This is a genomic window from Bacillus sp. 05T22 (assembly GCF_056396765.1).
In genome coordinates, this window is the sequence record NZ_JBFTMC010000025.1 from 1 (window position 1) to 52,614 (window position 52,614).

The 52,614-nt window shown below is 35.3% G+C and carries 53 protein-coding genes and 4 pseudogenes; 39 read left to right on the forward strand and 18 right to left on the reverse strand.

Annotated features, from left to right (window positions below; all coding sequences use genetic code 11):
- The first annotated feature begins 271 nt into the window (after window positions 1-271).
- From AC1DIT_RS10720 to AC1DIT_RS10745, 6 genes are all read left to right on the forward strand, one after another.
- On the forward strand, window positions 272-1,873 hold the full coding sequence (locus tag AC1DIT_RS10720; protein WP_016131835.1) for an esterase/lipase family protein: 1,602 nt from the start codon (window positions 272-274) through the stop codon (window positions 1,871-1,873).
- Window positions 1,874-2,893: 1,020 nt separating this feature from the next.
- A complete protein-coding gene (locus AC1DIT_RS10725) occupies window positions 2,894-3,937 on the forward strand; it encodes a nuclease-related domain-containing protein (protein WP_016131834.1) in 1,044 nt (347 codons plus the stop codon).
- 30 nt (window positions 3,938-3,967) lie between these two features.
- On the forward strand, window positions 3,968-4,531 hold the full coding sequence (locus tag AC1DIT_RS10730) for a hypothetical protein (RefSeq protein WP_016131833.1): 564 nt from the start codon (window positions 3,968-3,970) through the stop codon (window positions 4,529-4,531).
- Window positions 4,532-5,111: 580 nt separating this feature from the next.
- Window positions 5,112-5,258 (forward strand): BC1881 family protein, encoded by a 147-nt coding sequence (locus AC1DIT_RS10735; protein ID WP_003199195.1) that lies wholly within the window; start codon window positions 5,112-5,114, stop codon window positions 5,256-5,258.
- Between the two features lie 131 nt (window positions 5,259-5,389).
- Complete coding sequence (locus AC1DIT_RS10740; protein WP_476998190.1) at window positions 5,390-6,127, forward strand: sulfite exporter TauE/SafE family protein; 738 nt, start codon at window positions 5,390-5,392, stop codon at window positions 6,125-6,127.
- A gap of 26 nt (window positions 6,128-6,153) precedes the next feature.
- On the forward strand, window positions 6,154-6,744 hold the full coding sequence (locus tag AC1DIT_RS10745; protein WP_016115768.1) for a DUF2238 domain-containing protein: 591 nt from the start codon (window positions 6,154-6,156) through the stop codon (window positions 6,742-6,744).
- A 302-nt stretch (window positions 6,745-7,046) separates the two neighbouring features.
- Here AC1DIT_RS10745 and AC1DIT_RS10750 read toward each other — a convergent pair whose 3' ends face one another.
- A complete protein-coding gene (locus AC1DIT_RS10750; protein WP_016115767.1) occupies window positions 7,047-7,247 on the reverse strand; it encodes a DUF3903 domain-containing protein in 201 nt (66 codons plus the stop codon).
- 142 nt (window positions 7,248-7,389) lie between these two features.
- On the opposite strand from AC1DIT_RS10750, the pseudogene AC1DIT_RS10755 reads away from it, so the two are divergent.
- The 3 genes and pseudogenes from AC1DIT_RS10755 to AC1DIT_RS10765 form a co-directional block, all read left to right on the forward strand.
- Window positions 7,390-7,535: pseudogene (locus AC1DIT_RS10755) on the forward strand (NUDIX hydrolase); the annotation flags it as partial.
- 178 nt (window positions 7,536-7,713) lie between these two features.
- On the forward strand, window positions 7,714-8,460 hold the full coding sequence (locus tag AC1DIT_RS10760; RefSeq protein ID WP_016131831.1) for an IclR family transcriptional regulator: 747 nt from the start codon (window positions 7,714-7,716) through the stop codon (window positions 8,458-8,460).
- A gap of 80 nt (window positions 8,461-8,540) precedes the next feature.
- Window positions 8,541-10,034 (forward strand): annotated as a pseudogene (locus AC1DIT_RS10765) (M20/M25/M40 family metallo-hydrolase); the annotation flags it as partial.
- A gap of 66 nt (window positions 10,035-10,100) precedes the next feature.
- On the opposite strand, the gene AC1DIT_RS10770 reads toward AC1DIT_RS10765, so the two are convergent.
- Together AC1DIT_RS10770 and AC1DIT_RS10775 are read right to left on the reverse strand one after the other, a co-directional pair.
- Window positions 10,101-10,778, reverse strand: coding sequence for an LrgB family protein (locus AC1DIT_RS10770; protein WP_016131828.1), 678 nt, complete (start codon window positions 10,776-10,778; stop codon window positions 10,101-10,103).
- Entirely contained in the window at window positions 10,775-11,140 is a 366-nt protein-coding gene (locus tag AC1DIT_RS10775; protein WP_016131827.1) for a CidA/LrgA family holin-like protein, read from the reverse strand. Before AC1DIT_RS10775 ends, AC1DIT_RS10770 begins: the two co-directional genes overlap by 4 nt.
- Before the next feature lie 144 nt (window positions 11,141-11,284).
- Here AC1DIT_RS10775 and alsR point away from each other — a divergent pair, with 144 nt between their 5' ends.
- Window positions 11,285-12,187, forward strand: coding sequence for an acetoin biosynthesis transcriptional regulator AlsR (gene alsR / locus AC1DIT_RS10780; protein WP_016115762.1), 903 nt, complete (start codon window positions 11,285-11,287; stop codon window positions 12,185-12,187).
- A gap of 45 nt (window positions 12,188-12,232) precedes the next feature.
- Here alsR and AC1DIT_RS10785 read toward each other — a convergent pair whose 3' ends face one another.
- Window positions 12,233-12,829 carry a hypothetical protein gene (locus AC1DIT_RS10785; protein WP_016131826.1) on the reverse strand — a complete coding sequence of 199 codons (597 nt, stop codon included), beginning with the start codon at window positions 12,827-12,829 and terminating at the stop codon, window positions 12,233-12,235.
- A gap of 198 nt (window positions 12,830-13,027) precedes the next feature.
- On the opposite strand from AC1DIT_RS10785, the gene AC1DIT_RS10790 reads away from it, so the two are divergent.
- From AC1DIT_RS10790 to AC1DIT_RS10800, 3 genes are all read left to right on the forward strand, one after another.
- Window positions 13,028-13,603 (forward strand): ABC transporter permease, encoded by a 576-nt coding sequence (locus tag AC1DIT_RS10790; protein ID WP_016115760.1) that lies wholly within the window; start codon window positions 13,028-13,030, stop codon window positions 13,601-13,603.
- A gap of 93 nt (window positions 13,604-13,696) precedes the next feature.
- A complete protein-coding gene (locus tag AC1DIT_RS10795) occupies window positions 13,697-14,608 on the forward strand; it encodes an ABC transporter ATP-binding protein (RefSeq protein WP_016131825.1) in 912 nt (303 codons plus the stop codon).
- The gene (locus tag AC1DIT_RS10800; protein WP_016133201.1) at window positions 14,601-15,545 is read left to right on the forward strand and encodes an ABC transporter permease; all 945 of its coding nucleotides are present in this window, start codon (window positions 14,601-14,603) and stop codon (window positions 15,543-15,545) included. Before AC1DIT_RS10795 ends, AC1DIT_RS10800 begins: the two co-directional genes overlap by 8 nt.
- A gap of 47 nt (window positions 15,546-15,592) precedes the next feature.
- Here AC1DIT_RS10800 and AC1DIT_RS10805 read toward each other — a convergent pair whose 3' ends face one another.
- Complete coding sequence (locus AC1DIT_RS10805) at window positions 15,593-16,738, reverse strand: M20 peptidase aminoacylase family protein (RefSeq protein ID WP_016133200.1); 1,146 nt, start codon at window positions 16,736-16,738, stop codon at window positions 15,593-15,595.
- A 139-nt stretch (window positions 16,739-16,877) separates the two neighbouring features.
- Window positions 16,878-17,786 carry an EamA family transporter gene (locus tag AC1DIT_RS10810; RefSeq protein WP_016115756.1) on the reverse strand — a complete coding sequence of 303 codons (909 nt, stop codon included), beginning with the start codon at window positions 17,784-17,786 and terminating at the stop codon, window positions 16,878-16,880.
- A gap of 660 nt (window positions 17,787-18,446) precedes the next feature.
- Between AC1DIT_RS10810 and AC1DIT_RS10815 the strand changes: the two genes are divergently transcribed.
- Both AC1DIT_RS10815 and AC1DIT_RS10820 read left to right on the forward strand, forming a co-directional pair.
- The gene (locus tag AC1DIT_RS10815) at window positions 18,447-19,154 is read left to right on the forward strand and encodes a cytochrome c biogenesis CcdA family protein (RefSeq protein ID WP_476998186.1); all 708 of its coding nucleotides are present in this window, start codon (window positions 18,447-18,449) and stop codon (window positions 19,152-19,154) included.
- A gap of 89 nt (window positions 19,155-19,243) precedes the next feature.
- Entirely contained in the window at window positions 19,244-19,750 is a 507-nt protein-coding gene (locus AC1DIT_RS10820; protein WP_016115754.1) for a CcdC family protein, read from the forward strand.
- A gap of 82 nt (window positions 19,751-19,832) precedes the next feature.
- Here the strand turns inward: AC1DIT_RS10820 and AC1DIT_RS10825 are convergent, their stop codons facing one another.
- Window positions 19,833-20,264 (reverse strand): DUF2621 domain-containing protein, encoded by a 432-nt coding sequence (locus tag AC1DIT_RS10825; protein ID WP_016131823.1) that lies wholly within the window; start codon window positions 20,262-20,264, stop codon window positions 19,833-19,835.
- 104 nt (window positions 20,265-20,368) lie between these two features.
- Window positions 20,369-20,665: a hypothetical protein gene (locus AC1DIT_RS10830; protein WP_016115752.1), complete on the reverse strand. Its 297-nt coding sequence runs from the start codon at window positions 20,663-20,665 to the stop codon at window positions 20,369-20,371.
- A 260-nt stretch (window positions 20,666-20,925) separates the two neighbouring features.
- Here AC1DIT_RS10830 and AC1DIT_RS10835 point away from each other — a divergent pair.
- Both AC1DIT_RS10835 and AC1DIT_RS10840 read left to right on the forward strand, forming a co-directional pair.
- Window positions 20,926-21,500: pseudogene (locus AC1DIT_RS10835) on the forward strand (AAA family ATPase).
- 92 nt (window positions 21,501-21,592) lie between these two features.
- A complete protein-coding gene (locus AC1DIT_RS10840) occupies window positions 21,593-21,793 on the forward strand; it encodes a hypothetical protein (protein ID WP_016131820.1) in 201 nt (66 codons plus the stop codon).
- Between the two features lie 500 nt (window positions 21,794-22,293).
- Here the strand turns inward: AC1DIT_RS10840 and AC1DIT_RS10845 are convergent, their stop codons facing one another.
- Both AC1DIT_RS10845 and AC1DIT_RS10850 read right to left on the reverse strand, forming a co-directional pair.
- Window positions 22,294-22,854 carry a class I SAM-dependent methyltransferase gene (locus tag AC1DIT_RS10845; protein WP_016131819.1) on the reverse strand — a complete coding sequence of 187 codons (561 nt, stop codon included), beginning with the start codon at window positions 22,852-22,854 and terminating at the stop codon, window positions 22,294-22,296.
- A 126-nt stretch (window positions 22,855-22,980) separates the two neighbouring features.
- Window positions 22,981-23,931, reverse strand: coding sequence for a class I SAM-dependent methyltransferase (locus AC1DIT_RS10850; RefSeq protein ID WP_016131818.1), 951 nt, complete (start codon window positions 23,929-23,931; stop codon window positions 22,981-22,983).
- A gap of 197 nt (window positions 23,932-24,128) precedes the next feature.
- Here AC1DIT_RS10850 and hutP point away from each other — a divergent pair, with 197 nt between their 5' ends.
- The 8 genes from hutP to AC1DIT_RS10890 all read left to right on the forward strand — a co-directional run bounded on the left by hutP (window position 24,129) and on the right by AC1DIT_RS10890 (window position 34,500).
- Window positions 24,129-24,569, forward strand: coding sequence for a hut operon transcriptional regulator HutP (hutP, locus tag AC1DIT_RS10855; protein WP_003199156.1), 441 nt, complete (start codon window positions 24,129-24,131; stop codon window positions 24,567-24,569).
- Window positions 24,570-24,671: 102 nt separating this feature from the next.
- Window positions 24,672-26,189 (forward strand): histidine ammonia-lyase, encoded by a 1,518-nt coding sequence (gene hutH, locus AC1DIT_RS10860; protein WP_476998187.1) that lies wholly within the window; start codon window positions 24,672-24,674, stop codon window positions 26,187-26,189.
- Between the two features lie 23 nt (window positions 26,190-26,212).
- Window positions 26,213-27,871, forward strand: a complete 1,659-nt coding sequence (gene hutU, locus AC1DIT_RS10865; RefSeq protein WP_016131816.1) for a urocanate hydratase — start codon at window positions 26,213-26,215, stop codon at window positions 27,869-27,871.
- Window positions 27,872-27,883: 12 nt separating this feature from the next.
- Entirely contained in the window at window positions 27,884-29,155 is a 1,272-nt protein-coding gene (gene hutI / locus AC1DIT_RS10870) for an imidazolonepropionase (RefSeq protein WP_016115745.1), read from the forward strand.
- Window positions 29,134-30,105, forward strand: coding sequence for a formimidoylglutamase (hutG, locus tag AC1DIT_RS10875; RefSeq protein WP_016133199.1), 972 nt, complete (start codon window positions 29,134-29,136; stop codon window positions 30,103-30,105). The genes hutI and hutG overlap by 22 nt, the downstream gene beginning before the upstream one ends.
- A 523-nt stretch (window positions 30,106-30,628) precedes the next feature.
- The gene (locus AC1DIT_RS10880) at window positions 30,629-31,090 is read left to right on the forward strand and encodes a CarD family transcriptional regulator (RefSeq protein ID WP_170927953.1); all 462 of its coding nucleotides are present in this window, start codon (window positions 30,629-30,631) and stop codon (window positions 31,088-31,090) included.
- A 618-nt stretch (window positions 31,091-31,708) separates the two neighbouring features.
- On the forward strand, window positions 31,709-32,836 hold the full coding sequence (locus tag AC1DIT_RS10885; RefSeq protein WP_016131814.1) for an alkene reductase: 1,128 nt from the start codon (window positions 31,709-31,711) through the stop codon (window positions 32,834-32,836).
- Window positions 32,837-32,925: 89 nt separating this feature from the next.
- Entirely contained in the window at window positions 32,926-34,500 is a 1,575-nt protein-coding gene (locus tag AC1DIT_RS10890) for a glutamate synthase-related protein (RefSeq protein WP_476998188.1), read from the forward strand.
- A gap of 203 nt (window positions 34,501-34,703) precedes the next feature.
- Here the strand turns inward: AC1DIT_RS10890 and AC1DIT_RS10895 are convergent, their stop codons facing one another.
- The gene (locus AC1DIT_RS10895) at window positions 34,704-36,245 is read right to left on the reverse strand and encodes a BA3702 family sensor histidine kinase (RefSeq protein WP_016131812.1); all 1,542 of its coding nucleotides are present in this window, start codon (window positions 36,243-36,245) and stop codon (window positions 34,704-34,706) included.
- A gap of 279 nt (window positions 36,246-36,524) precedes the next feature.
- On the opposite strand from AC1DIT_RS10895, the gene AC1DIT_RS10900 reads away from it, so the two are divergent.
- A complete protein-coding gene (locus AC1DIT_RS10900) occupies window positions 36,525-36,893 on the forward strand; it encodes a VOC family protein (RefSeq protein WP_016131811.1) in 369 nt (122 codons plus the stop codon).
- Window positions 36,894-36,922: 29 nt separating this feature from the next.
- On the opposite strand, the gene AC1DIT_RS10905 is transcribed toward AC1DIT_RS10900, so the two are convergent.
- Window positions 36,923-37,732, reverse strand: a complete 810-nt coding sequence (locus AC1DIT_RS10905; protein WP_016131810.1) for a YitT family protein — start codon at window positions 37,730-37,732, stop codon at window positions 36,923-36,925.
- A gap of 149 nt (window positions 37,733-37,881) precedes the next feature.
- On the opposite strand from AC1DIT_RS10905, the gene AC1DIT_RS10910 reads away from it, so the two are divergent.
- The 3 genes from AC1DIT_RS10910 to AC1DIT_RS10920 are packed head-to-tail and all read left to right on the forward strand — an operon-like array spanning window position 37,882 to window position 39,422.
- The gene (locus tag AC1DIT_RS10910; protein ID WP_016131809.1) at window positions 37,882-38,685 is read left to right on the forward strand and encodes a protein phosphatase 2C domain-containing protein; all 804 of its coding nucleotides are present in this window, start codon (window positions 37,882-37,884) and stop codon (window positions 38,683-38,685) included.
- A gap of 14 nt (window positions 38,686-38,699) precedes the next feature.
- On the forward strand, window positions 38,700-39,158 hold the full coding sequence (locus AC1DIT_RS10915) for a peptidoglycan recognition protein family protein (RefSeq protein WP_016133198.1): 459 nt from the start codon (window positions 38,700-38,702) through the stop codon (window positions 39,156-39,158).
- A gap of 15 nt (window positions 39,159-39,173) precedes the next feature.
- Window positions 39,174-39,422 (forward strand): DUF2164 domain-containing protein, encoded by a 249-nt coding sequence (locus AC1DIT_RS10920; RefSeq protein ID WP_016115736.1) that lies wholly within the window; start codon window positions 39,174-39,176, stop codon window positions 39,420-39,422.
- 82 nt (window positions 39,423-39,504) lie between these two features.
- Here the strand turns inward: AC1DIT_RS10920 and AC1DIT_RS10925 are convergent.
- A pseudogene (locus AC1DIT_RS10925) lies at window positions 39,505-39,825 on the reverse strand (GNAT family N-acetyltransferase); the annotation flags it as partial.
- Between the two features lie 98 nt (window positions 39,826-39,923).
- Between AC1DIT_RS10925 and AC1DIT_RS10930 the strand changes: the two are divergent.
- The 5 genes from AC1DIT_RS10930 to AC1DIT_RS10950 all read left to right on the forward strand — a co-directional run bounded on the left by AC1DIT_RS10930 (window position 39,924) and on the right by AC1DIT_RS10950 (window position 45,735).
- The gene (locus AC1DIT_RS10930; RefSeq protein ID WP_016115734.1) at window positions 39,924-40,127 is read left to right on the forward strand and encodes a hypothetical protein; all 204 of its coding nucleotides are present in this window, start codon (window positions 39,924-39,926) and stop codon (window positions 40,125-40,127) included.
- 361 nt (window positions 40,128-40,488) lie between these two features.
- Window positions 40,489-42,108: a long-chain fatty acid--CoA ligase gene (locus AC1DIT_RS10935; RefSeq protein WP_016131806.1), complete on the forward strand. Its 1,620-nt coding sequence runs from the start codon at window positions 40,489-40,491 to the stop codon at window positions 42,106-42,108.
- A gap of 411 nt (window positions 42,109-42,519) precedes the next feature.
- Entirely contained in the window at window positions 42,520-43,095 is a 576-nt protein-coding gene (locus AC1DIT_RS10940; protein ID WP_016131805.1) for a biotin transporter BioY, read from the forward strand.
- Window positions 43,096-43,178: 83 nt separating this feature from the next.
- Window positions 43,179-44,645: an acyl-CoA synthetase gene (locus AC1DIT_RS10945; RefSeq protein ID WP_033671390.1), complete on the forward strand. Its 1,467-nt coding sequence runs from the start codon at window positions 43,179-43,181 to the stop codon at window positions 44,643-44,645.
- The gene (locus tag AC1DIT_RS10950; RefSeq protein ID WP_016131803.1) at window positions 44,638-45,735 is read left to right on the forward strand and encodes an acetyl-CoA C-acyltransferase; all 1,098 of its coding nucleotides are present in this window, start codon (window positions 44,638-44,640) and stop codon (window positions 45,733-45,735) included. Before AC1DIT_RS10945 ends, AC1DIT_RS10950 begins: the two co-directional genes overlap by 8 nt.
- Window positions 45,736-45,750: 15 nt before the next feature.
- Here the strand turns inward: AC1DIT_RS10950 and AC1DIT_RS10955 are convergent, their stop codons facing one another.
- Complete coding sequence (locus AC1DIT_RS10955) at window positions 45,751-46,323, reverse strand: DUF6434 domain-containing protein (protein ID WP_016115730.1); 573 nt, start codon at window positions 46,321-46,323, stop codon at window positions 45,751-45,753.
- 131 nt (window positions 46,324-46,454) lie between these two features.
- Between AC1DIT_RS10955 and AC1DIT_RS10960 the strand changes: the two genes are divergently transcribed.
- Window positions 46,455-46,898 (forward strand): NUDIX hydrolase, encoded by a 444-nt coding sequence (locus AC1DIT_RS10960; RefSeq protein WP_016131802.1) that lies wholly within the window; start codon window positions 46,455-46,457, stop codon window positions 46,896-46,898.
- A gap of 49 nt (window positions 46,899-46,947) precedes the next feature.
- Here AC1DIT_RS10960 and AC1DIT_RS10965 read toward each other — a convergent pair whose 3' ends face one another.
- Complete coding sequence (locus AC1DIT_RS10965; protein ID WP_077294950.1) at window positions 46,948-48,168, reverse strand: alanyl-tRNA editing protein; 1,221 nt, start codon at window positions 48,166-48,168, stop codon at window positions 46,948-46,950.
- Between the two features lie 119 nt (window positions 48,169-48,287).
- Between AC1DIT_RS10965 and AC1DIT_RS10970 the strand changes: the two genes are divergently transcribed.
- Complete coding sequence (locus AC1DIT_RS10970) at window positions 48,288-48,680, forward strand: hypothetical protein (RefSeq protein ID WP_016115727.1); 393 nt, start codon at window positions 48,288-48,290, stop codon at window positions 48,678-48,680.
- A 270-nt stretch (window positions 48,681-48,950) separates the two neighbouring features.
- On the opposite strand, the gene AC1DIT_RS10975 is transcribed toward AC1DIT_RS10970, so the two are convergent.
- Entirely contained in the window at window positions 48,951-49,331 is a 381-nt protein-coding gene (locus AC1DIT_RS10975; protein ID WP_016115726.1) for an Hsp20 family protein, read from the reverse strand.
- 143 nt (window positions 49,332-49,474) lie between these two features.
- Window positions 49,475-49,618, reverse strand: coding sequence for a small acid-soluble spore protein P (locus tag AC1DIT_RS10980; RefSeq protein ID WP_000414451.1), 144 nt, complete (start codon window positions 49,616-49,618; stop codon window positions 49,475-49,477).
- 120 nt (window positions 49,619-49,738) lie between these two features.
- On the opposite strand from AC1DIT_RS10980, the gene AC1DIT_RS10985 reads away from it, so the two are divergent.
- Both AC1DIT_RS10985 and AC1DIT_RS10990 read left to right on the forward strand, forming a co-directional pair.
- On the forward strand, window positions 49,739-50,002 hold the full coding sequence (locus tag AC1DIT_RS10985) for a hypothetical protein (RefSeq protein WP_016131800.1): 264 nt from the start codon (window positions 49,739-49,741) through the stop codon (window positions 50,000-50,002).
- 44 nt (window positions 50,003-50,046) lie between these two features.
- Entirely contained in the window at window positions 50,047-50,772 is a 726-nt protein-coding gene (locus AC1DIT_RS10990; RefSeq protein ID WP_016115724.1) for a polysaccharide deacetylase family protein, read from the forward strand.
- A 38-nt stretch (window positions 50,773-50,810) separates the two neighbouring features.
- Here the strand turns inward: AC1DIT_RS10990 and sspO are convergent, their stop codons facing one another.
- Window positions 50,811-50,960, reverse strand: a complete 150-nt coding sequence (sspO, locus tag AC1DIT_RS10995; protein WP_003199101.1) for a small acid-soluble spore protein O — start codon at window positions 50,958-50,960, stop codon at window positions 50,811-50,813.
- Window positions 50,961-51,252: 292 nt separating this feature from the next.
- Between sspO and AC1DIT_RS11000 the strand changes: the two genes are divergently transcribed.
- Window positions 51,253-52,614, forward strand: a 1,362-nt coding sequence (locus tag AC1DIT_RS11000; protein ID WP_476998189.1) for an aconitase family protein, incomplete at its 3' end; no start/stop codon positions are given.

Here is a 52,614-nt window from a genome sequence, read left to right on the forward strand (position 1 = left end):
ATTCAGCATTATTACCGATATAGTGTGTGAGATTTTTGTTGAGAAACATTCGTATTTATTATGAGTGAAAGGAATTAAGGAGCATAGGAAGAATATCGTTTATAAAGAATAAGACGATGCTGTCAAACTATCATACTTATGAATTGAATAAATATGACTCTTAGAAACTTTAGAAGAAAATGAGATTTGGAAATAATAGCAGTTATTGTATTGCAACAGCATAGTAATCTATAAACTTTGCATCATCTTTCTAAAAAAAGGAGGGGTTATTATGCGAGCATTTAAAAGATGTATGGTGTTGATTACTGCATTTATTTTACTCGTTACTACTTTTGCTATTACAACTGCTGAGGCGAATGTTGTATCAACTTACAGAGAAGCACTTCCACCAAAAGAAACATTTACTCCGGGAGATTGGTTTTTAGGTGAGAAGCCTTTAAATTATGATGAAAATAGGTCCCCTATTGTTTTTGTACAAGGGAGAAATGGAAGTGCGGATAGTTGGTATGGAAAAACAGTTTATCATGATACAAATGATATGTATGATTATGCTTATCGTGCAGGGTATCAAACTGTGTTTGTTCAACTATACGATGCAGCTGGAAAGGGATCTGCAAGTCAGTGGGATAATGGTAAACTGTTGGCTGCAAAGCTAGAAGAGATTTATAATCATTTTGGTAAAAAAGTGAATATTGTGGCTCATAGTAAAGGTGGAATTGACACTCAAGCAGCACTCATTCAATATGGTGCGAATCGTTTTGTAGGAAAAGTCATTACACTGGCTTCGCCGCATTATGGATCAAATTTAGCAGACTTATCGTATAGTTGGTGGGCTGGTTGGCTGGCTTCATTACTCGGACAAAGAGACGATGGCACTTATTCTTTACAAACAGGTGAAATGGCACAATTTCGTTCCGTAATAGATAGCAATCCAAATGTTAAATTAAATCGTTACTATACAGTTGCAGGTACAAGTTGGGGACCGGCTTTCTCTGCTCTATCTTTAGGTGGGCTATATCTTTCCGCGTATGGCTCCAATGATGGATTAGTGAATGAATGGAGTACAAAATTACCTTATGGAACACACTTATTTACCGATTCTAGATTTGATCATGATGATATACGAAAAGGTTCGGCGGTGTTTTCTCGAATTGAACCGTATTTACGTACTTCTACCGCCACGTTCGTTCCTGATACTTTAAATAATAATGATAGAGAATTTGTTAATGATTTAAATACTACTTCTAATCAAACCGTTTTAGGTGGAGAACTAATACAGAATAAATGGATTGATCAAACGTTTGCTGTAGATACAAAAACAGAGGGCGTTGTCTCGGTGTTAACAGCATCTTCAGAAGTGAAAATACAACTTATTTCTCCGTCGGGAAAAGTATATACAAACGAAGATAGTAAGGTCACGATAGGAGATGAAACTTCCTACTTTAAGGGTGCGTCTATTCGGACATTTAAAATAAATCGAATGGAAATAGGGGAATGGCATGTTAAACTAATGACAGCACATGCAAAAGATGCTTATATGATTGTTAGTGATTATAAGCAAAAAGCACCGTTTACTTTGAAAATGCCAGGGAAAATCAAAGCTGATAAAGTTGAATTTCAATTGAAACAATCTACTAAAGAACTAGGAAAACAAGAGGATCTTTCTTTCACTGTCCGAGTTGTTGATCGAGAAGGGAATTTAGTATCGCAATCGAATCAGCTGCAAAGGTTAGATGAGGCTGCATTCACAGGCCTTTTGAATCATATTAAAAAGTCAGATGTATATAATGTGACGATTGATATTAAAGGTATTAACTCAGAAGGTAAAGCTTATACTCGTACGATTGTACGTTCGGTGTATATTGAAAAATAAAAAGTATGGAGGCATTACAGTTTAAAGCTTATTTTATGATTCAATTATTGAGTATATTCTTTTCAAAAAGATATAGAAATATGGAAAGAAAATGGATTATAGTAAATAATCAGGTCTAAATGTAGTAAGGCAAAGAATTATAAATTAAAATATATATTTACTTCAAAATACAAGAGGTCTTCAGGAAAAACTGCGAGAACAAGGTTTTCCTGAAGGCTTTTTTATACTATCATATCTGATTATCGATATTTTCACTCTACTTTTAAAAATTCAATATGTATTCTATCAACTTCAATTTCAACATATTTGTTAAACCATTTGCTATATTCCGAGAGATACCCATTGCTATCTGTGATAAGTATTTCCACATCGATAAAATCCTGATTCAAAATTCCTTTTATACGATATTTGAAAAAAATGGTTGATTCCTCTTAAGTTCTTAACTCCTCGTCTCCCTTCATGTATTACAATGTCATCAAGAACTGTAATGTCTAGAATGATTGGATAACTTTTTCCTTCTTCAATTTTATATGGACAAATAGTAGAAAAGCCTGTAACTATTATGCCGTTAATATTTAATGTGATTTCTTCTTCAACTAGTCCATCAATTTTTCTGTATATGCTAAATATTTCATATATTTTCCTCCTGTCATGAATCAGATGAAGGATAACTTGTTCACTTTCCTATCGAAGGAATATTTGAGTGTATTGGGATAGATGAGGTTTTTAAATGTAGTTTATCCCGCATTAACGGGCAGTAAGACTCCTACCTCAAAATTCAGCGAAAGCAAAGAAGTTAGGAGAGAGATTAACTGCCCATAAAAGTCCGATTGGTGAGGGGGAATAATCAGTGGGGGCGTATATTTCTAGATTTCAAGTTACCTTCATTTTATATAGTGAATAAAGTGTACAAAGTATATCCAAATTTTACAGAGAGTTATTTTAATACGTAGTATAATAGAATAAAATTGATTTTAAAAGTTTAGGTAATATTTTACTAAGCCATAAAGGAGAAAAAAGATGGAATATGTACTTATATGTGTAATTTTAGCTTTATTAGCTGGAGTATTTGTACTGTTTTATAAGAATAAACAGTTAGAATCAGAAAACCAACAAGTGGAATTTGAAAAGACAAAGTCAATAGAAAACTATCAAAGTGAGATGGCTGCAGCTGTAGCGGATTATGAAGAAAAGCAGGAGACATTAAAAAACATAGAGCGTAAAAAGTACAATAATTTAAAAGAGAGTGCAGCTAGAGAAGTAGAAAACATGAGAGTGATGAAGAATCAATTAGCGATGCAGCATAGTAAAGAGCGTAGTGAAATGCAACAGAAACACAGTAATGAGGTACATATGTTACAAGATCTAATTACAGAATTAAGAGCGTATTCTAGAAATGGTGAAGAAATGAATACGCATGAAATATTACATTATATGAAACGGGGATTTGTTCAGGAAGGAATCATAACTGAAGACGAACTACATATTATTCCAAATGTATTTCTTCCCAAAGTACATAGTAGAAGAGAAAATAAAATGGGGAATACTCGAGTTGATCATATATTGTTATCGACAACCGGAATATATGTAATTGAGACAACAGAATGGCAAGGAAGAATGATACACGGATTGACGAAAGAAAATGCAGGGGTATATTCATTTATGATTGATGAGATTGGTAAGTATCAAAATGAATATGAGAAGGAAGAGACATTTGTTTTTATGAAAAAGGGAGATTCAATGACTCTAATGGTAGAAAACGTAGGAAACCCTGTTTATAAAGCAAAACATCTTTCAACAATTGTATATGATTACTTGAAAGAGGTTCATTCGCAAGCTCTAAAAGAAGAAGTTAAGCCCACTGTATATTTCGGTAATGAGACAAATGGAAGTGGAAATGAAATGATCGATCTTTCCAATGAAGTACTTCCGAGGTTGAAGGATAGAGAGCAACTTGTTACGTATTTTAGAAAGGAAAGATTGGAAGGGAAAGTACTATATACAGTGCAAGAATTACAAGGGATAAAAGAAATGATTGAATGTATGGGAGAAGTGAAGTTGTAAAAAATCTGATGTGATAAAGGTGATTTTTCATTGGGAGCGTATAGAGATTTTTTATTGCGGGCAACATTGTATGTTTATGTTTTTTTATATTTGTTTATATGTATCGCTTTCATATTCATCATTGGCATGACTCATTCGTCTTATAATACTGTGAGTATTTTAGTGGTATCAATTCCGTTTATTCTTTTACTGGCTCTTCAGTGGATCGTTTTTCACTTTTCTGGTGGTAATAATAAGGGAATATTTAAAAGTATTACAATTGTGGGAGCGGTATTATTCAGTATTTGTATCGTACAACTAGGTGTAAATGGGTATAATTCAAAGTTTCAAACAGATAGATGGCTAAAAGATGAATGGAAACGAGTATATATGATAGATGATCTTCTAACGAAACATAAACTAGTGGGAAAACCTAAGAAAGAGATTGTACAATTGTTAGGAAAACCAACTGAGACAAGGCGTTTTGAGGAAATGAATCAAACTGTTTATTACCTTGGAGATGAAAGAGGGTCTATTTCTATAGATAGTGAATGGCTCATTCTTCAATTTGATAATGATGATAAGGTGGTAGAGTATAGGTTATATAAAGATTGAAATGAAAAGCAGAAGATCATTATGAGTTATGGTCTTCTGTTTTTTTGTTAATGAATGTAAAAAAGTGAAAAATGGGATTTCTTGTCTATGTGAATTGGGAAAATTTCATTCTACTTTAAACTAGTTTTGTAATCTAGAAGTTTATTAGTCAGAGGGATGTTAAAAAGTTAGAATTTTATAAAAATAAATGGAATTAAAATAGGAAATGATATAAAATTAATTTAATATAAAGATAATAAGAAAAAGGGATATGCATATGGAAGATTTACAAACACTCGGTTCATTCTTTTTAGGCCTAGGTACAATGTTTGCGGGGCTAGGGGTATTGCTTGCAGGTATTGGTGTGTATACAAAATTTTCACGTGAATCAAAATGATGAAAGCATCCGTACAGGATGCTTTTTTATTTTTTTTTCAATATGCTACAAAAAGGAATCGTATATTCTTTATGGAATAAGGAATGAAAATGGCAGGGGGAGTGTATATATGGATGCATTGGAACAATTTCATAATCTTACATGCCAGATTCATGACGAGATATTACTGATATAAGGTAACAAGAATGAAAAGGAGGTAAGACGGTGAAAAAAATACCAACTGAAGCCTTGAGTAAGGAATTGATGGAAAGAGAAGGGGTTATATCTATTACAGTTAAAGAATTTGAAAAAATTGAAGTCGCTGGAGTGGTAGTATCTGGGCCAGCAGTCATTTTAATTAATCAAGATTAACAGAGTACATATAATGAATATAGAAAAATAGTGAAAAGCATCCTATGTGGATGCTTTTTTATTTGCTAAAAAAGAAATATATAAGATAATTGAGCCATTGGAGGGGAAAGAAAGTGGCTATTATTATTACAATGTTTCTAATGGGGATTTTATTAGGGTTTGTTGGAGCAGGTGGAGCTGGGTTTATTATTGCAGTGCTCACTCTCGTATTTCATGTGCCAATTCACATAGCGCTTGCGACATCATTAACAGCAATGGCATTTACAACACTTTCTGGAGTGATAAGTCATTATCGAGAAAGAAATGTTGTCATGAAAATTGGCTGTGTTGTAGGAGGGTTTGGTGCGCTTGGATCATATGTTGGATCTAAAATTGGTGCTGGGATTCCTGCACAACTCCTTCATTGGTTTACGGCTGGTATGTTATTTTTATCAGCGATATGCATGTTAATTCGTTTGTTTTTTGTGCAAAATCAAAAAGAATTGTCTGCTAGTTTATCAGATCAGTTATCTCCATCTGTACTGGGGAAAGGTGCTCTGTTAGGAATTGCAACTGGGATATTAGCAGGAGCATTTGGAATTGGTTCAGCACCTTTCATTCAACTAGGATTAATGGTATTACTAGGTTTATCAATTCGTCAGTCAGTAGGGACTACAATGCTTGTTATTTTACCAATTGCAATTGGTGGAGGAGTTGGATATACTTCAGCAGGATATTTAGATTAYRTRTTATTAGTACAAGTTTTAATSGGAACAATGCTCGGAGCATATATAGGAGCGAAGTTTACAAATTATGCACCCCGTGTCATTTTGAAATTTTCGATGATTATGACACCTGTGTTGGCTGGATGTATGTTATTAATGGAATAAGAAATAAAATACTGGGGGGAAGTGATGTGTCTGTTCATCTTCATAAATTGTTGTGTGTAAGTTTTTGGATTGCATTGCTTATATCAGGAATATACCCAAAAGATTCTTTTACATGGTTTTTAGAGGTCGCACCTGCAGCTATTTTAGTACTCATTTTAATGATTACATATCGACGTTTTCGATTTACAACGTTCACATACGTATGGATTTGGATTCATATGTTGATATTGCTCATTGGGGGCCATTATACATATGCAGAAGTACCATTATTCAATTGGCTACGCGATGCTTATGATTTAGAAAGAAATTACTATGATCGTGTTGGGCATTTTATGCAAGGATTTGTTCCAGCATTATTAACAAGAGAAGTACTTATAAAGGTAGTTGAGATTCAAAAAAAAGGATGGCTAGAACTACTTGTAATATCAGTTTGTTTAGCATTTAGTGCATTATATGAGTTGTTAGAGTTTGCAGTTGCAAAATTAACGGGGACAGGAGCAGAAGCATTCCTTGGAACACAAGGAGATGTTTGGGACACGCAGTGGGATATGACACTTGCATTAATTGGGGCGATGTTGGCAATGCTATTATTTCGTAATGTTGAAAATATAAGATAGATTAATATGTTTTACGTATGAATTATGTAAGTAATTCATATTTCCCATATAAAAGGATTTACTATAATATAATGAGTATAGCGTTCGAGTATTCGACGCATTACTAGTATTATATCCCTATCCCTTTTCTAAAAATGCGAACAAGTTTTGCCCTATTCTATTCAATGTTTGATTGTATAGAAATATATTGTTCGATGCCCATTATGGAACGTACATAATGGGGAAATCCCGATCCTTAAAGAGGATGCCCCTAATCTTCATGTGAAAATATGATCGGATGAAGAAAGCTGACCAATGTATGGTCAGCTTTCTTTTTTGTGTAAAAATAATTCTTCTGTAATTTCGGTTTGTAATAGCAGTGTTTTTCCAAAGCGGCGTTTGCATTCATCTCTTACTTTTTGAATGGCAAGTGTATGAGAAGTGGCAGACACGGTGACAGTTGCTTGCCGAGATTTTCGGTTTTCTTCACAAAAGACACACTCCACAACATATTTAGAAATCATACTCTCATCCTTCCGCTTGAATTTCTAGGAATGAGTTGTCTCTGAAGTTGATATAACCCTTCGTTACAAATTCAGCATTTTCCTCTATTTTCAAGGAGAAGAACAGGATAAGAAAGAATATTAGGTATGGGAGGAGAGACACATGAAAAGATGGATTGGAACAGCAGCTATATGTGTGAATGAAAAAATGAAATTTTGATGGTATTACAGGGGAAGAAAGAGGAACCGAAAAGGTGGTCAGTACCAAGTGGTGGACAAGAAGAAGGAGAAACATCGGAATATTGTTGTGATTTTCAGATAATTTAAAAGAAAAGTCAATATTTTTTTGTTTGCGTTTGCAACCTTCTGATAGTATGTTTTTTATTTTCGGAAAATTCAATAATTTAATTGATTTCAGTTTGAATTTTTGTTAAATTGATAGTTAATTAAGGTTACTAACATATTACAAGTAAAGTTGAGGCGAGTTATGGTACAATCCATTGATCGAGCAATAAGTATTATTAAGTTATTGAATTCTATAAATGACAAAGAATATTGGGCTATTTCTGATATAGCTGATAGAACACATCTACCAGTTAGTACAGTACATAGGTTACTTAACTCTCTAATGGAGCATAGATTAGTTACTCAAATTTCAGAAACAAAACAGTATACGACTGGACCGATGTGGATGGAAATAGGATTACGTCAATTAGAGAAGGTAGATTACAGATCCGTTGCAAGAGAAGTGATGAAGCGTTTGGCTTCTGAAGTTGAAGAAAGTATCTACATGAACATTCCAAATGGAACACATTCTATAATTATTGAAAGAATTGATAGCCCTTTAAAAATTCGAGTTATCGATAACTTAGGGGAACAGATTCCTTTTTCGATTGGCGCTGCAAATAAAACGATGCTTGCCAATATGAAAACAAATGAAATGGAACACATTGTAGAACAGTTACTTTCTTCTTTACCAGAACAAAAGCAAATGCTTTTTGATCAACTCGCAATGATAAGAAATGAAGGATATGCTGTGAGTTATGGTGAGAAAACAGAAGGAACAGCTTCAGTAGCTGCACCTATTATAGGCTTTAATCATAAAGTAGTAGGAGCACTAAGCATTGGATTAATTAGTCATCGCATTAACGATGATCGACTATCTTTTCTTATTAGTAAGGTAAAAGAAGCGGCTAATGAAATATCAATAAAAATCGGCAGAACATCGGAATAATAATTTTGATAGCCTGTCGTTATTTTTTTATTCATATAACGGAAATGAATTTCATTATGTGGAAAAATAGGGGGATTTATATGTCAAAATGGCAATCAAAAGAACAATTGGTTCAATTATTAAGCGATCTTGTTGAAATTCCTAGTATTACTGGTTCGGAAGCTGAGATTATATTGCCAGATTTTGTTGTTGGCCAACTAACGGATCTAGATTATTTCAAACAAAATCCCAATCATTTGCAAAAAAATCCAACGGGGGATGGACGATATTTCGTTACGGCTCTAGTAAAGAAAAATGATAGTACAAAAAATACAGTAATTCTTGTTAGTCACTTTGATGTTGTAGATGTACAAGATTACGGAGTGTGGAAGGCAGATGCATTTAACCCTAAAAAATTAACATCTATGTTTTATTCTCATAAAGATGAGCTACCGAATCCTGTACGTGAAGATATAGAACAAGGGGATTGGCTATTTGGTAGAGGAACAATGGATATGAAATGCGGCCTAGCTTTACAAATGGCGATGATTGAGCAAGCCTGTGAAGGAAGATTTGATGGGAATGTCCTTTTATTAGCTGTTCCAGATGAAGAAGTGAACTCTGTAGGGATGAGAGCTGCTGTTCCAAGATTATTAGATTTAGCAAAAGAACATAACTTAGAATATAAAACAGTCCTAAATTCAGAGCCTATGTTTACGCGACATCCTGGTGATCAAAATAAGTATATTTACACTGGTTCTATTGGGAAAGTGTTACCTGGTTTTCTTTGTTATGGAAAAGAAACACATGTAGGTGAACCTTTTGCGGGATTAAATGCGAATTATATGGCTTCATTATTAACAGCTGAATTAGAATTGAATACGGAACTTTGTGATATTGTAGAAGGGGAAGCGAGCCCCCCACCAACTAACTTGTTTCAAAGAGACCTAAAGGAGGATTATTCTGTACAAATTCCTCATCGTGCAGTCACATTATTTAATTTATTTTTACTAGAAAAAACGATGACAGATGTAATTTCGTTGTTACATCAAAAGGTAACGAAAGTAGCAGAGAAAATCGAAGAGTCGTATGAGAAGCAAGCATATCGTTTTTCTAAGTATAATCCATTTATACCGCCTAATCTCAAAGTGAATGTATTAACGTATGAAGAGCTTATCGCTTATGCAATTGAGCAACATGGGCAAGAAAAAATAGATGATATTCAATCTACTGTTATAAAACATAGAGAAGATAAAGATGATCGAGCGGTAACAATTGATTTAGTTGATAAATTAGCTATTTTATGTAAAGAAAAGGCACCAATGATTGTACTTTTCTTTGCCCCGCCGTACTATCCAGCTGTAAGTTCACGTCACAATCCTTTAATTAAAGAAGTAGTTGGGGAAATGGAAAGATATGCTCACTACAATCATGGAATTACATTTGAAAATCAAAATTATTTTGGGGGAATTTCAGATTTAAGCTATGTAGGCTTACAGTATCCAGTTGATTCAATGAGCTCACTTGTAGAAAATATGCCGTTATGGGATAAAGGCTATTCAATTCCGCTCCAGGAGTTAGAAGAGTTTGATGTTTGTAATGATTTGTTTTTATCCAAAGCTCGATTGATGGGGATAAATAAAATAAGAGTATAGTGTTGTTTAATGTAACCAGGATAAGAAAAGTGGCACAATGACTAGACTTGCACCAGCTGTTAGAAGCATGGATAAACTTGCAATTGTACCTTCAACTGGCCCGATTTCAAATGCTTTTGAAGTACCAGTTCCGTTTGCGCTAGTACCTAGCATAATACCTTTCGCGATGGCTGTTTTAATACGGCATATGCGAATAAGAAAAGGGCCTAAGAGTGCTCCAGTTAATGCTGTAAGTACAACGAATACTGCTGTTAATTGTGACATACCACCAATCATTTCTGAGATTGCCATTGCAATTGGTGTTGTGACAATGTGCGGTGCTAAGCTATGTTCTAGTGATGAATCAATGTGAAAAGCATCTGCTAGAAGAGCTGAAGTAATAACAGATAAAAATGAACCGACAATGACGTTAATTAAAATTGCACTCGCATGTTTTTTTAATAAATCAAAGTATTTATAGATGGGCCATGCAAAAGCTACGGTTGCTGGTTTTAATAGTTCAGTTAACCAATGGCCACCAGAATCGTATGTTTCATAAGAGGTATCTAGTCCAAGTAATAACACGATTAAAACAATTGGACAAACGAGAAGTGGTGAAAGTATACTCCAATTCCAGCGCTGATATAGTTTCTTAGAAATCCAATATGTTAATAGTGTTAATAGTAAACAAAAAAAGCCGATCATTGTGCTGATCCTTTCCGCTTTAATAGCAGTTCTGTTAAGATTCCAGTGACGAGTGTTACACAAAGGGTACTAATCATGATAATCAAAATGAGATCGATACCATATTGTGATAATGTATCTTTGTAGCGGATAACAGCGACGGCAGAAGGAATAAAAAATAAAATAAGTTCTTTTAATAAAAAATCCGCTCCGTCTTGAATCCACTCTTTTTTCACCAAGTTAAATTTTAATGAAATTAATAATAAAAAAATTCCGATAATACTTCCTGGAATTGGGAGGTGTGCCTGCTTTGCGATCCATTCACCTGTCCAAGCGAAACAAAATAATAGTAAGATTTGTCCGCTTAATTTCCACCATTTCATACAGTAACACCTCTTTCGCTTTTTTCATAAAAATTGTAAAAAGAATTAACAATTTCTACTATACGTCCTTTCAAAATGTTTGTCTAATATATAAATTATATGTTATTAATTTATTATACATATTAATCGAAAAGAGGATCTCAAATGGAATTACGGCATTTGCAATATTTTGTTGTTGTAGCAGAAGAGCTACATTTTGGGCGAGCAGCTGCTCGTTTACAAATGACACAGCCACCACTCAGTCAACAAATTCAGCAATTAGAGAAAGAAATGGGAGTTATGTTATTTTCAAGAACGAAGCGGAAAGTTGAGATGACAGAAGCAGGAGAGATGTTTTTAAAAGAAGTGAAAAAAGCATTTGATCAAATTGAGAAGGCAGTAGAAGTCGCGCAAAGTGCACAAAGGGGAGAAGTTGGATCACTTTCAATTGGATTTGTAGGGGCAGCGATATATGATATTTTACCGTCTATTGTTAGGGAGTATCGAAAGAAGTTTCCAAGAGTATCTGTTGCACTGCATGAATTATCGACACCGGATCAAGTTCATGCGCTTCATGATAATCGAATTGATGTTGGATTTTTACGTCCACCAATTAATACGCAATTGCTAGAATTAGAACCAATTCAAAAGCTTTCGTGTACACTATGTTTACCAAAAGCGCATCCACTAGCAGAGAAAGAAGAAATTCACATTGAAGATTTGCAAGATGAACCATTTGTATTTATAACAAGACCGGTTTGGCCTGCGTTATATGATACAATTTTATCGTTATGTAGGAATGCTGGATTCAGTCCACACATTGTGCAAGAGGCAACAGAGTATCAAACTGTTATGGGGCTTGTAGCGGCAGGAATTGGTATAACCGTTATTCCGGTATCGGCAAATAAGTTATATAAAACAGAAGTGGTGTACAAGGCAATATTTGATTCTAAATTTGTAGCTGAAATGTCAGTGGCGTATCGGAAAACAAATAGCAGTCCTGAGCTGTTAGAGTTTTTAAAAATTGCGAGAGAAAAAAAACGAATTGAAGTTGAAAATGATAAGTAAGGTGACACAAATGTGATAAAAGAGGAGATGCTATTGTGATGTATCTCACCTTCTTATTTCAATACTGAATAAGTAGACATGTTCATTTTCTTGAATTAATCGTTGGCGGGATTCTTCATTTTCTATAGAAAGTGCGGATATATGGTTTGTGTTTGTTTTTACCCAAGCAGCAAGAACTGTTTTTTTGTTATATTTTATTTTTTGGGAGCTGTTAATCTCTTCGAATGTAGACCCATTAATATCAGGTAAGCTGTTTTCGGAAGCGGTCATTGAACCACCATCAATTCCCATAAACCATTGCCAAGTTTCGTTGTTTGCATGTTGGAATGTTTGCTGACCAACGGATAATCTTATTTTTTTATCTTTAAAGTCGGAAGAAGAAAACCCACCCATATCTTTTACCTTTTCTCCATTCTGGTAATATTCAATATTTGTAAATATTTCAGCTTGTTTATGAGGAATGGTAACTTCATAAAAAGAGACATGTCCTTGTTGTAAGGGTAATAATTGCAAAAGCGCAGTTTCTTTTTTTGATAAATTATATGGTTTTACAGTTGTGTACGAGTTTACATTTTGTTGGACGCCGCAACTACTAAGAGAAGTAATCAATAAAATGATGCTGAGAAGTAGTGTTTTTTTCATTTAATCCCCCTATATTAATATATTAGATTTTTTATGGGAATCTTCCTGTTTCAGTATAACCTTAGACATAAAGTCATTTTTCTGCGACTTAAGACCTAGTAGAGACTCCGATTATAGTTCGATGTTAAAAAAGTCATATTTTTATACACTAGTAGTATGGAATACTGGACGTTAAGAAGTAAGGTAGGGGAATCAATTATGTCTTTATTTCGGTTAGCAAAGAAAAATATACAAAACTATGCTGTCCAACGATTAAAGCAATTTATATGGATTGCAATGAGTACAATGCTATATTTTTTTATTATATCTATCCAATCTAATGAAGCGGTAATAGAAAAAACACAGCATATACCGTTTTTGTTAGCTACGCTATATTATGGGGAAGTACTGTTGTTTTTTGTATGCACTGCTGTCACATACCAAATGACAAAAAGATTCTTAAAAAATAGGAAACAAGAATTACTGTTGTATGAAACTGCCGGTATGAAAAAAAGAAAAATTTTTTGTTTGTTATGTCAGGAGCAGTTTTTGATTTACGGAGGAGCGATTCTTTTTGGTTTTATTCATGGGATGCTGTTTTTGAAATTATTTACAGTAATTTTTATAAAGTTAATAGGAGTTCATGGAATAAATAGCGTACCGATTACGTTATACGCATTATCGATAACAACAATGTTGGTCGTTATAATCATCTTATTATCAATATGGCAATGTTATAAGTTTATTCAAGAATTTAAACGTGAACAATTATATAAAGTTGAGGAAAAGGCATGAGGCATCATGCCTTTTCCTTCGTTTTACAGTGAAAAATATTCATGATACAGTGGAAGGAAGTGAAAAAAGAGTTGGTCAGAAAGGTTGTATAGAATGGTAAATGAACAATCTATAGTGCGAGTAGAACAATTAACAAAGCGAATCGGATCAAAGACATTAGTAGAAAATATAAGTTTTGAAGTAAAGAAAGGCGAAGTTGTTGGTTTATTAGGACCAAACGGTGCTGGGAAAACAACATTAATGCGAATGATGGTTGGTATGATTCGCATGACGGAAGGTGAAGTCTGGATAGATGGTCAATCTGTAAAACAGAAATTTGAAAGCACAGCTGCAAAAATTGGTGCTGTAATCGAGAATCCAGAATTCTATCCTTTTTTAAGTGGTTATGAAAACTTGGCATATTTTGGTCGTATGAATGGTAATGTTACAGAAGATCGCATTGATGAAGTTGTACAATTACTAGGTATGGGACAGGTTATTGACCGAAAAGTAAAAGCCTATTCACTTGGTATGAGGCAACGCTTAGGAATTGCACAAGCACTTATACATAACCCGGATGTACTTATTTTAGATGAACCAACAAATGGGTTAGATCCAAACGGTATTCATGAAATGCGAATGTACATAAATAAAATTGCACATGAACAAGGAAAGGCAGTTCTTGTATCGAGTCATTTATTATCTGAAGTTGAATTAATGTGTGATCGGGTCATTATTATTCAACATGGAAAATATGTGGCAACACAAAATATTAAACAAGCTGAAAGTTTGGAAATGGAGACGATTCATATACGTGTTGATGATGTGAAGCAGGCAGCGGATCTTTTAACGTATGATGTCTTAATTCAAGGTAATGAACTGATTCTTACTGTGGAAAATGAAGGAATTCCAAATGTGATTCGTACATTAACAGAAAAAGGCATTCGCATTTATCGTGTGTATGAAGAAAGAAAAACATTAGAAGAGAAGTTTTTAGAATTAACAGGAGGCAAGGATATTGTTTAATTTAGTTTATAACGAACTGTATAAAATCTTTAAGCGAAAGCGAACAATGATACCGTTTGTTGTTATTGCAATTTTAGTTATTGGTTTAGGGTGGGTTTCTGTTAAATACTTTCCGTCTTTATCAGGAGATTGGAAAACAGAGTATACGGAGCGAACGGCAGAAATTGAAAAAAAAATTGGGAGTACAAAACAGGATATTATCAATCAAAAATCAGGAGATGAGCTTGTTAAAGAGTATCAGCTTAAAATGAAGCATTTAGATACGAATACACCACCTGCAGATGGTTCACCTCTAACTTTTATGAGAGATACCGGATTAATTGTTTTTCCGATTTTATTACCATTTATTCTTGTATATGCTAGTACAATTTTTGCAAATGAGTACAACTGGGGAACTTATAAATTCTTAATGATTCGCCCGGCGAATCGATTTAAAATTTTAACAGCGAAATATGTTGCGATTGTTATTTTTTCTGGATTATTATTTATATTTAATATGCTTTTCTCACTGTTATGTGGGTTTGTTATTTATAAGTTTCAACAGCCAGCATGGACGGAATTTATTGTACAAAATGGTAGTATTATTGAGCGGAATATCTTTGGTGATGTGAGCCAGTATTATATATTAGAATGGCTACCAACTCTTGTGTATGCAGCGCTTGCTTTTATGATTTCTGTTCTAACAAGATCAAGTGGGGGTGCAATAGGTATTTCTTTATTTGTGGCATTATCTGGTGGAATCATTTTAATGCCAGCATCTAGATATGAATGGATGAAATTTTTATTACCGGCAAATACAGATTTATATGGAATATTACAACATGGAAGCTTAGTTTCAGGGATAACATTCCCATTTGCCTCTTGTATTCTGATGATTTATTTACTTGTTTTCCTAGGTATTTCCTATACTGTATTTTCAAAGCGCGATTTAACATAATAATAGATGGAAAAACCGTTAAGAAGAATGATCTTAACGGTTTTTTTTTATCGTAATTTATTAATAGCTTCTTGAGCTAATAAAGCAAAATATTGTGCGCTTATAGGTAATGCTCCTTCATCTAATGTAAAAGCAGGGTGATGCCATTCTTGTGTCCCAGCTGTTCCCATAAAGACGAATGAACCAGGTATGTTTTGTTGATAAAATGAAAAATCTTCTCCTGCCATAGAAGGTTTTGGTGAAATAATTTGGAGGCCCATTACTTGAGCAATATGGATAGATAATTCTGTAAGTTTTATATCGTTATGAACGGCAGGAGGACCTGGATACCAATGCAATTTCGTTTCAACACCTAGTGCATCAGAAACCCCTTTAATAATACGTTCCATCAGTTCTGGTATTCTTTGGCGTGTTTCAGGTTGGAATGTATGAACGGTTCCTTCTAAAGTTGCTTTTTCAGGGATAACGTTCCATGTATTTCCTGAATGAATGTTTGTTACACTCACGACAGCGTTATGAAAAGAGCTTACATTTCGGCTTACAATTGTTTGTAGTGCCATAACAATTTGAGAAGAGGCAACAATTGGATCAACACCAGCATCAGGTACAGCTGCATGTGTTCCAACTCCTTGTATTTCAATCTCAAAACGATCAACGCCGGCCATAAGTGGTCCATCTTTTATACCAATTGTACCAACTGGTAAATCGGGCTTATTGTGCATACCAAAAATGGCTTGTACGTTTTCTAAATGACCAGCTTCTATTACTTTGCATGCTCCGTCCCCGCTTTCTTCAGCAGCTTGGAATATGAACCTAACAGTTCCGTTAAGTGAAGATTCATTTTCTTTTAATAAGTAGGCAGCGCCGAGAATAGATGCTGTGTGAAAATCATGTCCACATGCATGCATTTTACCAGGATTTTTAGAAGCATAAGATAAATTAGTTTCTTCATGTATAGGAAGAGCATCAATATCAGCACGGAGCGCAATAATTGGTCCATTTTTATCACCGGAAACTTCTGCGATTACGCCAGTTTTTAAATTAGAACTAATAATTGTGATGTTAGCTTCGTTTAACCAGTTCTGTATCGCTTTTGTTGTTTCTGTTTCTTCATAAGATAGTTCTGGATATTGATGTAAATGACGGCGGATGGAGATTAGCTTCTCTGTTAATTGATTTGTGATGGATGTCATCTATTTTTCCTTCTTTCTCAAGATAAACTTCAATTTCTGTTTTTAGTAAAATATATTTATTAGTAATTATATAGGAATTTAGTTCTTTTGGAAGAACCTGCAAGAAAAGAGGTTTCTCAAATGAGAAACCTCTTTTCTTTTATGCAGCAACTTTCTTGTGTGTATGATGTTTTTGATAACGGCCGCGCATTGTATACGCAATTTGCGGAATTGCAATTCCAACCAAAATAAGCGCCACACCAAGCCATTGAGAAGAAAGTACTGCTTCTTTTAAAACGAATACAGACATAATTGTTGTAACAGGTAGTTCGGCTGCCCCAAGAATAGTTGCTAAGCCGGAACCGATTTTTGGAATTCCGATTGTAAAGGCAATGGATGGAATGACAATACTAAATATTCCTAGTCCTAAACCGTATTTCCAAAGCCCTTGTGAAATCGCTCCGTTAAAAATAAATGTTGGTGGGAATACGATCATTACTAAAGTTAAAGCACCCGCCATTAAAAGGACACCCCGTGGTAATGATGGTACTTCAACAGCAACTTTACCACTGACAAAAATGTAGGTTGCAAATGTCACAGCAGATAGTAAACCTAGTATAATTCCAGTTGTATTAAAATCACCTACTGATTTTTCTAATAATCCGCTCGATAAGAATGTACCAGCAAGTAAAAAGATAACAGAAATGACTTTTTCTCTTGATGGCAATGTTTTTGTCGCAACAGCTTCAATGATAATACCAACCCAAACGAATTGGAATAAAAGGATAATGGCAATAGATGCCGGTACAGTTTTTAGTGAAGCGTAGTAAAAAATTCCTGTGAAACTTGCAGATGTTCCAGCGACAAATAAAACAAGCATTTGTTTAAGGGGAACACGATGTCTAGAAAATAGGAGTGTAATTCCAAGTAAAATAAACCAACCGAACAAATATTGACTACCAATTACTTCTCCAAGTGAAAAACCTTCTGCGTATGCAAGTTTAACAAAGATAGCTAAAATTCCATAGCTACATGCTCCTAATAAAACCAATAGAGAATAACGAAGCATGAAAATTCCTCCCATCTTATATATTCAATTGTTCCAAAACGGACATATATAACTAGATGGAAGTATACAAAATTAAAAATGAAGGGTCAAATAAAAGAAAAGTGTGACATTTTATAGAATAATAATAAAAGTATGATATTTATGCATAATCTTGAAAATTATAATTATAGAAGTGTTGTAAGATAAGGTGAAGGGTGTATAAAGGTATCATTTTAAAAAAATATTTTCTTACAGGAAATGTATAGTATACAGAGGTGTGGTATACAAATTATTTGTTGTTTGGAAGAAGCTTTGATATGTTAATGAGTAACAGAATATTATTTATAATAGAAGAGAAATGAAAACGCTTCAGAAAATATGCATTTTAATTTTTCGATATATAAGCTACAGTTATGGATAACAAAAGGTGACCGCTACTTGTTTTCTCTCTTTGTTTTCACTTGGCATGGGGCAGGAAAAGAATCTGACCGCTTCTATGCATGGCGGGATGCTCTCTCCCACCTAAAAAGAAGGATTTTATTTCGGTTTTTTAATTTGTATTTATATAGCAGTGTGCAGCTATTTTTTCTTATTAAAATGTTGTAAATAGTGAATTCATGAATTGTACATAGTATTTTCTTTTGTTTTTGCTACAATATTGAAGAGGAGAGGAGTGTAACAATGCAAGATATTAATATTTTTTTAGCGTTTGGTGCGGGATTCTTATCATTTATTTCCCCTTGTTGCTTACCGCTTTATCCAGCATTTTTATCGTACATAACGGGAATGTCGGTTTCTGAATTAAAAGAAGAAAATGCGATGCTTCGTAAAAGAAGTATGATACATACGGCGTTTTTCTTACTTGGATTTTCAATTGTCTTTATCGCAATTGGTTTTGGTACAAGTTTTATTGGATCATTCTTCCAAGATTATAAAGATTTAATCAGACAGTTAGGGGCGCTGTTCATCATTGTATTTGGACTTGTAATTGTGGGGGTATTTAAGCCAAAGTTTTTAATGCAAGATCGAAAATTTACATTTAAAAGTCGTCCTAGTGGCTATATTGGATCTATTTTAATTGGTTTGGCATTTGCTGCTGGTTGGACACCTTGTACAGGGCCGATTTTAGTAGCTGTAATTGGACTGGCTACTACGAATCCAGAATCAGCAATGATATATATGATTGCTTACATACTTGGGTTTGCAATACCGTTTTTTATACTTTCATTTTTTATTACGAAAATGTCTTGGATTAAACGGCATAGTGGAACGTTTGTGAAAGTAGGCGGATATATCATGATTGTTATGGGTATATTCTTATACTTTAAYTGGATGACRAAAATTATYGYRTATTTCTCAAGTTTATTTGGTGGTTTYACGGGTTTTTAGTATTATCCTGTGAAAATGTTGGAAATACTAACAGAAAAGCATATAATGAAACTGTATTTTCATATTGCCACAAAAAAGGATGAGAAAGTATGAACTTAGTTCTTTTATCAAGTATTGTTGCCATTTGTATGGCTGTAGGTGCGATGTTTATTCGTTTAAAAGCAGCAAAGAAACCAGCAACATTGAAAAAAATTATTCTCCCACCGTTTTTTATGAGCACGGGGGCATTGATGTACATTTTTCCGGAATTTCGTCTAACACCAGCAGAAATGTTAGAAGCAATCGGTGTAGGTTTGTTTTTCTCAATTTTTCTTATTAAAACATCTAAATTTGAAGTTCGTGGACAAGATATTTATTTAAAGCGTTCAAAAGCTTTCGTATTTATTTTAATTGGCTTACTCGTTGTACGTATTGTGTTTAAAACATATTTGAGTCAATCACTTGATTTAGGACAGCTAAGCGGTATGTTCTTCTTACTTGCTTTTGCAATGATTGTATCATGGAGAATTTCCATGTATCGTTCATTCACGAGATTGCAAAAGGAAATGGAAAAAGAAGATGGATTTTATAATGAGAAAGATATGAAATTAACGTAAAAAACCTCAAGATTCCTTGAGGTTTTTTATTATGTTAACCGAGAAGATCCCCTTCTCTAAACGAAGTGAAGGTAGGGGTAGGTCAATTAGCCAGCAGTGATTGATAACGGGAATAGTCAATTTGCTTTTCTTGTAATTTTTTAATTAAAAACTTATGATCTCGTTTTGGAGTTGCTACAATATACCCCTTAATGATTAAATCTTCAGTTATTTTTGAGGCTTTTTCTTTTAAAGCGAGCTCTCCAATTTTACCAGCAATTTTAGATCTTGCAACATCACGAAATAGTTCAGGAACAGGACTTACAAGCTCCTCTAATAATTGCTTTTGCTCGTCATTCCATAAATGCCGTGTTTGATCGATATAGTGTTGTTCCCAATCTAAAATAGACATGCCGTCTTCTTTCGGTAGGCGTTTTAAGAATTTTCGGAACATGAAATATCCACCAATAGACATAAGGCCTAGTAAAATAACAGTCCAAGTAACAATAAACCAACTAAACCATCCTTCGAGCAAGTGTATACCCCCTTTGCGATAACAGTTTTCCTTTTACTAGTATTATAAGCAGTGGGATTGATAGAAAGCAAGAACGCTTGGTCATTTTGACCAAGCGTTATGAATTAAATAAAGTATAGTTGTTCGACACGTAATATGTCAGTATCATCTTCTAAATATTCAATAATAAGTGTGCCGACTTTACGATCTTTATCTTCAGTTGTGAAAATAGAGTAAGAAGTAAAACGTTTTGTTGATAGGCCACTAATATGTGTAGGAAGAGAAATGTAGTCGTTATCGCGGAAAAACTCCATGAGTTCAACATCTTCAAATTGTTTTCGATCTACTGCTTGATTTGTGTAGCGACGTTGTAGTTGTTTTAAAGATTCGTTCCAAGAAATTACTTTTGTATCGTATACCATTTGTTCTATCTCCTTACTATATGTAATCATTCAGAACGTATGTTCTAATCTAGTATACTCTGTTTCTAATAAAAGGGAAAGCAAAAAATAATGTAAGCTTGGATTTCCAAGCTTACATAAAAGGCGTCCATAATCGTCTCTGTTTTTTATTATAAGCTAGATAGAAATAGGAAACAAGGTAGGAAGTATTTTGTTGATAGTTTATAAAATTCCGTTTATTGTAAAAAAGAGGTTTATTTTAGTGGAAAAGGGTGGAAGAAATGACGTGTATAATTTCACTTCAAGGACCAATGGCAAGCGGGAAAACAACGTTAGCAAGGAGATTAGAGCAAAGAGGTTTTCAGATAGTATATGAAAATCCTTATGAAATTGTAGAGAAGAGAAAAAAATAAATTTGGATATTTACACAAAAGAGGGATTTATTACAAATCAAAGAATGTTTATTGGAGCAAAAATAAAAGAAATTTAGAATGCGCGAGGGTGCACTGTAATATTTGATCGTGGTCCGGAAGATATTGAGTTTTATACACTACATTTTCCAAAATTGATAGGGATGGATTGGGATATTGAAAATGAATTAAAAGATGAATTGTATCAATTAAGAAAATGTCGTTCGAATGCAATTTTTTATTTGGATGTTTCTAAAAAGATATTGCAAGAGAGAAAGAAGAATGATAATACGAGAAGACGCAGTACATTTGAAGAACAGCTAGAGTTAATAAACACTGAAAAACAGTGGTATCAACAGTTTCCAGTTACATATGTGAATACTGATGAGGCGACAGTAGAGGAAACAGAGGTGTTTCTTGTGAAATGGTTAAGGGAGAAGAAATAGGAAGAAAACGCACTTGAACAAGGCTTTTAATATAAAGAAAAAGATCATATTAGATCGACTAGTCTATCAATACAAGGAGATGGGGGATCATTATGATGAAGGTAATAGAGAACGTACATGAAGCCTCGATATTACTGTTAGTATTATGTTCATTTTGTTATTATAGACATTTAAAAAAAGTGAAGCGAGAGAGAAAGCTTTCTGCTTTTGAATTTACAATGTACATCTTAACTCAACTGGCATACTTCCTTTGGGCAGGCAGTAGCCTTCTTAAGATTTTGTCAAAATCATAGCATGTATATGAAAACCACCTATTTATAGGTGGTTTATCATTTGAATTTATACGTAGGATTTCATAAGATGTTTCTTTGCTCTTTATATAGGAGAGGACGAATAGGCTTGTTGCATCAATGTAAGTAAGTGTTCCGTTACTTTTTCACGAAGTGTCCCATGCTTTCTATAGTTATATTGATACTCGTTATGAAACCATTTTTTATTTTGATATTGTCCAACAGGATAATTTTTTTTCTTCGGGTTCCTAACATGACCATCAAGCTAATTCATTTCAATGCCCTCAGAATGAAAAATTTATATAGTTTTCAATTTTAATATTTTGGAGGCTTGTATGTAACTTTTTTGTGATTTATAAATCCATGTTACGAAACCGCCCATATCTTTATAATGATGAAGAAATCTCAAGATTGTTGAGTTATGATACTAAAAAAGTCGATTTCTTATTGGGAAATCGACTTTAAAGCTATTGTTCAAGAAAAACACCTGTTTAGCGTAATAACTAAGACTTTATTGCATCTATAATTAACGATGGAAAAACAAGTTTATCCCCTTGATTTCGTGGATCATATTTTTTTGAACGAAAAATAACCCCATCGGCTCCATCCCACTCATTGTAATGAAAATTCCCCTCTTCATCACAATATTCAAGTAATTTTACTTCGAATCCAACAGTTTCAAACATTTTCCTTAAAGTTTCATAATTATGAACTATTTTATGACTAGCTGCGGGATGGTCTTTAGGTCCAGGTCCCCCAACTTGTACACCCTCCTGGTATTCTTCATCTGGGAAAAATGCATCAGGAACGGCGCATCGAATATAACCACCATGCTTTAAAAATTCATAACATACTTTCGCTGCTTCTATGCCTTCTTCATATGATAAATGTTCCCATACATGCTCCGCTAAAATTACCGCTAAAGAATTAGGATCAAACCTTTTTATCCAATCTTCCCTTTTTAATAAATTCAATTCTTCCTCATTCGTATGTAACCAGCCAGGATTATTATTATATTCCCCTGCACCAATTACCAGCTTAATTTCCTTYTGTTTTATAGCCAACAGTTTCACCTCTTATATTTTTGTCTATTGTTATATTTGTAATATGTAATTTTCTTCTTAGGGTATCGCCATATCAACATCAACCTAAGATAAATTTGAAGAATTTGTTATAAAGTAGATTCAAACTTATTTTGTACAACGATAAATAGCAAGTGTTTTCGGATCACGCCATATCCCGTTATGAAGGGCTAACTCATGGTCTATTTCATTTGCAAGCCATTTTTTCATTTCTGAATGAAGATGAATATCATCAGGTATGTTTAAAGATGGAAACATACTAGAGATATAGTTAACGATAGGTGTAGCATGATGAAATAGAAGTGCATTATGAATAACTGTTTCCTCCACAGTTTGAAAAACAGATTGTAATAATTGTTTTCCGTTCTCTAAACAAAATGGAGTAGCTGTTGGTGTTTTTTCAGGTAGACCAAATGCGACTAACATTTTATTACACATCTCATCTATATAAGGTAATGAAACCTGAGAATTTGTTGTGGCTAGAAATTTACCTCCAGGATAAATTACTTTATGGAATCCTTGAATTGTTTTTTCAACATCCGTCATGTGATACAGCATATGTCTTGCGATAATCCAATCATAGGAATCAGCTGGGAAAGGAAGTTTGGTAGCGTCTCCAAGTTTCCATTCAATATTTACATGTTGCTGTGCTGCATTCATAGCAGCTTCTCGCAGCATAGTTGTAGATTGATCCAGACCAGTGAGATGCCCCTTGTGCCCGTTTACGTGTAGTAGTGCAAGGAATTTCCCATTAGCGCACCCAACCTCTAATATTTTTTCTGTTCCTTGTAATTGTAAATGCTCAATTACAACTGTATCTAAATCGACTCGTTTTTCTTCATATTTTTTATGGGTATCAATCCGTGTTTGAAGATGATTACTTACAGCGTATTGTCTTTTTACGTCATTCATTTTTTCTGATTCCACCTTTATGCAAAATTGCTGAATAGCATGTGTTAAAACATCTGTTTTATTTAGGCCTTCATAATGAAGTGTTGCTTCAAATCTTTCTAGTAATCTTTCGTCAATTCGAAAGTGAATATCTTTTCTCTTAACCAATTTTGGGTCCCCCTTACAGCTGTTAGTGAGACTATAGCACGCTTTAGAATTTTCTGTAAATAAAGTGTGTACACAATGGTAACAGAGTATTGAAAAAATTATTCAAATAATCGTTTAAACTATTGACGATTAAACCGTTTTCATATATTCTTAAATTAAGTAATATTCAAATAATTCACAAGAAATGAGAGAGTCACATGCTTCTTCAAGGAACACATCGAATTGGTCGTATGGCCATGTTGTTGGCGCTTGCGGACGAGAATGAAAGTCCTGTATTATCCATTCCAAAAGGTTGGAAATATTGTACTGGGAAAGTTGGTTCTATGAATTCGCAAAAGGTTGTCGCAGCAATGGAAACAGCGGCTAAAAGCAACCAAGTTATTGAAACAGACGTTTACAGAGAAACGCATGCACTTTATCATGCAATCATGGAAGCGTTGTACGGAGTGACGAGAGGTCAAATTCAGTTAGCAGACGTTCTTCGTACGGTAGGTCTTCGGTTTGCAATTGTGCGCGGTACACCATACGACGGGAAAAAAGAAGGCGAATGGCTTGCTGTTGCACTTTATGGAACGATAGGTGCGCCTGTAAAAGGATCTGAGCATGAGGCGATTGGTTTAGGAATTAATCACATATGATTTGCCCATAGTCTATTAGTTAGAAGGGGGCCTTGCTTTTTGGGACAGAAGTCTGTCTTAAAAAGGTAAGGTCCCCTTTTGCTCTTTTAAGGAGGAAAAAGGATGATTACGTTAACAGGATATTCATTGACAGTAGAAGAAATGAAACGTTTGTTGTTTGAAGGGGAAGGGGTAACAGCTTGCCCAAACAGCATGCAAAAAGTGGCTGAGTGCCGTGAAGTTGTAGAAAAAATCGTAGAGGATGGAAAAGTTGTTTACGGTATTACAACTGGGTTTGGAAAGTTTAGTGATGTACTCATTCAGAAAGATGATGTAAAGGCACTACAACATAACTTAATTCAATCACATGCATGCGGAATTGGCGATCCATTCCCTGAAGAAGTATCGCGAGGAATGTTGATTTTACGCGCTAATACGATGTTAAAAGGTGTATCTGGTGTTCGTCCACTTGTTGTAAATAGGCTGTTAGAGTTTGTAAATCGTAAAATTCATCCAGTTGTCCCGCAGCAAGGTTCATTAGGCGCGAGCGGTGATTTAGCTCCATTATCCCATCTTGCTCTTGTTCTATTAGGTGAAGGGGAAGTGTTCTATAAGGGGAAACGCGTTCATGCGATGGTAGCTCTGACAGAAGAAGGTTTAGAGCCAATCGAATTAGAAGCGAAAGAAGGGCTTGCATTAATCAATGGTACGCAAGCGATGACAGCGCAAGGAATCCTTTCTTATATAGAAGCTGAAGCGATTGCTTATCAATCAGAATTAATTGCTTCAATGACAATCGAAGGATTGCGCGGCATTATCGATGCATTTGATGAAAATGTGCATAAAGCACGTGGCTATAAAGAACAAGTGGAAGTTGCAAAGCGTATTCGCGATGTACTTCAAGATAGTAAACTTGTAACAAAGCAAGGGGAACTTCGTGTACAAGATGCATACTCACTTCGCTGTATCCCGCAGGTACACGGTGCTTCTTGGCAAGTTTTAAATTATGTTAAAGAAAAATTAGAAATTGAAATGAACGCAGCAACAGATAATCCACTTATTTTTGATGGAGGGGAAAAAGTGATTTCTGGTGGGAACTTCCACGGTCAGCCAATTGCATTTRCAATGGACTTTTTGAAGGTCGGAATGGCAGAACTTGCGAATATTTCTGAACGCCGTATTGAGCGTCTTGTGAACCCGCAGTTAAATGATTTGCCGCCATTTTTAAGTCCAGAGCCAGGACTACAATCTGGTGCAATGATTATGCAATACGCAGCAGCTTCACTTGTTTCAGAAAATAAAACGCTAGCTCATCCAGCAAGTGTTGACTCAATTCCATCATCCGCTAACCAAGAAGATCATGTAAGTATGGGAACAATTGCTTCGCGCCATGCACATCAAATCATTCAAAATGTAAGACGCGTTTTTGCAATTGAAATGATTTGTGCAATGCAAGCGGCGGAATATCGTGGTACCCAAGAGATGAGTACAGTAACGAAAGCATTTTATCACCAAGGACGTCAGCAAGTACCGTCAATTACAAATGACCGTATTTTCTCAACAGATATTGAAAATATTACACATTGGTTAAAAACAAGTCGCTTTACATTAGAACGATTGGATGCAAATGCAACACTATAAAAAGGGAAAAGGGAGAGATTAAAATGGAAAACGTAAAACAAACAATTCGCGCGCCAAGAGGGACAGAATTACAAACTAAGGGCTGGATTCAAGAAGCGGCACTTCGTATGTTAATGAATAATTTAGACCCAGAAGTAGCTGAAAAGCCAGAAGAATTAGTTGTATATGGTGGCATTGGTCGTGCAGCTCGTAACTGGGATAGCTATCATGCCATTGTTGATTCGTTAAAAACTTTAGAGAGTGATGAAACGTTACTTGTTCAATCTGGTAAACCAGTTGCAATTTTTAAATCACATGAAGATGCACCGCGCGTACTTCTAGCAAATTCAAACTTAGTACCTAAGTGGGCAAACTGGGATCACTTCCGTGAACTTGAGAAAAAGGGTCTTATGATGTATGGACAAATGACAGCTGGTAGCTGGATTTATATTGGTACACAAGGGATTTTACAAGGAACATATGAAACATTTGGAGAAGCAGCACGCCAACATTTTGGTGGTTCATTAAAAGGGACATTAACGCTTACAGCTGGTTTAGGCGGTATGGGTGGTGCACAACCTCTTGCTGTTACGATGAACGGTGGGGTAGTCATTGCGATTGATGTAGATAAACGCAGTATCGATCGTCGTATTGAAAAAAGGTATTGTGATATGTACACAGAATCGTTAGAAGAGGCATTAGCTGTTGCGAAAGAATATAAAGAAAAGAAAGAGCCAATTTCAATTGGACTATTAGGAAATGCTGCAGAAATTTTACCAGAGCTTGTGAAACGTGACATTACACCAGACTTAGTGACAGATCAAACGTCTGCACATGATCCATTAAATGGTTATGTTCCAGTAGGCTATTCATTAGAAGAAGCGGCAAAACTTCGTGAAGAAGATCCAGAACGCTACGTACAATTATCAAAAGAAAGTATGAAAAAACATGTAGAAGCAATGCTTGCAATGCAACAAAAAGGTGCCATTACATTTGATTATGGTAATAACATTCGCCAAGTTGCTTTCGATGAAGGGTTAAAAAATGCATTTGATTTCCCAGGATTCGTTCCAGCGTTTATTCGTCCATTATTCTGTGAAGGAAAAGGGCCATTCCGCTGGGTAGCACTTTCTGGCGATCCAGAAGATATTTATAAAACAGATGAAGTAATTTTACGTGAATTTGCTGATAATGAGCATTTATGTAACTGGATTCGTATGGCACGTCAGCAAGTTGAGTTCCAAGGTCTTCCATCACGTATTTGTTGGCTTGGTTACGGAGAGCGTGCAAAATTCGGGCGTATTATCAATGAAATGGTTGCAAACGGTGAATTATCAGCACCAATCGTTATCGGCCGTGACCATTTAGATTGTGGATCTGTAGCTTCACCGAACCGTGAAACAGAAGCAATGAAAGATGGCAGTGATGCAGTAGCGGATTGGCCAATTTTAAATGCTTTAATCAATAGTGTTAATGGTGCAAGCTGGGTATCTGTTCACCACGGTGGTGGCGTTGGTATGGGGTATTCACTTCACGCTGGAATGGTTATTGTTGCAGACGGAACAGAAGCAGCGGGAAAACGCATTGAACGCGTATTAACTTCTGATCCTGGAATGGGAGTTGTTCGCCACGTTGACGCAGGGTATGACTTAGCTGTTGAAACAGCAAAAGAAAAAGGCGTTAACATTCCAATGATGAAATAAGGAGGAAGAAACATGCTGGACATTTTACTAACGAATATCGGTCAATTGCTAACAATGGATCAAGAAGATGGCTTGTTAAGACAGGAAGCGATGAACACGCTTCCTGTTATCGAAAATGGTGCAGTGGGTATTGAAAATGGTATTGTTACTTTCGTTGGCACAGCGGAAGAAGCAAAAGGGTTGCAAGCAAAAGAAACCATCGATTGCGAAGGGAAAATGGTTTCTCCAGGGCTTGTTGATCCGCATACGCACCTTGTATTTGGTGGGTCTCGTGAAAATGAAATTGCTCTTAAGTTACAGGGAGTACCGTATTTAGAAATTTTAGAACAAGGCGGCGGTATTCTTTCAACTGTGAATGCAACAAAACAAGCGTCGAAAGAAGAGCTTGTACAAAAGGCGAAGTTTCATTTAGATCGCATGTTGTCATTTGGTGTTACGACAGTGGAAGCAAAGAGTGGCTATGGATTGGACGATGAAACAGAGTGGAAACAATTAGAAACGACGGCACAATTGCAAAAAGAGCATCCAATTGATTTAGTTTCAACATTCTTAGGAGCACATGCAGTTCCGAAAGAGTACAAAGGGAAAGCAAAAGAGTTTTTACAATGGATGTTAGATTTATTACCAGAAATGAAAGAAAAACAATTAGCTGAGTTCGTTGATATTTTCTGTGAAACAGGGGTATTCTCTGTAGAAGAATCGAAAGACTTTTTATTAAAAGCAAAAGAACTTGGATTTGATGTAAAAATTCATGCAGATGAAATCGACCCACTTGGCGGTGCAGAAGTAGCGGCAGAAATTGGTGCGGCATCAGCGGACCATTTAGTTGGAGCATCAGATAAAGGGATTGAAATGCTAGCGAATTCCAATACAGTTGCAACGTTACTCCCAGGAACGACTTTCTACTTAAATAAAGAAAGCTTTGCACGTGGGCGTAAAATGATTGATGAAGGTGTAGCGGTTGCGTTAGCGACAGATTTTAATCCAGGTAGTTGCCCAACTGAAAATATTCAACTTATTATGAGCATTGCGATGTTGAAATTGAAAATGACACCAGAAGAAGTCTGGAATGCTGTAACAGTTAACTCAGCGTATGCGATCAATCGCGGCGATGTTGCTGGGAAAATTCGTGTTGGACGTAAGGCTGACCTAGTTTTATGGGATGCATATAATTATGCGTATGTACCATATCATTACGGTGTAAGTCATGTAAATACAGTATGGAAGAACGGTAATCTTGCATATAAAAGAGGTGACAAAACGTGGAGCAAGGCCACTATTTAAAGAAAAATGCAAAGTTTATTGATCGTGAAGTAACGAAATGGAGTGATATGATTAAAGGCTGGGAAGAGGGAGAAGAAATCTTTGGTGCAGCATTAATTGGCGCACCGCTTTCTAAACCATCTATTAGTCATTCTGGTGCATGTTTTGCGCCGAAAACCATTCGCGCAATGCTAGATGCATATAGCACATACGCGATTACAGAAGAGCATGATATGAAAGAAAGTGTCTTGTATGATTGTGGTGATATTAGTATGCATGTTACAGACATAAAAGAAAGTCATGCTCGTATTACTAAGACGCTCGGCAGTTTGATGAAATTGAATCCGCAAATGGTACCAATCGTTCTTGGTGGTGATCATTCCATTAGCTTTCCTAGTATAAGTGGTTTTGCAAGTAGTAAAGGGAAAGTCGGTATTATCCAATTTGATGCGCATCATGATTTACGAAACCTAGAAGATGGGGGACCGTCTAATGGAACACCATTTCGTAGTTTACTAGAGAATGATGTGATCACAGGGAAACAGCTTGTTCAAATTGGAATTCGTAATTTTTCAAATGCTCGCACGTACCATGAATATGCAAAAGAGCATGGTGTGACGGTGTATACAATGAAGCATGTTCGTGAGAGAGCGATTAAAGATATTATTACAGAAAGTATTGACATCTTACGTAGACAAGGGGTTACAGCTATTTATGTTTCTCTTGATATGGATGTATTAGATCAAGCATTTGCACCAGGGTGTCCAGCGATTGGTCCAGGAGGCATGGATAGTATAACTTTACTTGATGCTATAACAGCACTTGGGCAAGAACCAATCGTTCAAGGTATGGATATTGTAGAAATTGATCCAACGCTTGATTTTCGTGATATGACAAGCAGGATAGCTGCTCAAGTGATTATGAGTTTTTTATTAGCAAGAGAAACGATTGGTAGGCAGGTTAGTATATAAGCGAAGGGATTCTCTTATACTTAGTAACATGAAAGATAAGTGAATGCACATGAGGAATTTTAAAAGCGATGTCTCGTCTTTCATGTTGCGCATTATATAAAAAACACATCACTTTTATATGAAGTGATGTGTTTTTTTTGTTCTACAAGTTTTAAAATTAGCGAGGTATGAGGTGTTTTAGTTGTGTCCAAAAGAAAGTAAGTTATTTACTGCATATTTCATAATGCAAGTAGACAAAGAACATGAATCACTAGTGCTCTTTTATAATCATATAAAGTTTTTTAACATAAAGGTGTAGAGCTTTATGCTGAAAGAATCGTAGAGTGAACAGGATAGTGTTTGTCATGAATTGAAACTTATTTTTTTATGATAAAAGCATATTATTTTAGTGTTTTGTGCCATTTGATTTTTTAAGGGTAAATGAATTGACATGGAAAATAATTCTGTGATATTATAAAAATTTTGCTAAAAAAATAAATGTGTGTTAAGCTTGAGAAGGTTACCATATATGGAGGTGGATTATTTGTTTCAAATTGGCGATAACATTGTTTATCCAATGCAAGGAGCAGGTATAATTAAAGCCATAGAAGAAAAGGAAATCTCAGGTGAAAAACAACAGTATTATGTCATAAAAATGTCGGCCAGTAATATGGAAGTAATGATTCCTACGGGGAAAATATTGAATTCAAATATACGACCAGTTACAGATATAACGGCATTAACACACATAATGGATATTTTTCAGCATGGAGAATCAGATAGATTACTTACGTGGAAACAAAGATATAAAGTGAACACAGATAAAATAAAAACGGGTAAAATACAAGAAGGTGCTGAAGTTGTACGTGATTTAATGCGTATGCAGAAAGAAAAAGCACTTAATGCAAGCGAAAAGAAAATGTTAGATAACGCACATGAATTTTTGATTAGTGAACTGGGATTAATTGAAGGTATCACAGAAAATCAAATAAAAAGCTTTTGTTAAGATTTATTGTAGATAATGTATTACATCCCAAAAAAGATCTTGAATTTTTTGGGGATATAATTATAGAGAATCAATCATTTCAAAGACATTCAACTCTTTCAAACCACTTTTAGAGCATTAACCTCTTTTGTTATTACTACAAACTAATCCATTTTTATTTTTTAATTTCTTTTACGAATGTTCGAAGTTTAATTAAATAACTCGATAAAATAGTTACTTGATTTTTGCAATCCTGATTCACACTGGCACGGACGAGGAGCCGTAAGGATGGAAGAGAGGTAGGGCTTTCATTGTTTTAGGTATATATAAGTTATTATTTCTGGAAGAATAATGAATCAATCGCACTTCTATCTTTAAGAATTTTTCACATTTGCTAATATAGTAAATAGTAATTGTTTATCTTTGTACGAAAAAGAGATAAACGAAATGATAGCGCCATATGGTCAACTATAAAAAGGGTTTCCTAATTTGGAAACTCTTTTTATTTTATGTTTATTATTTTTGTTAATTTAATATGCAGATACTATATGATGAGAACTTATAAATTGACGTGGTCGTTCAAGAGAAATTATGATGCGTTTATAGTTAGTTTTTTGATTGAATCAAGGGGGGAAAAGAATGACAAGTTCAAATAATAAAGCGGTAAGTATTTACGAAGGTACGAACATAAATAATTGGGGATCCTTTGAAAATATTGAGGAAATAAAGTTGTTTAATCCGATTCAAATTGGGACATGGTCTCTTCGTAATTGCGTGGCGATGGCACCGATGACTCGTTGTTTTGCTAATGATGAGACGGGAGTAGTTGGGTCTGATGTAGTCGAGTATTATCGTAAACGAGCAGCTGATGGTGTTGGTTTAATTATTACAGAAGGAATAGTAATTAGCCCAAGAGCAAAGGGGAATCCAGGTGTCCCAGGTATTTATACACAAGAACAAATTGATTCCTGGAAACCAGTAACAGATGCAGTACATAAAGAAGGTGGAACAATTATTGCGCAAATATGGCATGTAGGACGTATGAGCCATCATGAACTAACAGGTGGATTCTTACCACAAGCACCTTCTGTGATTGCTGCTCAAGGAAATGTCCCACGTTTTCGGAAGCCTTTTGATAATCCAGAAGCGATGACGATAGAAGAAATTCAAGAAGTTATTGGGCAGTATGCACAAGCTGCTAAAAATGCAATAGAGGCTGGATTCGATGGCGTCGAAATTCACGGTGCACATGGATATTTAATCGATCAATTCGCTTATGAATTTGCGAATGATCGAAAAGATAAGTATGGTGGAGATTTAAAGCAACGATTAACGTTTATGAAAGAAGTTGTGCAAGCTGTAATAGAGGCGGTTGGTGCAGATAAAACACTACTGCGTTTCTCAGCCTTTAAAGGGGATAACCCTAGTTATATGTGGGGAAATCCGGAGGAAGCAATTAAAACGTTTATAAATATGTTCCGTGAAGTAGGATTAACGATGATCCATCCTTCAACAATGAACTATACGCAAGTTATAGCTGACGGAAAAAACTTACATCAATTAGTTCGTAAATATTGGAATGGTATAATTGTAGGAGTGGGGAATTTAAATCCAAAAGAGGCAGAAGAAGCACTACAAGAAGGAACAATTGATGTAGCAGCATTTGGTAGACCATTGATTTCTAATCCGGATTTTGTTCATCGTGTTAAACGCGGGGAAAATTTAGAGGAATACGATGCGAAACAGCATCTTGCTACATTGATATGAATAATAATAAAAGAAGAGCACATAAGGTGTTCTTCTTTTATTATGTAAGCAAAAAATATAAGAGAATGGCATGATAGGGGGAAGCGAAAATGAATGAAACGCTACTCGTTATTATTAGTATATTACTATTGTTAATCTTGCTGTTCATTATCTTTTTTATGGCTACATTCTTTATTAAGAAACGAACACATCATTCTATATTGAAACTCCATCCGTATCTAGGAAGGATGCGTTTTTTATTGGAGAAGATAGGGCCTGAATTTCGGCAATATTGGTTTGATAATGATACAGACGGAAAACCTTTTTCACGTTATGATTTTCAAAGTGTAATGTTTTTAGCAAAATATCGATCTGAAGTTCTAGGTTTTGGCTCGAAACGGGATTTTAATGCATCTGGATATTATATTGCAAACACTCTATTTCCAGTTCTTACAGAAGAACTCAATGTGGACCTTTCTGAAGAGCATGCTGCAAAAAAATATGTAATTCATAAAGAAGGTGTGTTTTCTAGAAAAGAAAAATTAACTGTAGATGAAACAAATCTTTGGCTATATGAGGAAGATGATGCAATTGTAGTTGGAGAGAATCGTAAATTTCCATGGAAAATATATGGAATGTTTGGGGCATCTGCTACTTCTTATGGTGCAATTGGTGAAAATTATATTTTATCTACAGGATATGGATCGAAAATGGCAGGGGGGTCATGGATTAATACAGGTGAGGGTGGTGTAATTCCAGAGCATATACAAACAGGTGCAAATATTATTGCTCAAATCGGTCCAGGTTTATTTGGATATCGTGATGAAGAGGGGGGGTTTTCAATGGATGAGTTCGTAGTTAAAGCTAAAGAGCCGAATATTAAAGCATTCGAACTGAAATTTGGGCAAGGTGCAAAAATACGCGGTGGACATTTAGRGGGACAAAAAGTGAATCGGAAAATAGCTGCTGTTCGAAAAGTAAAAGAAGGGGAAACGATAAATTCACCAAATCGTTTTGCGTTTTTATATCATGCTAAAGACGCCTTGCGTTTTATTCATGATTTGCAAGAAAAAGGTGGTAAACCAGTTGGAATGAAAATAGTTATCGGGCAACAAAAACCGCTAGAAGAGTTATTACAAACGATGAAGGAATTAAATATTTATCCAGATTTTATTACAATTGATGGCTCGGAAGGAGGCTCCGGTGCCACTTATAAATCGATGGCAGATAGTATGGGGATACCACTTATACCAGCACTCATTACGTTTGTTGATACAGCCTGTCGTTTTGATGTTCGAGATAAGTTGAAAGTTTTTGCATCGGGAAAATTAGTAACACCTGATAAAGTAGCAATAGCCTTAGCAATTGGTGCCGATGCAGTTAATTCTGCACGCGGATTTATGATGGCAAGTGGGTGTATTATGGCACTTCAGTGTCATTCCGGACAATGTCCTTCGGGGGTTGCGACAACGAATCCACATTATCAAAAAGCATTAGACCACAATGAAAAAAAGTGGCGCGTGATGAATTATATTGTGAGCATGAGATATAGTTTGTTTGCGTTATCAGCAGCGGCAGGGGTGAAAAGTCCACGGCATTTAACAAGGGATCACATTGTATTTAAAGATGAAACAGGTAGAGTTATTCCGTTATCGAAATTATTTCCAGTAGTAGGTGAAAAGTGAGAGAAATAGCACGAAACATTCCTTGCACTTTGGCGGAGGGGATGTGCAAAAAAAACATCATTATATTTTCTGGATATTTTGACTTTAAGTTTTTTAGAAAGTGGGTTTATAAAGATTTTTTCGTGGATGGAAACAATACTGGAGCAAGTGACAGAATAAAATATTAGTAAATTACTATAAAAAGAGTAAATAGAAAGATCTATTTACTCTTTTTCCATTTCGTTATTATTTGGCAACGGGGAGATGGGTAATCGAATATCTACAGTTGTTCCTTTATTTAACTCACTTGAGATTTGAAGTTTACCGTAATGTTCTTCGATTATTTTGTAGCACATCATTAAGCCTAATCCAGTTCCTTTTTCTTTCAAACTATAAAAAGGTTCTCCTAAACGAGAAATACGATCTTCTGGAATGCCACACCCCTCATCTATAATACGGATTAAAATGAAATTCTCATCTACTTGCTTTGTTTGAATGAAGATATTTCCTCCGCGAGGCATGGCTTCAATCGCATTTTTAAGTACATTAATAAAGACTTGCTTTAGTTGATTACCATCACATTGAATTTCTGGCATAGTCGAAAGATGATCCATAATAATATGTGTACTATGCATGATGGCGGTAGGTAAAATAAAGGTTACTACTTCTTCAATTAATGATTGGATTTGGTGAGAATGAATAGATAACACTTGTGGCTTAGACATTGCCATAAATTGACTTGTAATGGATTCCATTTGTGAAATTTCGCTAAGCATAACATCTATATACCATTTGTTTTGTTCGCTAATATCGGGTTGCAATAATGTTAAGAATCCCTTTAAGGCCGTTAACGGGTTGCGGATTTCATGAGCGATTCCTGCTGTTAGTTGTCCGACTACTGCTAATTTTTCAGATTTTCGTAGTAATTTTTCTGTTTTCTTTAATTCAGTAACATCCCTGCCCATAACAATAAGGCCTTTTCGTGAGCCATCAGGATGGAAGAGTGGAACTTTTGAAAGATCCAAGATAAGGTTGGATGTACTTTTATGAATAATAAATTCTTCGCCATGAATAATTTTCTTTTGTTGCCATGCGAGTTCATCAATTTGTTCACAATGTAAAAATGCTTCGCGGTACGCTTCATTATATTGAACGAGTTCACTATCTTTTTTTCCGTGATAAGGAACATCATGAAAATCAAAGCAAGAAAGTGCGTAATCATTTGCTTCAAGCCAGCGCCCTTCATGATCTTTAAAGATGACAAAGGCAGGCATTGAGTCCATCAATGTGCGCAATCGTTTTTCGCTCTCTTTTAACATTTTTTCGATTTTTTCAGATTTCTCGAGTGGCTTCATAATTGCATATACACCTGAGAGATGATTTTTAATAAAAATAGGGACTAATTTTGTAACTACATCTATTTGATATCCATCTTTATGGTGGATAGAAAGTATGTATTCTTCTTGATTATCAGCTGTAGTATTTTTTATAAATTGCAGTACTTGATCAGAAATATGTGCTTCTATAATAGAAGTAATTGTTTTTCTTTCTAATTCCTCTGAAGTATATCCCAATATTTTTTCCGCAGAGGGATTAATATGTAATATGATTCCTTGTAAGTTCAATGAAATAATACCATCAGGATTATGTTCAAAAAGAGATGCGTACATTTCTGTTAAAGTACAATTTTGAATATGATTTCGCAAACGGCGGGGTATAGCCGAATGACGACTTTTTTGAATAGATGAGAACTTTTTTCGACTCATAATTTTTCCTCCGTGCAACTAGCATCTAAAACAGATTCAATAACCTATTATAAATATAATATATGAAAAACATTATATATTTCTATAAAAAACAAATTTACAGAATAATCTGTGTTTTTTATTCTTTTTAATTAAGTTGTTATTAAAGCGCCTTCTTCATTATAGAACAAATGATATGCCTGTGGCTGTTAAGTAAATCTTATGGAGTTTTATAAAACTTATATAAGTTATTTTTAAAGCAGTATACTATAAAATAAAAATATAAAGGAGGAGAGAGATATGGCAGGTTATATTCAAGGGATTGACCATGTACAAGTAGCAGCACCAGTAGGGTGTGAAGAAGAGGCAAGAGACTTTTATGGAAATAAAATAGGTTTAGAAGAGATTCCGAAACCAGAAGAATTAAGAAAACGTGGCGGTTGTTGGTTTCGTTGTGGAAATCAAGAAATTCATATAGGAGTTGAACAAACTTTTTCTCCGGCTAAAAAAGCGCATCCAGCTTTTTATGTTCAGGGGATCGATGAATTTAAGGAAAAACTAATCGGGCAAGGGATTCAAGTCATAGATGATTATGCTCGTCCAGATATAATTAGATTTTATGTTTCAGATCCATTTGGAAATAGACTAGAATTTATGGAGAATAAATAAAAAAACTAGGTGGAACTTCACCTAGTTTTTTAACCTCTCCTAAATAACCCTAATACTTCAACAGTCTCCGTAATATTAACGAATGCTTGTGGATCAATTTCAGAAATGGCTAGTTTCATACCAGCAAGCTCTTCACGTGAAACAACAGTCATAAGTACATGTTTTTTCTCACTTGAATACGCACCTTCACCATCAAGAAGTGTAATTCCTCGCACAACAGTGGAAAGGAGTTTCTTTTTCATTTCTTCTGCTTGATTTGTTACAATCATAAGTGTAACTTTACGATGTTTCGTATGAACGGCATCAATTACTTTACCTGTTACATAGATTGAAAGTAAACTCGTTAACGCCACATCCCAGTTGAAGAAAAATCCAGCAATGACAACAACGACTGTATTTAAAATGATAAGAAAACCACCAAGTTTAATATCTCTTTTGCGAGATAGTAGCATACCAATAATATCAAATCCACCTGTTGAACCATGGCAATTAAAGACAAGGCCAACTCCTGCTCCGGCAATTACGCCTCCAAATATAGAAGATAGAAGTGGATCTGTTGCAACGACTTGTACTGGAATCAAATATAATGCTACTGATAATACAACTACAGAGACGATTGTATTAAAAATTATTTTTTTTCCAAGACCTATGTACCCTAAAATAAGAATAGGTAAGTTTAATGCGAAGTTAATAATGCCTGTGTTTACAGGGGTTACAATTCCTAAGATAATAGCAATTCCGCCAATTCCACTACTTAAAATCTTGTGGGGGATAAGGAAAAGATTAAAGGCAATTGCAACAATGATAGAACCAATGATAACTCCAAGAAATCTGACCATCTTTTTCCCGTCCTTCACTAAAAAATCATATTATTTCAAGATTATATATGAGATTGAAAGTTTTAGGTGAAAACAGTTTATTTCGGGAAGTTAGACTACTTCAAAAAATCAAATTATTTTTACATATTTCATTAAAGGGGTGTAAAAATATGAAAATTCAAATGTATCAACAGAAAAGTCCTTTGAAACAGGAATGTGAGGACTCGTTTTTTTGTAATGAAGAATTGAAAATCTATGGTGTATGTGATGGTGCAACGCCACCCGTCCCATTTCAAGATGAAGAGGGGCATAATGGAGCATATCTAGCTTCAAACGTATTTGCAAGTCATTTTACATCGCTAAAAGAAGTGACAAGTTTGCAAAAAGCAATTGCAAACGCAAACGAAGCATTACAAGAAAAAATGATAGATTATAAGATTGATACGACAAAGAAAGATCATTTATGGTGTACATGTATTGCTGTAGTTCGTATAAAGGATGAAAGCATTCAATATGCTCAACTTGGTGACTGTATGCTTGTTGCTACATTGCATGATGGAACCATAAAGGTGTTAACAAAAGATACAGTGAAAGGAATTAGTGCACGAGCGCAAAGAAAGCGTGAAGAAGATAGGGAAAAGGGACTTCTTGTATGGGAAGAATATATATTTAATGACATTAGGCAGCAACTAAAATATAATCGTTATCTTGCCAATATGCCCAATGGGTATTCAGTAGCAAATGGGATGTCGGAAGCAATTACTTGGATCCAACAAGGGGAATTACCACTTTCTGAAGTGAAAGGAATATTTATTTGTTCGGATGGATTATTTCACCCAGACTGGTCACTTGAGCAAACAGTACAATATGTAAGCATGCATGGTATAAAAGAATATGTTTCTATAATAGAAGAATTAGAAGAACAAAAACGGATTCGACCAGATGATAAAACGATAATCATGATTGAGTTGTAAAAGGAGGATCCTGAATGGAAATTAAGCAAGCAAAACTGACGTTTCAAGATGAATTGCAGCCTTTACAAAACGTAACAAAACTCATCATTCATCACACTGCTGAAGATGGATGGGATGTGTATAAAACACATGAATTCCATCAAAAGGTACGAGGATGGAGTGGCATCGGATATAATTATTTTATTGAAGAAGATGGGACGGTGTTTGAAGGTAGGGGATTATACATTGGAGCCCATGCAAAAGGATATAATAGCAAAACGATAGGGATTTGTATGACAGGTAATTTTGATAAATATGATCCGACTTTAGCGCAAATCGATTCTTTACATTCACTATGTAAGTGGTTTATGAAGAAGTTTTCTATATGTGAAGAACATATACTTGGTCATCGGGAATTAGAAGGTGTCACAAAAACTTGCCCAGGAACACGTTTTTCTATGGTAGAGTTAAGGAAAACATTATCTCAAAAATAGAGGAGAAAAGGATTCATGATGAATGTAAAAATACCAAATGAAAAGAAAGATGAGCTTGTAGAACAAATTCAGAAGTTTTTTGAAGAGGAAGACTTAGATACAATCGGGCGTTTTCAAGCAGAACGTTTAATAGAAGAAATGATAAAATTACTTGGACCATATGCATATAACCAAGCGATTGGAGATGCGAGAAAGTTAATTACAGATAAGTTGTCGAACATAGAAGAGGATTTATACGTATTAGAAAAACAAGAAGGTAAGTAAAAAGAGGCTTAAATATTAAAGAAACATAACTATTAAGAGTAAAGATAGTAAGGATTGAATATCCTATCCATACTATCTTTTTTCATTTCTTATCGTTTTCATGAGTCCAAATTGATTTTGTATAAGCAATATTCATACCGCAGCGTTCCATATTGTTTTGACTTATACTTCCAAAACGAGCTTGACCAACAAGTAATTTACATTGTGATTCAAAAGTTGTGTGGATCCGTTTTTGAATTAATAAAGTATGGCAGCCTCGTCGCTGGTAATCTGGTAAAGTGGCAGAGGCAGCGAGTGAAGCTATACCTTGATTCATATAAAGTACACCTATCCCAGCAGGAATATCTTCAATCGTCGCTATGTAAAAACGCCATCCTGGTTTACCAAAAAGGACTTGGTTATTTTACCTTTTAAAATTTAGGAGAAGTAGGATTTTTTTATGGGAGGAAATTGGAAGATTGCTGTCGAAGGGAGTAGAAACAGAACGAAGGTGGTGCTCTCATGCGAAAGAAAGAGATACATACATGCTCTTATTGTGGCTCTAGCAATATTGGGGAAGGTGAGTTTGTTGGATATGCGCAAATAAGAAAAAAAGAAACGATGTTTACGTCTTCTCCAGTAGATGCTTATATTTGTACGGATTGTGGAAGTATACTTTTGTTGAAAGTGCGAAATTATCAAAAATTCAAGAAGAAACCAATATAAATAGAAGAAAAGCATTCATATCCAATGCTTTATACAAATCGATTAATATTATGCTTGATACATATACGAGATATTCTTGATATATTCGAATATAATTCAAAAAAATAATTAAAAATGATGTATTTGTAAAAAGAACATGTCGTGATATGAAGAGGTATGCGATTTTGTGTGATACATATGTTCAAAAAGACAGAGAGTGGTTTATAAAGGAGTCACTCTCTGTTTTCTATGAGAGGTGTGTGCTAGAAGAAATATTTCTCTGGAAATATTTCAGAAAATACAGAAAAATAAAACTCATAAGTGCGAAAGTTTGGTATAATGTCTAAAAATGAAAACGCTTTAATAGGAGGTTGGGAGAAATATGATGATGAATGTACCATTAACAATTAGTTCAATGATAGAAAGGGCAGAAAAGTTGTTTCCAAAAAAAGAAATTGTTTCACGTACACATGATACTATAACAACTTTAACATACAAGCAATTAGGAGAAAGAACAAGGAGACTCTCTAGTGCGTTACAGAAATTAGGGATAAAAGAGGGAGAACGAGTTGGGACTTTAGCGTGGAATCATCATCGTCATGTGGAAGCGTATTTTGCTATTCCGAGTATTGGATCTGTCTTGCACACTATTAATATTCGTTTATCTGCACAGCATATTTCCTATATTATTGGACATGCAGAAGATCGCATTTTACTCGTTGATGAAGATCTCGTACCCCTCGTTGAAAAAATTCAAAGTGAATTATTGACTGTACAAGCATACATCATTATGACCGACAAAAAAGAACTTCCAGAAACTTCACTAGAGCCGGTCTATCACTACGAACAGCTTCTTACAGAAGGGGATCCTGATTTCCAATTCTTGAAAGATATGGATGAAAACACGCCAGCTGGTATGTGTTATACGTCAGCGACAACAGGTAATCCAAAAGGTGTTGTATATACACATCGTAGTACAGTACTTCATTGTATGGCTCTAGGATTAGCAGATACAGCTGCATTATCTGAAAGTGATGTAGCAATGGCAATTGTTCCAATGTTTCATGTGAATGCTTGGGGATTACCTTTTGCAGCAACGTGGTTTGGATCAAAACAAGTTTTACCTGGTCCGATGTTTACACCGAAAATATTACTTGAAATGATCCAGGATGAAAAAGTGACGTTGGCTGCTGGTGTACCAACGATTTGGCTTGGTGTTTTACAAGAACTGGAAAATAATAACTATGATTTATCAAGTATGAAGCGGATTTTATGCGGGGGTGCTGCTGCACCTAAAAGTGTGATAGCTGCATTCGAACAAAAACATAATGTTCCTTTTGTGCATGCATACGGTATGACGGAAACAAGTCCACTTGTGACACTTGCACGGTTAAAAAGCTATGAAACAGATTTATCCTATGAAGAGCAACTGGAAATTCGATCAAAGCAAGGATATCTTGTGCCAGGCGTTGAAATGAAAGTAGTGGGAGTAAATGGGGAAGTGAAATGGGACGGAACTGAAATGGGAGAATTATGTTTACGAGCACCATGGATAGCTGCAAGTTATTATAACGATGAACGAACGGTAGAAGGATTCCGTGATGGTTGGTTATATACAGGTGATGTTGTTACAGTTGATGAGGAGGGCTGCGTTAAAATTGTTGATCGCACAAAAGATGTTATTAAAAGTGGGGGTGAGTGGATTTCATCTGTAGATTTAGAAAATGCTTTAATGGCACATGAGGCTGTATTTGAAGCTGCAGTTGTCGCGGTACCTCATCCTCAGTGGCAGGAGCGACCTGTTGCATGTGTTGTGCAAAAACAAAATAGTTCTGTAACGAAAGAAGAATTATATGAATTTTTACGACCGCAGTTTGCGAAGTGGTGGTTGCCGGATGATATCGTTTTTATGGAGGAGATCCCTAAAACATCAGTTGGGAAATTTTTGAAACAAGCGTTACGAAAAGAATTAGAGCATTTGCATAGAAGCAGTGAAAAGTAATATATAAGAAAGGGCGACTCACCACGATATGATTGTGAGTCGCTTTTTATATTGAATAATGACTAATTTACAGCGTTTTCGATTGTAAGTTTAAAATATTTGGTCGACATTTTATAGGCTGGATTTTCAAAATAATAGTTGCCTAGTTCGGTAGAAAATTCTTGAACTAATGAGTGCTACTTTTTCCTTGATCGAAAAGCTTATAATAAATGTCAGCAATACTAATAATACAAATTGAAATAGATTTAGAAAAGAGTGAATCATACAAGTTAGCTTTTTATATAGGATACAGCGTCATTTGTTAACTTCAACTGAAAATGTGTTGACATTAAATCTCTGGGAAGGTAATATAACTTCTGTAATATGTTACCTTGAAAGTATTTATAGTTTACAAATAGGAGAAATAGACAGATGAATACAAAGAATTTAGTTTTTGTTGCTTTATTTAGTGCAGTTATGGGTGTGTTAGGACTGATACCACCAATTGCGCTTTCTGTTACACCTGTTCCTATTACATTGCAATCTCTTGGTGTTATGCTTGCAGGAGGATTGCTTGGATCTCGCCTTGGGGCATTAAGTCAGATGGTTTTCTTGTTTGTAGTTGGGATAGGGGCACCATTGTTAGCTGGTGGCCGCGGTGGTCCAGGCGTATTTGTTAGTCCAAGTGCAGGGTATTTAATCGGATACGTTGTTGGAGCGTTTGTGATAGGGTATTTTGTAGAGCGTTTACGCCATGCATCTGTTATAAAAGTATTTTTGATTAATATAATTGGTGGAATTCTAGTTGTTTATATATTTGGCGTGACTGTTCAATCATTTATAATGGATATCTCTGTGTGGCAAGCGATTAAAGTAAGTGTCGTATTTTTGCCAGGTGATTTCGTTAAAGCTGTGATTGCAGCATTTCTTGTACCTCGATTATATCGTTCATTGAAGCACGTCATTACGCCTGCTGTAAAGAATGGTAAAATCTCAAATGCTAGATAAAGAGCGTAAGGGATTTTATAAAATGTAGGAAACACGTATTAGCGTGTTTCTTTTTGTTATCTGAAAGGAAAGGATGAATAGTGGTGGGGATTACATTGTCTTATATAAAACATACTTGTATACATCCGAATAAAATGGCGATAAAGGAAAAAGATAGACTACTAACATATAAAGAATGGCACGAATCTGTTTGCCAAGTTGCAAATTGGCTCAATAAAGAAAAAACAACGAATAAAACGGTCGCGATTTTACTAGAGAATCGTATTGAATTTTTACAGATCTTTGCAGGTGCTGCAATGGCAGGATGGGTTTGTGTTCCACTTGATTTAAAGTGGAAGCAGGACGAACTTGAAGCAAGATTGGAGTTAGCAAATCCCTCTATTGTCATTACCTCTGAGCAATATAAGATGAGTGAATTGCCGCGAATAAATGGAACTGTACTTTCTATCAATAAATGGAATCAGATGGTGGATAATCAGTTAAATACGTATCATTCTTCAGAAAGTGTACAAAACCACCCTTTCTATATGGGGTTTACATCGGGATCAACTGGGGAAGCAAAGGCATTTCTTCGTGCGCAGGATTCTTGGGTTCATAGCTTTGATTGCAATTTGCATGATTTCCATATGAAAAATAATGATACGGTTTTGCTTGCTGGTACATTGGTCCATTCCCTTTTTTTATACGGGGCAATAAGTGCGCTGTATTTAGGGCAAACAGTGTATCTTATAGAAAAATTTATCCCGAGTCATGTTCTATCTATATTGGAACAAGAGAATATTTCAGTGATGTACACAGTTCCGACGATGCTAGAGGCATTATATAAAGAAGAAAGTGTTATTGAACAGGAAATAAAAATTATTTCTTCAGGAGCAAAATGGGAGGCGGAAGCAAAACAGAAAGTAAAAACCGTATTTCCGTATGCAAAAAGATATGAATTTTATGGTGCTTCTGAATTAAGCTTTGTCACAGCACTAACAGATGTAGAAAGTGAAAGAAAAGCCAGTTCAGTTGGAAAGCCATGTCATAATGTGCAAATTCGGATATGTAACGAAAAGGGTAAGGAATTGAAGCAAGGTGAAATTGGAACTATTTATGCGAAAAGTGATCAGTTTTTTATGGGATATTTACTGAACGGAGATCTATCTTGTCAAGTTACAGAAGATGGTTGGATGACTGTACATGACATAGGCTATCAAGATGAGGAAGGTTTTTTATATATAGTAGGTAGAGAAAAAAATATGATTTTATTTGGAGGTATTAATATTTTCCCTGAAGAGATTGAGAGTGTATTGGGCACTCATCCAAATGTTGATGAAATCGTAATTGTTGGTGTGAAGGATGGGTATTGGGGAGAAAAGCCTGTTGCCATTGTAAAGGGAAAAGGAACAAAACAAGAATTGAAACGATTTTGTTTACAGCATTTATCATCTTTCAAAATTCCAAGAGAGTGGTATTTTATTGATGAAATTCCTCATACAAGCAGTGGGAAAATTGCTCGTGAAGTGGCAAAACATATAGTTGTAAAACAGGAGAAAGTATATGAATAGAGCGGTGATTGTACTAGCAAAACGAACGCCTATTGGCAAGCGAAATGGAATATTGAGAGAGTATGAAGTACAGCAATTGGCAGCACCTATACTGGCGCACTTAAGTAAAGGTATAGAGCATGAAATAGACGATGTAATATTAGGAAACGTTGTTGGACCAGGCGGAAATATTGCACGGTTATCGGCACTTGAAGCTGGGCTGCTATATAAGGTACCAGGTGTAACAATTGATCGCCAATGCGGGGCTGGATTAGAAGCAATTCGGATGGCTTGTCACTTGATTCAAGGTGGTGCAGGGAATTGCTATATTGCCGGTGGTGTTGAAAGTACAAGTACATCTCCTTTTGAGAAGAGAGCTCGCTTTTCTCCTGATTTTATCGGAGATCCAGATATGGGGATAGCAGCTGAACATGTAGCAGAGCGCTACAAAATTACAAGGGATATGCAGGATGAGTATGCTTGTTTCAGTTATAAAAGAACATTGGGAGCGCTAGAAAAAGGATATTTACAAGAAGAAATTATCCCGATTTCTTCAAATGTAACGGAGGATGAAACGATAAAGTACGGAATGAATTATGAACGAATTATAAAGAGAACAAGGCCAGCTTTTTTACAAGGAGGAACAGTGACAGCAGGAAATTCTTGTGGTGTGAATGATGGAGCTTGTGCTGTGCTTGTAATGGAGGAGGGAAAGGCTCGTGAACTTGGATATAAGCCGATTCTTCGGTTTGTTCATAGTACTGTTATTGGTGTAGATCCACATTTACCAGGGAGTGGGCCTATATATGCTGTGCAAAAGTTATTACAAGATCAGAACCTATCAATAGACGATGTTGATTATATTGAAATGAATGAGGCCTTTGCTGCTAAGATTGTGGCCTGTGCGCAAGAATTACAAATTTCCTATGAAAAGTTAAATGTAAACGGTGGAGCAATTGCTCTCGGTCATCCTTACGGTGCATCAGGAGCTATGCTTGTGACTCGGTTATTCTATCAAGTACAAAGAAGAAAGGCGCAATACGTAGTAGCAACATTAGGTATTGGCGGGGGAATTGGGCTTGCTCTATTATTTGAAAAAGTAGAGGGCTAGAAAAAATCTAGTTTTCTACTTTTTTGGTTCATAGACATTACTTCCAGGTTTTGATTTTATTTCATTCCAAGCAGAGATAGCATCGACTTTTGTTTTTCCTTTGTTATATGAATCTTGGAAAAAGGCACGTGTAAAGCGATTGTATTCAAATTGAGCACCGATGTTTGGTTTATATGAAGGATCATTTTTTCTTTCTTGTTCTTCATACCAAAACGTCACAGCATCTTCATATGTTTTTCCGATATTTTCTTTGAAGAAGTTTTGTAGTGTTACTGTGAATCGGAATTTTGCACCGATTATTTCTTTGAAAAAAGCCCGAACATCTTCGCTACAGCGGTGATTTTCAGTAATAATGGTTTGTAGAGAAAGTGGCTCATAAGAAGAAGGTAGGATTTGTTTTTTTCTGGCGGGACTATTTTTCAGTATTTTACCTGTAGTTAAAAAGGTTGCAATGCGCTCAGTAACTTCTATTTTAGAACCACTTGTTGGCAAATCATATTCACGACAAAATTCCTGCAACTCTGTTTTTAGCCAATAATAATTTTTAAAATCTTCAATTAGTATGTTTCTTGTTAAAGGCGGACGCATAGAAATCGCTTCTTTCTTCTATAATTTCCTTAATTGTAAAACATATGTTCCTTTTGTGGAAGGAGTTTAGCTAATAATCTAGAATTATATAGCTTGGAAGTCATATGTATAGAATGAAAAGAGGAGACTATATGAATCATTTATTACAAGTTCGAGTAACTGGAATTTTGATTGAGAAAGAAAACCTTTTAATTGTAAAGCAAAAAGTTTCTGATCGAAATTGGTCTTTACCAGGCGGAAGAGTAGAGGGTGGAGAAATGTTAGAAGAAGCTATGATTCTAGAAATGAGAGAAGAGACGGGATTGGAAACTAGAATTAAGAAATTACTATATATTTGTGATAAACCGGATGTTACGCCATCACTAGTACATATTACGTTTTTACTTGAAAGGGTGTCGGGAGAAATAAAGTTACCGTCTAATGAATTTGATCATAATCCAATCCATGATGTGAAGATGGTACCACTAACAGAATTACGAAATTATCATTTTTCTGAGGCATTTATCGAACTTATTGAAAAAGGATTTCCTAATGCAGGAACTTATCAAGGATTGAAACAAAATATTGGCTTGTAAGTAGATAAAAATCTAAAGGATAGCATCAGGCTATCCTTTAGATTTTACTTTAAAAAGTTTCTTGTGATAAATGAATAAGATGAGCTAGAAATTCTTCACCTGTAATAATTGCTTTTCCTCCGCCGCGAGCGCTTTTTTGATTACCGCCGCCTTTTCCTTCAATAGTAGGAAGAGCATTTTTCAAAATTGTATTCATGTTTGCTGTTACCGCTTTCCCGCATGCAAGAACGCATTGTAATTTTTCTTCATTTTCGGTAACCAGGTATGTAATAGAGTTTTCATTTTGTTCGGTAATGATAGCTGATAATTTCGTGATTTCCTGCATGGAACGATTTGTAAAGACTTTAGAAATGAGTGTTCCAGCATGTATGTCTATGGATTGTTGCAGCAATTTATTTGCTTCTACGAAAAGTAGTTTTTCGTTCATAGTTTGTAGTGCTTTTTCGCTTTCTTCTTGAGAGGTAAGAAGCTGGGTTACTTTATTTGGAATATCATTTTCACTACTATTTAACTGTTTGGAAACGTCTTTAATAATTTGTTGATGACGCTCCATTAACTTGAGTACACGCCATCCTGCAACAAATGTTAAACGGATACCACCTTTATTTCGCTCCCACCCTATTATATGAATTGGCCCCACTTCACCTGTATATTTTGGATGTGTACCACCACAACCGTTATAATCATAGTTTTCAATGATTACAACGCGAATATTTTCTGTAATTGTTGGTTCTTTTCGGAGCGGTAACTGTTTTGCTTCCTCTAAGTTCATCCATTTAATATGGATAGGATGATTTTCAAAGACAATTTGATTTGCAATTTGGAGTGCGCTAGTGGCTGTTTCTATCAAAAGCTCAGGCGTGTCTAAATCAATTGTTATCGTTTCTTTTCCAAGATGAAAACCAATTGTAGGAATGTCAAAATGATCCCAAAATGCAGCGGATAGGATATGCTGAGCTGTATGTTGTTGCATATGATCAAAACGACGCTGCCAATTAATTTTACCTGTTACTTCTTTTGTATGTAATTCACTTGATATAAAATGACGGATTTCGCCCTCAACTTCCTCAACATTGACGACGGAAGCTTCATTTAATGTTCCTGTATCATGTGGTTGCCCACCGCCAGTTGGGTAAAATGCTGTTTCTGTCAAAGTRACATATAATTTTTCTTCGCTATCATAGGCCTGTTTAATAATTTGAGCTGTAAATGTTTGCTGATAGGCATCGATGTAATATAATTTTTGGTTCACTTTCGTACTCCTTTCTATCTCACTAGTTTCATTGTAAAGCAATCTAAATAAGTTTCCTAATATTTCAGAAGAAAAAACCTCTTTTTTAGAATTTTCTTGCTATAATAAGAAAAAGGGAATATACGGGGGTGGATGAAATGCTGTATGAAAATGGCGTAGACAAATTGATTCGTCTCAATACAAATATTTCTGAACTATATCGAGAATTACATGATATGACTCGGACTTTAATGGAGTGTAATCGAGAAAGTATAATATTCGATCGGTTATATGTGAAAGAGTTATTATGGAAAAAAGAAGATGTGTCCGCTATGTATGATCAGCTTCTCGTTCAGCTTTGTATCAATGAATGCTTTGATTTAAAAAGTGTCATCACTGGTGAATACAAATATACGTATGAGGAAGTGGAAAATGCGGTTCTTGAATTTAATGAAAAGTATGATGTGAACATCCTAATCAAGGACGTTTGCAAAGAATTACAGTTTACATATGGTATTGACATGGAATTATCTAGGACAGCCAAGGTATAATTATATTTACTATAGAAACAGGGAAAAGAAAGCTGTTAGTTTGCTTTCTTTTTCTATGCATATGTATGAAGTAGGGTTAGAAGGTTAATTTTACCCCGCATTAACGGACAGTAATCCTCCCTATCTCAAGGTTCAGAGAGAAGCAAAGAAGATAGGTGGGGGGATGAAGAACCCCACACTGATGGAAGTTTCACTTTATATAAAATAAAGAAAAAACAGGGTAGGAAAAATTAGTAACAAACTTTTTCCACTCTGTTTTTATATAACGTTTTAATTAAAAAAAAGAACTTTTTTCTCATGTTCATTTGCAACTTCAGTTTTTGAAATGTGTATGGCAAGAAAGCCATTTTCTAAACAGGCTAGCATTTTTTTATAGATGATGTTAGCAGGTAAAGAAATTGTTCGTTGCAAGGACGAGTTCTTATGAAATATATGAATTGCTAGGCCTGTCTCCATCTTGTTTATAAGTACATTTTGTTCTGACACATTAGGGATATCAGTTTCTAAAATATACTCTTGCTCCGTTTCGCAAAGATCAATGTGGATGTGATTAGGGAAACTGAAGTTGTCGTATGAATCAGAGCAAAACTGATCCATCCATTCTTCAAAACCATCAACATGAAAAAGACAGTTTTTCTTTTTCTTGCCCATGTAAGACACCCTCCGTAAAGTCTCAATTCATATTATAATATGCATTAAGAAATTAGAGGTGAAAAACAAACTAGAAAATATGTTGAGTGGTTTGTTGTAAATAGCTTAAGTGAGAAGGACAATGCATGTGCATTGTCCTTCTTTTACATATCGTGATGCGCGTGATTTTTTTGTCTTGAATGATTTCGGTTTTTTACTTTATGTGACCCACTTAGCGGCTCAGGTTGCCCAGAGGGCTGTCCTTTTTTTGTGTTTTGACGAATAGACTTGCTATTGTTTTTTTCCATGTTGTGTTGCACCTCCTTCTTGTATTTAGAATGAGAGAACTTTGTAAATTTATACGAGAATGTTTTTATGAAAAAAGGTAAAGCTAAGTAAGACTAACTATAACAGAAAGGGGAAAGCGTATGCCGTATCATAAAGATAAACAGCAAGCTTTTCAAGCCGCACAACAAGGAGTCGTACAAGCGGAAAATTTATACAACAATATTGTGAAAAATGACCCGAATTATGGTCAGGATTTAAAGCATTTACGCCAAGAAGTTCAAGAGGCATATGAACAAATTCAAAATGCATTGGAAGTAGCATCTGAAACACAACGTCCACAACTTGAGCGGTATGAAAGTAATTTGCAAAACATTATACGAGATGTGGATCTGCTAGGCGATTGAACAGGTTGTATGAGTTCAACAACCTGTTCAAGTTTGGAGTCAATATGTTGAAAAGAAAAATTTCTGTAATAATCATTTGTTTGGTTTGTGTAGTACATATATTTCAAGTGGACAAAGTAGAAGCGAAAATGCTGATGAGAAAAGAATTAGAGCCTACGGGTTATGTAACGTGGGAGGTACCAAATAACGAGAAGATAATTGCAATTACATTTGATGATGGTCCGGATCCTACGTATACTCCGCAGGTGTTAAAGCTATTACACCAATATAAAGCTGAGGCAACTTTTTTTATGATTGGTTTTCGGGTTCAGCGGAATCCGTATTTAGTTAAGCAGGTGCTAAAGGAAGGACATGAGATTGGAAATCATACGATGAATCATTTATATGCTAGAAGTGCATCTGATGAAAGATTAAAAGATGATATTTTAGCGGGGAAAAAGTATTTACAAAAGTGGGTAAAGGAGCCGCTACTTTTCCGTCCACCAGGTGGATATATTAACGATGCAGTTTTTACAACGGCAAAAGAAGCGGGTTATCAAACCGTTTTATGGTCTTGGCATCAAGATCCAAAAGATTGGGCAAATCCAGGAACTGAGTCCATTGTGAATCATGTTGTGAAAAATGCGAAGAGCGGAGATATTGTGTTACTGCATGACGGAGGAAATGATCGTAGTCAAACGGTAGCTGCATTAGAAAAAATCCTGTCGGCCCTTCAAAAGGAAGGGTATCGATTTGTGAAAGTTTCGGAATTGTTACGTTATAAGCATTAAATAAAAATCCCAAAAGGATTTCCTTTTGGGATTTTTCATTATTGATTCTTTTTACGTTTTTTATTATTTTGACGCTGAGCTGGTGTTAGTGGCTCGTTTGCGAATTCTTCATTATAGCCAGTTCCTTGTCCTTGTGCTGATGCAGCATTCATTCCTGAAATTACATGATTTGCTTTACGTTTACCCATTTATTTTCACCTCTACAATGTTTTCTTTATAAAAATACTTCTCTGTTCATTACATGTATGAACAGAGAAGAAAAGCTCCAAAAAGAAAGCTTTACTTTATGATAATAGTATTCATAAGGAGAGCGAATACTATTCGGATTTAGAGAGATAAAGAAAACTTATGATAAACCATAAGTTTCTTATTATTTACTTATTTAGAAAGTTGTAATAAGATATTATCGTAAGGTATTGAAAAATTTGTCTACATTTTATATTCAGACAACTTAGTCACGTTTAACAGGGGGGAAACATAATGGTCAAACATAATCCATTTCAATCTCGTGAAACATTTGAAGTAGATGGAAAAACGTATCATTATTATCAATTGAAAGCGCTTGAAAACGCAGGGGTTGGCAACGTATCAAAATTACCGTATTCAATTAAAGTTTTGCTTGAATCTGTACTTCGTCAAGTTGATGGACGTGTAATTACAGAAGAGCATGTTACAAATTTAGCGAAGTGGGGAACGAAAGATGTTCAAGATATCGATGTTCCATTTAAACCATCTCGCGTAATTTTACAAGACTTCACAGGTGTTCCAGCTGTCGTTGATTTGGCTTCACTTCGAAAAGCAATGGCGGACATGGGTGGAGATCCTGATAAAATTAATCCAGAAATTACTGTAGACCTTGTAATCGATCACTCTGTACAGGTTGATAGAGCGGGTACAGCAGACGCGCTTGAATTCAACATGGACTTAGAGTTTAAACGTAATGAAGAACGTTATAAATTTTTAAGCTGGGCACAAAAATCGTTTGATAACTATCGTGCAGTGCCACCAGCAACAGGTATTGTACACCAAGTAAACCTTGAGTATTTAGCACCAGTTGTTCATGCGGTGAAAAATGCTGAAGGTGAATTAGTTGCATATCCAGATTCATTAGTGGGAACAGACTCTCATACTACAATGATTAATGGTATCGGTGTCCTTGGATGGGGCGTTGGTGGTATTGAGGCAGAAGCAGGGATGCTTGGACAACCTTCATACTTCCCAGTACCAGAAGTAATCGGTGTTAAATTAACTGGTACACTTCCAAGTGGTACAACAGCAACAGACGTTGCGTTAAAAGTAACACAAGTGTTACGTCAGAAAGGTGTAGTTGGTAAATTTGTTGAGTTCTTCGGTAGCGGACTACAGAGCATGCCTTTAGCTGACCGTGCAACAATTTCAAACATGGCACCAGAATACGGTGCAACTTGTGGATTCTTCCCAATTGATGAAATTTCATTAGATTACTTACGTTTAACAGGAAGAGACGAAGAACAAATTCGCATTGTTGAAGAATACTGTAAAGCAAACGGTTTATTCTATACAGCAGACAGCAAAGATCCAATTTATACAGATCTTGTTGAAATTGATTTAAATACAATTGAATCTAACCTTTCAGGACCAAAACGTCCACAAGATTTAATCCCTCTTTCAAACATGAAAGATGAGTTCCATAAAGCGGTTGTGGCACCAGTTGGAACGCAAGGACTTGGGTTCAATGAACAAGAATTTGATAAAGAAGTGAAAGTTGCATTAAAAGATCAAGAAGTAACGATGAAAACAGGTGCAATTGCAATCGCTGCGATTACAAGCTGTACAAATACATCTAACCCATATGTATTAATT

Excerpts from the sequence above, each read along its gene's own strand:
- AC1DIT_RS10720 (WP_016131835.1), top strand. The coding sequence starts at position 272 with ATGCGAGCATTTAAAAGATGTATGGTGTTGATTACTGCATTTATTTTA.
- AC1DIT_RS10725 (WP_016131834.1), top strand. The coding sequence starts at position 2,894 with ATGGAATATGTACTTATATGTGTAATTTTAGCTTTATTAGCTGGAGTA.
- AC1DIT_RS10750 (WP_016115767.1), bottom strand. The coding sequence starts at position 7,247 with ATGATTTCTAAATATGTTGTGGAGTGTGTCTTTTGTGAAGAAAACCGA.
- AC1DIT_RS10760 (WP_016131831.1), top strand. The coding sequence starts at position 7,714 with ATGGTACAATCCATTGATCGAGCAATAAGTATTATTAAGTTATTGAAT.
- AC1DIT_RS10770 (WP_016131828.1), bottom strand. The coding sequence starts at position 10,778 with ATGATCGGCTTTTTTTGTTTACTATTAACACTATTAACATATTGGATT.
- AC1DIT_RS10775 (WP_016131827.1), bottom strand. The coding sequence starts at position 11,140 with ATGAAATGGTGGAAATTAAGCGGACAAATCTTACTATTATTTTGTTTC.
- alsR (WP_016115762.1), top strand. The coding sequence starts at position 11,285 with ATGGAATTACGGCATTTGCAATATTTTGTTGTTGTAGCAGAAGAGCTA.
- AC1DIT_RS10785 (WP_016131826.1), bottom strand. The coding sequence starts at position 12,829 with ATGAAAAAAACACTACTTCTCAGCATCATTTTATTGATTACTTCTCTT.
- AC1DIT_RS10790 (WP_016115760.1), top strand. The coding sequence starts at position 13,028 with ATGTCTTTATTTCGGTTAGCAAAGAAAAATATACAAAACTATGCTGTC.
- AC1DIT_RS10795 (WP_016131825.1), top strand. The coding sequence starts at position 13,697 with ATGGTAAATGAACAATCTATAGTGCGAGTAGAACAATTAACAAAGCGA.
- AC1DIT_RS10805 (WP_016133200.1), bottom strand. The coding sequence starts at position 16,738 with ATGACATCCATCACAAATCAATTAACAGAGAAGCTAATCTCCATCCGC.
- AC1DIT_RS10810 (WP_016115756.1), bottom strand. The coding sequence starts at position 17,786 with ATGCTTCGTTATTCTCTATTGGTTTTATTAGGAGCATGTAGCTATGGA.
- AC1DIT_RS10820 (WP_016115754.1), top strand. The coding sequence starts at position 19,244 with ATGAACTTAGTTCTTTTATCAAGTATTGTTGCCATTTGTATGGCTGTA.
- AC1DIT_RS10830 (WP_016115752.1), bottom strand. The coding sequence starts at position 20,665 with ATGGTATACGATACAAAAGTAATTTCTTGGAACGAATCTTTAAAACAA.
- AC1DIT_RS10840 (WP_016131820.1), top strand. The coding sequence starts at position 21,593 with ATGATGAAGGTAATAGAGAACGTACATGAAGCCTCGATATTACTGTTA.
- hutP (WP_003199156.1), top strand. The coding sequence starts at position 24,129 with ATGCTTCTTCAAGGAACACATCGAATTGGTCGTATGGCCATGTTGTTG.
- hutU (WP_016131816.1), top strand. The coding sequence starts at position 26,213 with ATGGAAAACGTAAAACAAACAATTCGCGCGCCAAGAGGGACAGAATTA.
- hutI (WP_016115745.1), top strand. The coding sequence starts at position 27,884 with ATGCTGGACATTTTACTAACGAATATCGGTCAATTGCTAACAATGGAT.
- AC1DIT_RS10885 (WP_016131814.1), top strand. The coding sequence starts at position 31,709 with ATGACAAGTTCAAATAATAAAGCGGTAAGTATTTACGAAGGTACGAAC.
- AC1DIT_RS10895 (WP_016131812.1), bottom strand. The coding sequence starts at position 36,245 with ATGAGTCGAAAAAAGTTCTCATCTATTCAAAAAAGTCGTCATTCGGCT.
- AC1DIT_RS10900 (WP_016131811.1), top strand. The coding sequence starts at position 36,525 with ATGGCAGGTTATATTCAAGGGATTGACCATGTACAAGTAGCAGCACCA.
- AC1DIT_RS10905 (WP_016131810.1), bottom strand. The coding sequence starts at position 37,732 with ATGGTCAGATTTCTTGGAGTTATCATTGGTTCTATCATTGTTGCAATT.
- AC1DIT_RS10910 (WP_016131809.1), top strand. The coding sequence starts at position 37,882 with ATGAAAATTCAAATGTATCAACAGAAAAGTCCTTTGAAACAGGAATGT.
- AC1DIT_RS10915 (WP_016133198.1), top strand. The coding sequence starts at position 38,700 with ATGGAAATTAAGCAAGCAAAACTGACGTTTCAAGATGAATTGCAGCCT.
- AC1DIT_RS10920 (WP_016115736.1), top strand. The coding sequence starts at position 39,174 with ATGATGAATGTAAAAATACCAAATGAAAAGAAAGATGAGCTTGTAGAA.
- AC1DIT_RS10930 (WP_016115734.1), top strand. The coding sequence starts at position 39,924 with ATGCGAAAGAAAGAGATACATACATGCTCTTATTGTGGCTCTAGCAAT.
- AC1DIT_RS10935 (WP_016131806.1), top strand. The coding sequence starts at position 40,489 with ATGATGATGAATGTACCATTAACAATTAGTTCAATGATAGAAAGGGCA.
- AC1DIT_RS10940 (WP_016131805.1), top strand. The coding sequence starts at position 42,520 with ATGAATACAAAGAATTTAGTTTTTGTTGCTTTATTTAGTGCAGTTATG.
- AC1DIT_RS10950 (WP_016131803.1), top strand. The coding sequence starts at position 44,638 with ATGAATAGAGCGGTGATTGTACTAGCAAAACGAACGCCTATTGGCAAG.
- AC1DIT_RS10955 (WP_016115730.1), bottom strand. The coding sequence starts at position 46,323 with ATGCGTCCGCCTTTAACAAGAAACATACTAATTGAAGATTTTAAAAAT.
- AC1DIT_RS10960 (WP_016131802.1), top strand. The coding sequence starts at position 46,455 with ATGAATCATTTATTACAAGTTCGAGTAACTGGAATTTTGATTGAGAAA.
- AC1DIT_RS10970 (WP_016115727.1), top strand. The coding sequence starts at position 48,288 with ATGCTGTATGAAAATGGCGTAGACAAATTGATTCGTCTCAATACAAAT.
- AC1DIT_RS10975 (WP_016115726.1), bottom strand. The coding sequence starts at position 49,331 with ATGGGCAAGAAAAAGAAAAACTGTCTTTTTCATGTTGATGGTTTTGAA.
- AC1DIT_RS10980 (WP_000414451.1), bottom strand. The coding sequence starts at position 49,618 with ATGGAAAAAAACAATAGCAAGTCTATTCGTCAAAACACAAAAAAAGGA.
- AC1DIT_RS10985 (WP_016131800.1), top strand. The coding sequence starts at position 49,739 with ATGCCGTATCATAAAGATAAACAGCAAGCTTTTCAAGCCGCACAACAA.
- AC1DIT_RS10990 (WP_016115724.1), top strand. The coding sequence starts at position 50,047 with ATGTTGAAAAGAAAAATTTCTGTAATAATCATTTGTTTGGTTTGTGTA.
- sspO (WP_003199101.1), bottom strand. The coding sequence starts at position 50,960 with ATGGGTAAACGTAAAGCAAATCATGTAATTTCAGGAATGAATGCTGCA.